This is a genomic window from Streptomyces dengpaensis (genome assembly GCF_002946835.1).
GTDB classification, from domain to species: domain Bacteria; phylum Actinomycetota; class Actinomycetes; order Streptomycetales; family Streptomycetaceae; genus Streptomyces; species Streptomyces dengpaensis.
This window is the reverse complement of record NZ_CP026652.1, coordinates 6,862,063-6,917,640: the sequence shown is the minus strand read 5'-3', so window position 1 is coordinate 6,917,640 and position 55,578 is coordinate 6,862,063. Positions and strand designations below refer to the sequence as shown.

52 protein-coding genes and 6 pseudogenes (1 of these 58 only partly in view) are annotated in these 55,578 nt (G+C 70.7%); 25 read left to right on the top strand and 33 right to left on the bottom strand.

Features of this window, described 5'->3' with window-relative positions:
- Positions 1-1,013, bottom strand: the 5' portion of a protein-coding gene (locus C4B68_RS31910; RefSeq protein ID WP_099503175.1) for a GH39 family glycosyl hydrolase. It extends 409 nt beyond the left edge of the window; 1,013 of the gene's 1,422 nt are visible here — the first part of the coding sequence; the start codon lies at positions 1,011-1,013; the stop codon falls past the left edge of the window.
- A gap of 186 nt (positions 1,014-1,199) precedes the next feature.
- On the opposite strand from C4B68_RS31910, the gene C4B68_RS31905 reads away from it, so the two are divergent.
- Positions 1,200-2,294, top strand: a complete 1,095-nt coding sequence (locus C4B68_RS31905; RefSeq protein WP_099503024.1) for a DUF5925 domain-containing protein — start codon at positions 1,200-1,202, stop codon at positions 2,292-2,294.
- 111 nt (positions 2,295-2,405) lie between these two features.
- Positions 2,406-3,176 carry a DUF72 domain-containing protein gene (locus C4B68_RS31900; RefSeq protein ID WP_099503022.1) on the top strand — a complete coding sequence of 257 codons (771 nt, stop codon included), beginning with the start codon at positions 2,406-2,408 and terminating at the stop codon, positions 3,174-3,176.
- Positions 3,177-3,297: 121 nt separating this feature from the next.
- On the opposite strand, the gene C4B68_RS31895 is transcribed toward C4B68_RS31900, so the two are convergent.
- On the bottom strand, positions 3,298-3,666 hold the full coding sequence (locus C4B68_RS31895; RefSeq protein ID WP_180289303.1) for a GntR family transcriptional regulator: 369 nt from the start codon (positions 3,664-3,666) through the stop codon (positions 3,298-3,300).
- 71 nt (positions 3,667-3,737) lie between these two features.
- On the opposite strand from C4B68_RS31895, the gene C4B68_RS31890 reads away from it, so the two are divergent.
- Entirely contained in the window at positions 3,738-4,667 is a 930-nt protein-coding gene (locus C4B68_RS31890) for a GNAT family N-acetyltransferase (protein ID WP_099503018.1), read from the top strand.
- Positions 4,648-5,202: a ribonuclease FAU-1 family protein gene (locus C4B68_RS31885; protein WP_099503016.1), complete on the top strand. Its 555-nt coding sequence runs from the start codon at positions 4,648-4,650 to the stop codon at positions 5,200-5,202. The genes C4B68_RS31890 and C4B68_RS31885 overlap by 20 nt, the downstream gene beginning before the upstream one ends.
- 15 nt (positions 5,203-5,217) lie before the next feature.
- Here the strand turns inward: C4B68_RS31885 and C4B68_RS31880 are convergent, their stop codons facing one another.
- On the bottom strand, positions 5,218-5,832 hold the full coding sequence (locus C4B68_RS31880; RefSeq protein ID WP_099503173.1) for a class I SAM-dependent methyltransferase: 615 nt from the start codon (positions 5,830-5,832) through the stop codon (positions 5,218-5,220).
- A gap of 136 nt (positions 5,833-5,968) precedes the next feature.
- Between C4B68_RS31880 and C4B68_RS44155 the strand changes: the two genes are divergently transcribed.
- Positions 5,969-6,103: a hypothetical protein gene (locus tag C4B68_RS44155; protein WP_099503014.1), complete on the top strand. Its 135-nt coding sequence runs from the start codon at positions 5,969-5,971 to the stop codon at positions 6,101-6,103.
- A gap of 25 nt (positions 6,104-6,128) precedes the next feature.
- Here the strand turns inward: C4B68_RS44155 and C4B68_RS31875 are convergent, their stop codons facing one another.
- Complete coding sequence (locus tag C4B68_RS31875) at positions 6,129-6,578, bottom strand: GNAT family N-acetyltransferase (RefSeq protein ID WP_099503012.1); 450 nt, start codon at positions 6,576-6,578, stop codon at positions 6,129-6,131.
- 160 nt (positions 6,579-6,738) lie between these two features.
- Between C4B68_RS31875 and C4B68_RS31870 the strand changes: the two genes are divergently transcribed.
- A complete protein-coding gene (locus C4B68_RS31870) occupies positions 6,739-7,737 on the top strand; it encodes a lytic polysaccharide monooxygenase auxiliary activity family 9 protein (protein ID WP_099503010.1) in 999 nt (332 codons plus the stop codon).
- A 102-nt stretch (positions 7,738-7,839) separates the two neighbouring features.
- Here the strand turns inward: C4B68_RS31870 and C4B68_RS31865 are convergent, their stop codons facing one another.
- Entirely contained in the window at positions 7,840-8,700 is an 861-nt protein-coding gene (locus C4B68_RS31865; protein WP_099503008.1) for an esterase/lipase family protein, read from the bottom strand.
- 256 nt (positions 8,701-8,956) lie between these two features.
- On the bottom strand, positions 8,957-9,400 hold the full coding sequence (locus C4B68_RS31860) for a MarR family winged helix-turn-helix transcriptional regulator (RefSeq protein WP_099503006.1): 444 nt from the start codon (positions 9,398-9,400) through the stop codon (positions 8,957-8,959).
- Positions 9,401-9,499: 99 nt separating this feature from the next.
- Here C4B68_RS31860 and C4B68_RS31855 point away from each other — a divergent pair, with 99 nt between their 5' ends.
- The 5 genes and pseudogenes from C4B68_RS31855 (at position 9,500) to C4B68_RS44150 (ending at position 16,081) form a co-directional block, all read left to right on the top strand.
- The gene (locus C4B68_RS31855; protein ID WP_099503005.1) at positions 9,500-9,874 is read left to right on the top strand and encodes a cupin domain-containing protein; all 375 of its coding nucleotides are present in this window, start codon (positions 9,500-9,502) and stop codon (positions 9,872-9,874) included.
- A 230-nt stretch (positions 9,875-10,104) separates the two neighbouring features.
- Complete coding sequence (locus tag C4B68_RS31850) at positions 10,105-13,560, top strand: DNA polymerase III subunit alpha (protein WP_099503003.1); 3,456 nt, start codon at positions 10,105-10,107, stop codon at positions 13,558-13,560.
- Positions 13,557-14,555 carry a DNA polymerase Y family protein gene (locus tag C4B68_RS31845; protein WP_099503001.1) on the top strand — a complete coding sequence of 333 codons (999 nt, stop codon included), beginning with the start codon at positions 13,557-13,559 and terminating at the stop codon, positions 14,553-14,555. The genes C4B68_RS31850 and C4B68_RS31845 overlap by 4 nt, the downstream gene beginning before the upstream one ends.
- A 507-nt stretch (positions 14,556-15,062) precedes the next feature.
- A pseudogene (locus C4B68_RS31835) lies at positions 15,063-15,725 on the top strand (alpha-hydroxy-acid oxidizing protein); the annotation flags it as partial.
- 17 nt (positions 15,726-15,742) lie between these two features.
- Positions 15,743-16,081, top strand: a complete 339-nt coding sequence (locus C4B68_RS44150; RefSeq protein ID WP_257217381.1) for a TetR/AcrR family transcriptional regulator C-terminal ligand-binding domain-containing protein — start codon at positions 15,743-15,745, stop codon at positions 16,079-16,081.
- Positions 16,082-16,160: 79 nt separating this feature from the next.
- On the opposite strand, the gene C4B68_RS31825 is transcribed toward C4B68_RS44150, so the two are convergent.
- A complete protein-coding gene (locus C4B68_RS31825) occupies positions 16,161-16,355 on the bottom strand; it encodes a hypothetical protein (protein ID WP_099502999.1) in 195 nt (64 codons plus the stop codon).
- Between C4B68_RS31825 and C4B68_RS44465 the strand changes: the two are divergent.
- Positions 16,354-16,500, top strand: a pseudogene (locus C4B68_RS44465) (DNA glycosylase AlkZ-like family protein); the annotation flags it as partial. The gene C4B68_RS31825 and the pseudogene C4B68_RS44465 sit on opposite strands and share 2 nt — an antisense overlap.
- Positions 16,501-16,725: 225 nt before the next feature.
- Here the strand turns inward: C4B68_RS44465 and C4B68_RS31820 are convergent.
- The 5 genes and pseudogenes from C4B68_RS31820 to C4B68_RS31800 all read right to left on the bottom strand — a co-directional run bounded on the left by C4B68_RS31820 (position 16,726) and on the right by C4B68_RS31800 (position 22,562).
- Positions 16,726-17,808, bottom strand: coding sequence for a S1 family peptidase (locus tag C4B68_RS31820; protein ID WP_099502997.1), 1,083 nt, complete (start codon positions 17,806-17,808; stop codon positions 16,726-16,728).
- Positions 17,809-18,086: 278 nt separating this feature from the next.
- Entirely contained in the window at positions 18,087-18,956 is an 870-nt protein-coding gene (locus tag C4B68_RS31815) for a slipin family protein (protein ID WP_099502995.1), read from the bottom strand.
- A 206-nt stretch (positions 18,957-19,162) separates the two neighbouring features.
- Positions 19,163-20,065 (bottom strand): S1 family peptidase, encoded by a 903-nt coding sequence (locus C4B68_RS31810; protein WP_099502993.1) that lies wholly within the window; start codon positions 20,063-20,065, stop codon positions 19,163-19,165.
- Between the two features lie 374 nt (positions 20,066-20,439).
- Positions 20,440-21,222 (bottom strand): DUF1684 domain-containing protein, encoded by a 783-nt coding sequence (locus C4B68_RS31805; protein ID WP_099502991.1) that lies wholly within the window; start codon positions 21,220-21,222, stop codon positions 20,440-20,442.
- Positions 21,223-21,409: 187 nt separating this feature from the next.
- Positions 21,410-22,562 (bottom strand): annotated as a pseudogene (locus C4B68_RS31800) (DUF5685 family protein).
- Positions 22,563-22,983: 421 nt separating this feature from the next.
- On the opposite strand from C4B68_RS31800, the gene C4B68_RS31795 reads away from it, so the two are divergent.
- The gene (locus C4B68_RS31795; RefSeq protein ID WP_099502989.1) at positions 22,984-23,421 is read left to right on the top strand and encodes a cell division protein SepF; all 438 of its coding nucleotides are present in this window, start codon (positions 22,984-22,986) and stop codon (positions 23,419-23,421) included.
- A gap of 39 nt (positions 23,422-23,460) precedes the next feature.
- On the opposite strand, the gene C4B68_RS31790 is transcribed toward C4B68_RS31795, so the two are convergent.
- Together C4B68_RS31790 and C4B68_RS31785 are read right to left on the bottom strand one after the other, a co-directional pair.
- Complete coding sequence (locus tag C4B68_RS31790) at positions 23,461-24,651, bottom strand: acyl-CoA dehydrogenase family protein (protein ID WP_099502987.1); 1,191 nt, start codon at positions 24,649-24,651, stop codon at positions 23,461-23,463.
- A 217-nt stretch (positions 24,652-24,868) separates the two neighbouring features.
- Positions 24,869-26,473, bottom strand: a complete 1,605-nt coding sequence (locus C4B68_RS31785; RefSeq protein ID WP_099502985.1) for an MFS transporter — start codon at positions 26,471-26,473, stop codon at positions 24,869-24,871.
- 315 nt (positions 26,474-26,788) lie between these two features.
- On the opposite strand from C4B68_RS31785, the gene C4B68_RS31780 reads away from it, so the two are divergent.
- Positions 26,789-28,012, top strand: coding sequence for a glycosyltransferase family 39 protein (locus tag C4B68_RS31780; RefSeq protein WP_240634541.1), 1,224 nt, complete (start codon positions 26,789-26,791; stop codon positions 28,010-28,012).
- 237 nt (positions 28,013-28,249) lie between these two features.
- Complete coding sequence (locus tag C4B68_RS31775) at positions 28,250-29,314, top strand: phosphatase PAP2 family protein (RefSeq protein ID WP_099502981.1); 1,065 nt, start codon at positions 28,250-28,252, stop codon at positions 29,312-29,314.
- 101 nt (positions 29,315-29,415) lie between these two features.
- Here the strand turns inward: C4B68_RS31775 and C4B68_RS31770 are convergent, their stop codons facing one another.
- Positions 29,416-29,628 (bottom strand): I78 family peptidase inhibitor, encoded by a 213-nt coding sequence (locus tag C4B68_RS31770; protein WP_099503171.1) that lies wholly within the window; start codon positions 29,626-29,628, stop codon positions 29,416-29,418.
- A 417-nt stretch (positions 29,629-30,045) separates the two neighbouring features.
- Between C4B68_RS31770 and ctaD the strand changes: the two genes are divergently transcribed.
- Positions 30,046-31,737 (top strand): aa3-type cytochrome oxidase subunit I, encoded by a 1,692-nt coding sequence (ctaD, locus tag C4B68_RS31765; protein WP_099502979.1) that lies wholly within the window; start codon positions 30,046-30,048, stop codon positions 31,735-31,737.
- Between the two features lie 112 nt (positions 31,738-31,849).
- On the opposite strand, the gene C4B68_RS31760 is transcribed toward ctaD, so the two are convergent.
- Together C4B68_RS31760 and C4B68_RS31755 are read right to left on the bottom strand one after the other, a co-directional pair.
- Entirely contained in the window at positions 31,850-33,136 is a 1,287-nt protein-coding gene (locus tag C4B68_RS31760) for an ABC transporter substrate-binding protein (protein WP_099502977.1), read from the bottom strand.
- Positions 33,111-33,650 carry an MTB12 C-terminal domain-containing protein gene (locus C4B68_RS31755; protein ID WP_099502975.1) on the bottom strand — a complete coding sequence of 180 codons (540 nt, stop codon included), beginning with the start codon at positions 33,648-33,650 and terminating at the stop codon, positions 33,111-33,113. The genes C4B68_RS31760 and C4B68_RS31755 overlap by 26 nt, the downstream gene beginning before the upstream one ends.
- Before the next feature lie 130 nt (positions 33,651-33,780).
- On the opposite strand from C4B68_RS31755, the gene C4B68_RS31750 reads away from it, so the two are divergent.
- From C4B68_RS31750 to C4B68_RS31740, 3 genes are read left to right on the top strand one after another with little or no spacing between them, the layout of a single operon-like run.
- The gene (locus C4B68_RS31750) at positions 33,781-34,347 is read left to right on the top strand and encodes a hypothetical protein (RefSeq protein WP_373682240.1); all 567 of its coding nucleotides are present in this window, start codon (positions 33,781-33,783) and stop codon (positions 34,345-34,347) included.
- On the top strand, positions 34,347-37,040 hold the full coding sequence (locus tag C4B68_RS31745) for an ABC transporter permease subunit (RefSeq protein WP_099502974.1): 2,694 nt from the start codon (positions 34,347-34,349) through the stop codon (positions 37,038-37,040). Before C4B68_RS31750 ends, C4B68_RS31745 begins: the two co-directional genes overlap by 1 nt.
- The gene (locus C4B68_RS31740) at positions 37,037-37,792 is read left to right on the top strand and encodes an ABC transporter ATP-binding protein (protein WP_099502972.1); all 756 of its coding nucleotides are present in this window, start codon (positions 37,037-37,039) and stop codon (positions 37,790-37,792) included. The genes C4B68_RS31745 and C4B68_RS31740 overlap by 4 nt, the downstream gene beginning before the upstream one ends.
- A 229-nt stretch (positions 37,793-38,021) precedes the next feature.
- Here C4B68_RS31740 and C4B68_RS44880 read toward each other — a convergent pair.
- A pseudogene (locus C4B68_RS44880) lies at positions 38,022-38,333 on the bottom strand (transglycosylase family protein); the annotation flags it as partial.
- Positions 38,334-38,439: 106 nt separating this feature from the next.
- A complete protein-coding gene (locus C4B68_RS31730) occupies positions 38,440-39,183 on the bottom strand; it encodes a LysM peptidoglycan-binding domain-containing protein (protein ID WP_099502970.1) in 744 nt (247 codons plus the stop codon).
- 532 nt (positions 39,184-39,715) lie between these two features.
- Here C4B68_RS31730 and C4B68_RS31725 point away from each other — a divergent pair.
- Both C4B68_RS31725 and C4B68_RS31720 read left to right on the top strand, forming a co-directional pair.
- Entirely contained in the window at positions 39,716-40,489 is a 774-nt protein-coding gene (locus tag C4B68_RS31725) for a hypothetical protein (protein WP_099502969.1), read from the top strand.
- A 239-nt stretch (positions 40,490-40,728) separates the two neighbouring features.
- Positions 40,729-41,175, top strand: coding sequence for a hypothetical protein (locus C4B68_RS31720; protein WP_373682239.1), 447 nt, complete (start codon positions 40,729-40,731; stop codon positions 41,173-41,175).
- Positions 41,176-41,269: 94 nt separating this feature from the next.
- Here the strand turns inward: C4B68_RS31720 and der are convergent, their stop codons facing one another.
- The 6 genes from der to C4B68_RS31690 all read right to left on the bottom strand — a co-directional run bounded on the left by der (position 41,270) and on the right by C4B68_RS31690 (position 46,255).
- Positions 41,270-42,745 (bottom strand): ribosome biogenesis GTPase Der, encoded by a 1,476-nt coding sequence (gene der, locus C4B68_RS31715; protein WP_099502967.1) that lies wholly within the window; start codon positions 42,743-42,745, stop codon positions 41,270-41,272.
- 128 nt (positions 42,746-42,873) lie between these two features.
- Entirely contained in the window at positions 42,874-43,566 is a 693-nt protein-coding gene (locus tag C4B68_RS31710) for a lysophospholipid acyltransferase family protein (RefSeq protein WP_099502966.1), read from the bottom strand.
- On the bottom strand, positions 43,524-44,219 hold the full coding sequence (gene cmk / locus C4B68_RS31705; protein ID WP_099502964.1) for a (d)CMP kinase: 696 nt from the start codon (positions 44,217-44,219) through the stop codon (positions 43,524-43,526). Before cmk ends, C4B68_RS31710 begins: the two co-directional genes overlap by 43 nt.
- A gap of 189 nt (positions 44,220-44,408) precedes the next feature.
- A complete protein-coding gene (locus tag C4B68_RS31700; RefSeq protein WP_099502962.1) occupies positions 44,409-45,494 on the bottom strand; it encodes a prephenate dehydrogenase in 1,086 nt (361 codons plus the stop codon).
- Positions 45,491-45,853: a chorismate mutase gene (aroH, locus tag C4B68_RS31695; RefSeq protein WP_099502960.1), complete on the bottom strand. Its 363-nt coding sequence runs from the start codon at positions 45,851-45,853 to the stop codon at positions 45,491-45,493. The genes C4B68_RS31700 and aroH overlap by 4 nt, the downstream gene beginning before the upstream one ends.
- A gap of 120 nt (positions 45,854-45,973) precedes the next feature.
- Positions 45,974-46,255, bottom strand: a complete 282-nt coding sequence (locus C4B68_RS31690) for a YidB family protein (RefSeq protein WP_180289302.1) — start codon at positions 46,253-46,255, stop codon at positions 45,974-45,976.
- A 31-nt stretch (positions 46,256-46,286) separates the two neighbouring features.
- Between C4B68_RS31690 and C4B68_RS31685 the strand changes: the two genes are divergently transcribed.
- The 4 genes and pseudogenes from C4B68_RS31685 to C4B68_RS31670 all read left to right on the top strand — a co-directional run.
- Complete coding sequence (locus tag C4B68_RS31685) at positions 46,287-46,955, top strand: hypothetical protein (protein WP_099502958.1); 669 nt, start codon at positions 46,287-46,289, stop codon at positions 46,953-46,955.
- Between the two features lie 107 nt (positions 46,956-47,062).
- Positions 47,063-47,647 (top strand): DUF6529 family protein, encoded by a 585-nt coding sequence (locus C4B68_RS31680; protein WP_099502956.1) that lies wholly within the window; start codon positions 47,063-47,065, stop codon positions 47,645-47,647.
- Between the two features lie 16 nt (positions 47,648-47,663).
- Entirely contained in the window at positions 47,664-48,089 is a 426-nt protein-coding gene (locus C4B68_RS31675; RefSeq protein WP_099502954.1) for a Rieske (2Fe-2S) protein, read from the top strand.
- Positions 48,090-48,219: 130 nt separating this feature from the next.
- Positions 48,220-48,564 (top strand): annotated as a pseudogene (locus C4B68_RS31670) (nucleotidyltransferase domain-containing protein); the annotation flags it as partial.
- Here C4B68_RS31670 and C4B68_RS31665 read toward each other — a convergent pair.
- The 8 genes and pseudogenes from C4B68_RS31665 to C4B68_RS31630 all read right to left on the bottom strand — a co-directional run.
- Positions 48,540-48,701: pseudogene (locus C4B68_RS31665) on the bottom strand (DNA polymerase beta superfamily protein); the annotation flags it as partial. The pseudogenes C4B68_RS31670 and C4B68_RS31665 overlap by 25 nt on opposite strands.
- A 3-nt stretch (positions 48,702-48,704) precedes the next feature.
- Positions 48,705-49,727 (bottom strand): ADP-ribosylglycohydrolase family protein, encoded by a 1,023-nt coding sequence (locus tag C4B68_RS31660; protein ID WP_099503166.1) that lies wholly within the window; start codon positions 49,725-49,727, stop codon positions 48,705-48,707.
- A 2-nt stretch (positions 49,728-49,729) separates the two neighbouring features.
- Entirely contained in the window at positions 49,730-50,515 is a 786-nt protein-coding gene (locus C4B68_RS31655) for an NUDIX hydrolase (protein WP_240634539.1), read from the bottom strand.
- A 157-nt stretch (positions 50,516-50,672) separates the two neighbouring features.
- On the bottom strand, positions 50,673-51,749 hold the full coding sequence (locus C4B68_RS31650; RefSeq protein WP_099502952.1) for a pseudouridine synthase: 1,077 nt from the start codon (positions 51,747-51,749) through the stop codon (positions 50,673-50,675).
- A gap of 11 nt (positions 51,750-51,760) precedes the next feature.
- A complete protein-coding gene (scpB, locus tag C4B68_RS31645) occupies positions 51,761-52,411 on the bottom strand; it encodes an SMC-Scp complex subunit ScpB (RefSeq protein ID WP_099502951.1) in 651 nt (216 codons plus the stop codon).
- Positions 52,408-53,628, bottom strand: coding sequence for a segregation and condensation protein A (locus C4B68_RS31640; RefSeq protein ID WP_099502949.1), 1,221 nt, complete (start codon positions 53,626-53,628; stop codon positions 52,408-52,410). Before C4B68_RS31640 ends, scpB begins: the two co-directional genes overlap by 4 nt.
- Positions 53,629-53,646: 18 nt before the next feature.
- A complete protein-coding gene (locus tag C4B68_RS31635) occupies positions 53,647-54,219 on the bottom strand; it encodes a hypothetical protein (protein ID WP_099502947.1) in 573 nt (190 codons plus the stop codon).
- Positions 54,204-55,331 (bottom strand): ParA family protein, encoded by a 1,128-nt coding sequence (locus tag C4B68_RS31630; RefSeq protein ID WP_099502945.1) that lies wholly within the window; start codon positions 55,329-55,331, stop codon positions 54,204-54,206. The genes C4B68_RS31635 and C4B68_RS31630 overlap by 16 nt, the downstream gene beginning before the upstream one ends.
- Positions 55,332-55,578: the final 247 nt, after the last annotated feature.

The window sequence follows — 55,578 nt, the reverse complement described above, 5'->3', positions numbered from 1 at the left end:
GCCGGTTCGACGTAGTACTCGGCCCACCACAGCGGCAGGTCGTGCGTCCGTGCGCGCACCCACTCGCCGACGGCCGTGAACTTGTCGGTGGCCGCGAACTCATCGGGCAGCATGTCGTCGTCCTTGGTGTAGCTGGAGCCGTCCACGACGACGAAGTCGGCGCCCGCCTTGTGCTCGTTCCAGTACGCGAAGGCGTCGAGGACGCGCTGGTCCATGACGCCCCAGTCGCCCTTCACCGTGGTGGACGCGTTCTCCTTCTGGCGCGGGTCGAGGCTGTCCATCACCAGGTAGGGGCCGCCCACCATGATGTCCTTGTTCACCTTCTTCAGCGCCTTGTAGACCAGGTTGTACAGCTCGGTGTAGCCCTCGTAGTCCCAGCGGCCCTCGCTGTCGTTCCAGAAGCCCTTGAACTCGTTCCAGACGACGAAGTGCCGTACGTCCGGATAGCGCTTGGCGACGGTCGCGGCGAGCGCGGCGAAGTCCTTGTAGTGGGCGCGGTCCGGGGCGGTCTCCAGGGCGGCCTGGCTCCAGTCGGTGTTGTCCACGCCCGACCTGCCGCCCTTCATCCAGTCCGGGGAGCAGCACAGCGTGACGACCGGGGTGCCGCCGGAGGTGCGGACGAAGTCGATACGGCGGTCCATGTCAGAGAAGTCGTAACGCCCCTTGGACGGCTCGGGGTTGCCCGCTCCCCAGCCCATGATGTGCTGGATCTGCGGCAGCGACCGCTTCTGCAGCAGCCCCTCGACGCGCTCGGTGGCGGGCTCCGCGCCCTCGTCGGCGCTGAACTGGGTGTGGGTGAAGCCCCAGCCGGCCTCCGGCCGCGGCGTTCCGGGCGGGGTGACCGGTGTGCCGTGCACCTTGTCGCCGTCGCGGGTCGTACCGGCGGTGCTCCCGCCGTCTCCCGGCAGGGTGTGGAGCAAGGTCACCAACAGGGCCAGAGCGGCCACACCCACGCCGAGCAGCGCGGTGAGCCGCCACCGCCGTGCCCCCGAATTCCACCCATGACGTCCCATCATGGGCAACAGTAACGGCGGGGATCGCCCGTCGGACAGGCCTCGTCGGTGCACAGCCCAGTAACAGGACGGAAGGGATACACCGGAAGCTCCGGAAAACACCGGAAGCACCGGTCGACAGACGACACTCGCCGCGCACCGCGGAAACCGGGTGCACGTGGCCCGTGATTGACCGATCATGGCGGCATGTCCCCGAACCCACACGACGCTCTGCCGATCCGGCTCAACGTCGACGACAGCGACTCACCGTCGGATGTCGTCGACGCGCTGTTCCTCGGCCGCTTCGCGACGGGCGAGCAGCCATACGCGCACGCGGCGAACATCGACCGCGTACGGTCCGGGGCGACGCTGCTCCCGCCGGGCGCCCGCGTGCTGCGCTCCGCGCGCGACGACGACCGCAACGCGACGCTCGCCGAGGGCGACGGCTGGACCCTCCTGGTGTCCCGCTGGAACCGCGGCGCCGACGTCACGGTGACCGCGACCAGCGCGGAGCTGGCCGAGAAGGTGCTGAAGCAGGCGACGGACGGCGCGGCCGACGAGCCCGAACCACAGCCGGAGAACGTAACGATGGGGTTCTGGTACGTGTCGCCGCGCCGGGGCCCGCACCGCACGACACGCCAGATCTCGGCGGGTACGTGGGAGGAGGTCCGCCCCAACTACACGGCACCGGTGGCGGACGCGATGGACCGCCTGATGAAGACGACGCCGGAGGACATCGCAGGCCGGCTGCTGCTGTTGCACGGTCCGCCCGGCACGGGCAAGACATCGGCCCTGCGCACGCTCGCCCGGTCCTGGCGCGACTGGTGCCAGGTCGACTGCGTCCTGGACCCCGAGCGGCTCTTCTCGGACGTCGGCTATCTGATGGACATCGCGATCGGCGAGGAGGACGGCTCGGGGAAGGGGCGTTGGCGGCTGCTCCTCCTGGAGGACTGCGACGAGCTGATCCGCGGCGAGGCCAAGCACACGGCGGGTCAGGCGCTCTCGCGGCTGCTCAACCTCACGGACGGACTGCTGGGCCAGGGCCGCAACGTCCTCGTGGGCGTCACGACCAACGAGGACCTGGAGCGCCTCCACCCCGCCGTCGTCCGCCCCGGCCGCTGCCTCGCCCGCATCGAGGTCGGCGCGCTGACCCGCTCCGAGGCGGTCAGCTGGCTCGGCTCGGAGGAGGGCGTCTCGCGCGAGGGCGCGACCTTGGCGGAGCTGTACGCGCTGCGCCGGGGGACGACTCCGACGTCCGTACCGGATCCCCGGGAGGGGGCGGACGCGGGGCTGTATCTCTAGCCGCGCGCCGTAGCTTCAGCCGCGCTCCGTAGCTGTAGCCGCGCGCCGTAGCTCCAGCCGCGTGCCCTGCGTGCGGCGGCCGGGCGCTTCGTACGGTGCTTTGATGGAGGTATGACCCTGTACGTCGGGACGTCGGGGTGGCAGTACAAGGACTGGCGCGGCGTCCTCTACCCGGACGGGCTGCCGCTGAGGCTCTGGCTGGAGGAGTACGCGGCGCGGTTCGCCACGGTCGAGATCAACAACGCCTTCTACCGGCTGCCGTCGCGGGAGAACTTCGCGGCCTGGCGGGAGCGCACTCCGCCGGACTTCGTCATCGCCGTCAAAGCGAGCCGCTATCTGACCCACATCAAGCGGCTGCGGGACCCGGCGGAGCCGGTGCACCGTCTGATGACCCACGCCGCCGGCCTCGGCGGCCGCCTCGGACCGGTGCTGCTCCAGCTCCCGCCCACGCTGCACGCCGACCCCGGCCTCCTCGACGCCTGCCTCACCCGCTTCCCGTCCGGCACGCGGATCGCGGTCGAACCACGCCACGAGTCCTGGTGGACGCCGGAGGTCCGCAAGGTCCTGGAGTCACACGGGGCCGCCCTGTGCTGGGCCGACGTGCTCGCCCGCCCGGTGACCCCGCTCTGGCGGACCGCCGACTGGGGCTACCTCCGCTTCCACGAGGGCCGCGCACAGCAGCGGCCACGCTATGGCCGGCAGTCCCTGACGACCTGGATACGCCGCATCACGGACACCTGGGCCGACGACCACGACGTGTACGCGTACTTCAACAACGACGTGAACGCGGCGGCGGTGGAGGACGCGGTGGTGTTCGCCCGAGCGGCGGGGGCAGTGGGCCTGACGGTGACCCGCACGCCGGACCACCTGCCCGTACGCTGAGGCGGCGCCACTCTTCTTCCCGCCGCACCGGCGCTCTGCTTTCCCCGGTCGCACCGGCGCTCCGCCACGACGGCGCATCCCGGCGGTGCCGAACCCGGACCAGGCCCCCGACGGCCAACCCCTACTCCCCGTAAGCCGCCCGCAGGGCATCCCGTACGGCGTCCAGCGCGTCGGCCTCGGTGAGTCCGAGGCGGTGTGCGCGCTCGGCGTACGCCTGGGCCGCGGCGGCGGCTTCACGCGACGCGGCGTCACCGGCGGCAGCCACAAACGTTCCGTTGCGCCCCCGCGTCTCGACCACCCCGTCCGCCTCAAGGGCCCGGTACGCCTTGGCAACGGTATTGGCCGCGAGGCCGAGCGACTCGGCGAGCCCTCGCACCGTGGGCAGCTTGTAGCCGACCGGCAGCGCACCGGACCTGGCCTGCTCGGAAATCTGGGCGCGCACCTGCTCGTACGGCGCGGCCCCCTCAGCGATGTGGATCTTCAGAGTCACGCAGCGATTGTCCCGTACCCACCCGAAAATGACAGGCATCCGCACCCAGCCCCCGCGTAACGTGCGACGCCATGACCGTGACCGTTCGCGCACTGCGCCGCGGAGACCCGGCGGACGCCGAGGGCTTCGCCCGCATCCGTCACCTGGCCCTCCCGTTCGTCCTCTTCACCCCCGAGTCCATCGCCTACGACCTCGAGCACGCGCACCCCGACTCCCACTACCAGCCTCTGCTGGCCGAGGAGGACGGCGAGTTCATCGGCACCGCGCAGGTGGGCGTCATCTATGACAGCCCGGATCCCGGCGAGGCGTACGTCAACGTCTATGTGCACCCCGAGCGGACGGGACGCGGCGCGGGCGGGTCGCTGCTGCGCACCGCCGAGGAGCGGCTCGGCGCCCTGGGCGCGACCCGGCTGCACGCCTGGGTCCTGGACGAGCCCGCGAACCGCGCCTTCGCGGAGCGGCACGGCTACCGCGCGGCCCGCTCCGCGCACTTCCTCCGCCTCGACCTGGCGAACGGCGACCTGCCGCCGCTTCCGTCCCCGCCGCCCGGTGTGGAGCTGCGGACCGCCGCGGACTTCGCGGACGACCCCCGGCCCCTGTTCACGCTGGACGCGGAGACGCTGCTGGACGAACCGAGCGATGTGGACCGCGAGTTCACGGACTACGAGGCCTGGCTGGAGGAGACCTGGCGCCACCCCCTCCTCAGCCACGAACTGACCTCGGTCGCGGTCGTCGACGGCCGCCCGGCAGCGTTCAGCGCCGCCCGCACCGACGGCGGCACCTGGTACGGCACCGTGATGACGGGCACGGCCCGCGCCTTCCGGAGCCGCGGCCTCGCCAAGCTCGCCAAGAGCGACTCCCTGCACCGCGCCCGCGCCGCCGGATTCACGGAGGCGTTCACGGGCAACAACTCCGGCAACGGGCCGATGCTGGCGATCAACAAGTGGTTCGGGTACGAGATCTGCGCGACGGAGGTGAAGTATGTCCGCGAACTCGTCTGAGACCCCGGGATCGCCGGACACCCCGGGACCGCGGGAGATCCCGGAACCGCCGGAGGTCTCGGGCTCGTTGGAGATCGTGCTCGTCAAGTACGGCCGCACGAAGATCAGTTACCCCGCCGAGCTGCTCGCCGACGACGGCACCCGTGTCACCGTACGCGCGCCGTGGGCGGGCGACGCGGTCCGCGACTTCGGCTTCGTACGCTTCGAACAGGGCGACGTCTTCACCGAGTACTACTGGCGCGACCGCTGGTACGCGGTGAAGGAGGTCCGTGACGCCGAGGGCGTACTGAAGGGCTGGTACTGCGACATCACCCGCCCGGCCACCGTCTCCGGCGGCGAGCTCATCGTCGAGGATCTCGATCTGGACCTGTGGCGCTCGGCCGACGGCGCGACCGTACTGCGCCTGGACGAGGACGAGTTCGCGGCGAGCGGCCTGGCGACCACCGATCCGGCAGCCGCGACAGCCGCCGAGAACGCTCTGGACGAACTCGAACGACTGGCCCGCGAGGGCGGCTTCGAGGCGCTGCTCGCCTGAAGCGACCCCGCCGGTCTAGAAGGTGGCCACGACCGCGTACCGCTCGTCCTCGACCTCCCGGCCCCACAACCGCGCGTCGCCCGACAGCGGCTCCACTCGGATGCCGGCCACGAGGGGGTCGAGGAAGGCGGTCAGCCGGACGGCGGACATGCCGACCGGGCTCACGGTCCCCCACACGCCCTCGACGAGGACGAGCCGCCCGCCCGGGCGGAGCAGCCCGCGCCAGTGCCGCAGGACACGCTCGGGGCCGGGCAGCGCCCACAGGACATGGCGGCACAGCAGCACGTCGAACCGCTGCTCACCGACCGGCGGTGCCGCCGCGTCACCGACGAGGAACACCGCGTCACGGCCGGCCGACTTGGCGCGGGCGAGCTGGACCATGCGCGGGGAGAGGTCTGTCCCGGTGACCCGGTGCCCCTGCTCGGACGCGAGCACGGACAGGCTGCCCGTGCCGCAGCCCAGATCGAGGACGTCGGCCGGGCGCTCCGGCAGCCAGGCCCGCAGCCGGGCCGCCCAGGCCTCCCTGACGACGGGGTCGCGCAGACCGTGGTCGGGCTCGTCGTCGAAGGTGACGGACTCGGCGTCCCAGTCGATGTCCGTCAGCGGATTCACGTCCCTGTTACTCGCCATGCGCCCCAGGGTGACACCCACCACTGACAGTCGATTCGTGACGGCCGCCACAGACAGATCCCGACCGATGAGGAACTCTCCCGGAAAGGTCTACCTCCGCGCGACCGCGGATCCCGGTAGGCACAAGGAGGCAGCCATGCGCCGTATGACCGTGCAGAAGCCCCTGAGGAAGTCGGCCTCCCGCCACCTGCGGGACGAGCCCGACGAGCGCCCGACCGAGCGCCAAGAGGTCCGAAAGGACATCGCACGAACCTGGTGGCCGGACGGCTGAGCCGGCACAGCCACCACCAGGACCGTCAGACCAGCCGCTTGCGATAGTGGATCCGGTCGTACGGCCCCTCGACGCGCCGCTCGGCCACCTCGTACCCGTACCTCGGGTAGATCTTCTGGTTCTCCCACATCAGCGCGTTTGTCAGAAGCCTGATCTCGAGCAGTCCGAGTTCACGCGCGCGTGCGTCCACGAAGTGCAGCAGCCGTCGCCCGATGCCCTTGCCGTGGGCGTCGGGGTGGACGGCGATGATGTCGAGGTACAGATGATCCTCGCGCTCCTCGACGACCACGAGCCCGGTCATCGGCTCCCCCGTCACGAACACCCGCCCCGCGGCCACGTTCGCCGCATGATCCGCCTCCATGGGCGCCGGAACCAGCCCGATGCGCTCGATGTAGGGATGGAACGCCGCGTCGATCACAGCCTTCACGACCGGCACGTCGGCGGCGACGGCCGACCGGATCTCTTCGTCTGTCATGCCGCGAACGCTACCTACCTGATCTCAGGCTCAGCACTCCCTTAAAGCGGCCATAAGGATCTCCATCACCCGCCTCCAGCAGGCGATTTCACGGCTAGCTTGCTGATCCCCCCACGGGATTCAGCCCCTGCGTCGAGTGACCGTTCCGAGGAGTTCCCCCATGCCCGCACGCCGCAAGGCCGCCGTCGTCACAGCCGTCGGCATCGCCCCGCTCGCCCTGACCGCGCTGGCCGCCGCGCCCGCGTCCGCGCACGGCTCGATGGGCGATCCGGTCAGCCGGGTGTCCCAGTGCTACGCGGAGGGCCCCGAAAGCCCCCGGTCGGACGCCTGCAAGGCGGCCGTCGCGGCGGGTGGTACGCAGGCGCTGTACGACTGGAACGGCATCCGGATCGGCGACGCGAACGGGCGGCACCAGGCGCTGATACCGGACGGCAAGCTGTGCAGCGCGAACAGCGAGGAGTTCAAGGGGCTCGACCTGGCGCGCGCCGACTGGCCCGCGACCGGCGTGAGCAGCGGCGCGTACACCTTCAAGTACCGGGTGACCGCCCCGCACAAGGGCACCTTCACGGTGTACATCACGAAGGCGGGTTACGACCCGTCGCAGCCGCTCGCCTGGGACGACCTGGACCTGGAGCACCCGGTTGCGACGGCCACCGACCCGGTCGCCTCGGGCGGCTTCTACACGTTCTCCGGCACTCTTGCGGAGCGTTCCGGCAAGCAGCTCCTGTACGCGATCTGGCAGCGCTCGGACAGCCCGGAGGCGTTCTACTCGTGCTCGGACGTGGCCTTCGGAGGCACCGGCAGCGCCGGCAGCGGTGGTACGACGAGTTCGTCCGCACCGGCGCCGAGCGCCTCCGCGCCCTCCGAGGAGCAGATCGAGGGCGGTGCCGACAAGTCGACCGTCGAGCACCACGGTCAGGGTGACCACGACGCCCGTACGTCGGCGGAGCCGACCGCGAGCGCCGCGGAGGCCGTCACGGACGCCTCGAACCAGCCCAAGGCGGCCGGTTCCTCGGGGAACCTCGCCGAGACCGGTGGCGACTCCACCACCTCGTACATCGCGATCGGCGGGGCGACCGCCCTGGCGCTCGGTGCCGCGGCGCTGTTCGCCTCGGTGCGGCGGGGAGGGGTGCCGGGCGGCCGCCGCAACGGCCGCTAGGACGGGAACTCCGGGGTCTGTCCGGCGGCTCAGGCCGGACAGACCCCGGCGAGCCCTCTCCTGGAGGGGTCGGGTGACTGGAGGGGTCGGGTGACAGAGGGCTCAGCTGAAGACGGACGCGCAGGTGGTCGGGGTGGCGTGCGCCGGATCGAGGGCGTTCGCCACCTCGTGGTGGGCGATGCGGTCGATCACGCCGATCGCCACGTGCTCGGAGAAGTCGACCGCACACAGGTCCTGCACCACGACGTTGCGCACGTCGGAGCCGGTGAGGAACTGCGAGGTGTACGGGGTGACCACCTGGTCGTACTTGGTGGCGATGACGGTGTAGTGGACGCCCGCGACGGTGTCGCCGCCGGCGTTGAGCTTGGTCAGGAACGCGGATCCGGCGATCTGGTCCGCGAGTCCCGGAGTGGACGCCTTCAGCAGGTCCTCGACGCCGGGGAAGTAGGGCAGCAGGTTGGTGAGGCCGCCCAGGGTGGTGCCGTGATTGCTGGGTGCGAGGCCGACGAGGGCGTTCACCTTGGCGGCTCCGCCGAGGAACTTGAGGTAGTAGCGGGGCATCACACCGCCCTGCGAGTGGCCGACGAGGTCGGTCTTGGCGGCGCCGGTCGCGGTGAGCACTTTGTCGACGAAGGACTGTAGTTGCTCTGCCGACTTGTCGATGGGGCCGAGGCCGTAGAAGAAGGGGACGCCGGGCAGTTGCCCGTAGTCGAGGGAGTAGACGCAGTAACCGCGGTTCACCAGGTAGGGCGCTAGGGACAGCCAGTTGTCGACGGAGTTCCCGAAGGTGCCGTGGACGAGGACGACGGGGCGGGGGTGGGCGGCGGACGGCTTGCAGGAGTAGTCGTTCCAGCCACGGCTGGGGGCAAAGTCGGCTTGAGCGGTGGCGGCGGGGACGACGGCGACCGCGACGGTCAGGAGCAGCGCGGCCAGGGGTCTGAGCACTTGCTTCCAGGGCAGCATCGGGTGATCTCCTTGCGGCTCAAGGGAGTTACGACGGCGTACGCCCTGTGATCCGGATCACGAGGATGCTGTTCACTTGTCAAGTTACGGATGAGTAGTACAAGTGTGAAGTTACGCGTCAGTAAAAACTTTCAGCGATAACCAACGGAAGCCGACAAGCACTTGCGGCGGTCCCGCCTGATGCCCCGTCAGCGAGTCGAGGACTGACGGCCCGTCCGTCAGAGCATCCGCCGCCGGGCACCTATCTGACGAGCCGTCACCAGACAGGCCTGAGAGGCCCATAGGGCGCGATACGCGCCAAACGGTCGCGCAGGGCGCGCACTTCACCCTCACCAAGGCGTTCGACCCACTCCCCCACGGCTTCGGCGGCCGCCTCCTCCGCCGCGCGCATGCAGGCCCGGCCGCGCTCGGTCAGCACGATCAGCCGGGCGCGCGCGTCGTCGGGGTGCGGGCGCCGCTCGGCGTACCCCTTGCGGACGAGCTCGTCGACGAGCTGGCTGGCGGCCTGCTTGGTGACCCCGAGGTGGGTGGCGAGATCGGTGACCGTCGCGCCGTCCGGGGTAAGGCGGACGAAAGCGAAGCCGTACGCGGGCCGCCCCTCGAACCCACGGGCTACGACGCCGTCGTTGATGCGCTGCGTCAGCTCGCCCGCGGTGGCGAGCAGGGCGGCGGCCAGAGCCATGGCTTCGGAGTTCTGCACGCATGCATTGAAACACCCTTGACGATTTGGTCAAGCGACTTGACCATGAGCCCGTAGCGCATAGTCAAGCAACTTGACCATCTATCGCCGGAGGCACCCTTGCCCGTCATCCGTTCATCCGAAGCCGTCGTCCACGAGATCCACGGCGCCCGTTTCGTCTCGTACGCCACTCCCCGCAGCGGCAGCAAGGAGCTGTGCGCCTGGCGGGGCGAGATTCCCGCGGGGCACCGGGCCCCTGTGCACACCGTCAACCGCGAGGAGATCTTCCATCTCCTCTCCGGCGAGCTGCTGATCACCCTCGACGGCCGCACCGAGCGGATCACCGCGGGCGACACGGTGATCATCAATCCGGGGGCGACCCTGGGCGTCGAGAACCCGGCCCAGGAGACCGCGGTCTCCTGGGTCACCACGTCCATCGGCCTCCAGGCGGAGCTGGCCGACGGCTCGGTCCTCACTCCGCCGTGGGCGAACTGACACCCGCCGCCGCACCGAGTCACCCAGAGCGGTCGCCCCCAACTCCGCGAATCGGCCGCGGAGATGACGGGGCGACGCTCGTTTCAGCCACCACTCCAGACCCTCCAGAACCGATCTCACGTTCGAATGAGGTCGCTGACCGGGGGCGATGGAGTTACAGTAATCGAACGAGCGTACGAGGAGCGTTTCGGACACATGGCTGAAATGGGGTGGAGTGATGGAGGTGCGGCATGGCGGGCTTCGCCCATCTGCACGTCGCGTCCGGTTACTCCGCCCGCTACGGCGCGGCCCATCCCGAGCACCTGGTCCAGCGGGCGGCCGAGCGCGGCATGACGGCGCTCGCGCTCACCGACCGGGACACGGTCACCGGCGCAGTACGGTTCGCGCAGGCCTGCGCCAAGAACGGGGTCCGGCCGGTTTTCGGTGTCGATCTGGCGGTGGAGGCCCTCGCGCCGCCGCCTCCGGCGCAGCGGCGCCGTACCCCGGCACGCGGCGGCGCCCACGTGGTCGAGCCGCCGCTGCGGTTCGTGCTGCTGGCGCAGAACCGCAGCGGGTGGGCGCGGCTGTGCCGCATCACGTCGGCCGCCCACGCCGGTACGGCGGCCGGCGCGGCGCCGGTCGTGGTGCCGTGGGAGGCGTTGCGCGAGCACGGCGGCCCCGGCCTGACCGTGCTGCTCGGACCGCTCTCCGAGCCGGTGCGGGCGCTGGCGGCGGGCCGGGAGGACGTCGCGGCGCGGCTGCTGGCGCCGTGGACGGAGATCTTCGGAAGCGGAGTCCGGCTGGAGGCCGTTGTGCACAATCGTTTCGGCACCGGTCCGGGTTCACTGCGCCTGGCCGCCCGCACCCTGGCACTGGCCGACCGCACCCGCACCACCGCCGTGCTCTCCAACGCCGTCCGCTACGCCGACCCCGACCAGCACCGCCTCGCCGACGTCCTGGACGCCGCGCGGCTGCTGCGGCCCATCGACCGGCGCCGTCTGGACAGCGGGCAGCGCTGGCTCAAGGACGAAGGAAGGATGGCGGGCATCGCGCGGCTGGTCGCCGAATGTGCCGGAGCGGACGTCCTGCGGGCGCGTCGCCTGATGGCGGACACGGCCGCCACGGCGGCGATGTGCACGGTCGACCCCGCGGCGGACCTGGGGCTCGGCACACCGCACCTTCCGGAGCCGGACGTGCTCGGCGCCGAGCCCGGGACGGGCGGCGCGGCACGGCTGCTGCGCGAGCGGTGCGAGGCCGGTCTGTCCCGGCGCGGCCTGGACCGCCACCGGACCGCACGTGACCGGCTGGACGATGAGCTCTCCGTGATCTCCAAGCTGGACTACGACTCGTACTTCCTCGCCGTCGGCCAGGTCGTGGCCGACATCCGGGAGCTGGGCATCCGGGTCGCGGCCCGCGGCTCGGGCGCGGGGTCGATGGTCTGCCACGCGCTGGGCATCGCCACCGCCAACCCGCTCGACCACCGCCTGCTGTTCGAACGCTTCCTCAGCGAGCGGCGCAAGGGCCTGCCCGACATCGACATCGACGTGGAGTCCGCCCGACGGCTCGAGTGCTACGACGCGATCTTCGAACGGTTCGGCAAGGAACGGGTGGCGGTCACCGCGATGCCCGAGACCTACCGTGCCCGCCGCGCCCTGCGCGACACCGGCCTCGCCCTCGGCATCGCCCCCGCGGACATCGACCGGATCGCCAAGAGCTTCCCGCATCTGCGGGCCTGTGACATCACCAGCGCGCTCGCCGAGCTGCCCGAGCTGCGGCAGCTGGCGGCCGAGGCGGGCCGGTACGGGCCCCTGTGGGAACTCGCCGAGGGCCTCGATTCCCTGGTCCACGGCATGGCCATGCACCCCTGCGGCGTGGTCATCAGCGACGCGACGCTCCTGGACCGGCTGCCGGTGCAGCCGACCCCGCAGGGCGACTACCCCATGGCCATGGCCGCGAAGGAGGAGATCGAAGCGCTGGGCAACATCAAGCTGGACGTCCTGGGCGTACGGATGCAGTCCGCGATGGCCCACGCCGTCGCCGAGATCGAACGGACCACCGGCAACCACATCGACCTGGACGACCAGCGGCAGGTACCGCTCGACGACGTCTTCGCGTTCAAGCTCATCCAGGAGAGCCAGACCCTGGGTCTGTTCCAGCTGGAGTCGCCCGGCCAGCAGGACCTGCTGTCCCGGCTGCAGCCCCGCGATCCGCAGGACGTCATCGCCGACATCAGCCTCTTCCGGCCCGGACCGGTCGCCGGCGGCATGCCCGAGCGGTACATCGCCGCCCGCCACGGCGGCACACCGCACTACGCCCACCCGGACCTGGAGCCGGTGCTCGCCGACACCTACGGCGTGACCATCTGGCACGAGCAGATCATCGAGACGCTGCATGTGATGACCGGGTGCGACCGGGCGATGGGCGAGATCGCCCGGCGGGCACTCGGCGACAAGAACCGGCTGCCCAGGATCAGGGACTGGTTCGACCGTCAGGCACGTGCCCGCGGTTACGGCGCGGAGGTCCGGGACGAGGTCTGGAAGACCATCGAGGCCTTCGGGGCGTACGGCTTCTGCCGGGCGCACGCGGTCGCGTTCGCCGTACCGGCCCTGCAGAGCGCCTGGCTCAAGGCGCACTACCCGGCGTTCCTGCTGGCCGGCCTCCTCGAACACGACCCCGGTATGTGGCCCAAGCGTGTCCTGGTCTCCGACGCCCGCCGCCGCGGTGTCCCCGTCCTGCCCGTCGACGTCAACCGCTCCAGGACGAAGCACACCGTGGAGCGAACCGACGGGGAGCGGTGGGGTGTGCGGCTCGCGCTGTCCGGGGTGCGCGGCATCAGCGGGGAGGAGTGCGCGCGGATCGAGGAGGGACAGCCGTACGGATCGCTGTCGGACTTCTGGCAGCGGGCGCGCCCCAGCAGACCGGTCGCCGAACACCTCGCCGAGATCGGCGCTCTCACCCCCCTCCACGACGGACGTCTCACCCGGCGCGATCTGCTGCTGCAGATCGCCGAACTCCACCGGCAGTCCCGCACCCGGTCCGCCGCCAAGGGCCAGCTGCCCCTGGACGCGGGTGCCATCGGTGGAGCGGAGCCGAGCGGCCTGCCGGAGCTGACCGGACGCGAAGCCCTGAGCGCCGAGCTGAACACGCTGGGCATCGACGTCTCCCGGCACCTGATGGAGCACCACCACCGGCTGCTGCGGGAGATCGGCGCGACCGACGCGGCCCATCTGGCCGGACTGCGCGCCGGTCAGCAGGTCCTCGTCGCCGGCGTACGGGCCTCCACCCAGACCCCGCCGATCGCCAGCGGCAAGCGGATCATCTTCGTCACCCTGGAGGACGGCTCCGGCCTGGTCGACCTGGCGTTCTTCGAGGACTCCCACCCGGCGTGCGCGCACACCGTCTTCCACAGCGGACTGCTGCTGGTCCGCGGCACGGTCCAGGTGCGCGGCACCCGCCGTACCGTGGTCGGCACCATGGCCTGGGACCTGGACGAGATCGCCGCCGCCCGCCGCGACAACGGCCCCGAGGCCGCGCTCGCCCTGCTCGGCGCCGACCACCCGCAGCCGACCCCCGCCCAGCCGCGGCGCACCCTGGCCAACAGCACCACGGGCGCCCGGCTGCACCCGTACGCCGACCTGCGACCGGCCGGCAGCCGCTCGGCCGACCTGAAGAAGTTCGGCTACACCAGCCCGGGGAGTGCCGGATGATCACCAGACAGCGGCACATCGCCCACCTCCATCTGCACTCCGCACTGACCGAGGATCAGTACGCCGACATAATCGAACTGATGTCCGGTATCACGCCGCACGTACAGGCCGTGCCGCCCAACGCCGTCCAGCTCGACCTGACCTCGGCGCTCAGGTACTTCGACCTGTCTCCCTACGACATGGTCCAGATGACGATGATGAGACTGAAGGGTCTGTACGGCATCGACAGCAGCGCCGGGCTCGCGGGCAACCGCATGCTGGCGGCCATGGCGGCCGACGCCTCCGCGCCAGGAGACACCACCTGGGTCCCCGCCGAGCGGGCCGCCGAATGGCTGTACCCCCGCCCGCTCACCGCGCTGCCCGGGATCGGCCGCGCCACGGCGACCACCCTCACCCGGTACGGCCTGCACACCATCGGTCAGATCGCCGACCTGCCCCCGGCGACTCTGCAACGGCTCCTCGGCGTCGGCCAGGCGCGGCTGCTGGCCGAACGCGCCCGCGGCCACGACCCCCGCCCGGTCGTCCCCGCGGAACCGGCGACCCATCTGACCGCCGATCTCGTGCTCGACCGGGACTGCCTCGACCCGGCACACCATCACCGGGCGGTCCTCGGCCTGGCCGAACAGATCGGCGTACGCCTGCGCGGCGAGAGCCAGATCGCCGGCCGGCTCACCCTCACCGTGCGGTACGCCGACCGCAGTTCCACCACGCGCACACGAACGCTGCCGGAACCCACCAACCACTCACCGGTCCTCGCAGCGACCGCCTTGGGAATGCTGACCGCCCTGGGGCTGCAGCGGGCACGCGTCCGCGCCTACGCGATCCGTGCCGACGATCTGCGGCCGGCCGACACCGCCCATCGTCAGCTCTCCATAGACCCCGGCGACGACCGCGCCCGCGCCGCCGAAGCCGCCGCGGACCGGGCCCGCCGGCGATTCGGGGTGGAGGCCGTACGTCCCGCAACCATGGCTGCTGCAACCGCACTCAGAACCTGAACCAGGCGAAGAGCTGATCTCGCCAGGAGATTCTTCGTCCGCCCGTATGACTGTGACGCCTCCCTGGGCACACCGTGCTGATCCCTCTGCACTTGTCGATCCCGCTGGCAGGCTCGGGTTGCCGTGTGCGTCACATCGCCGGCTCCGCCCAGAGGTCGGGCGGGATGACGCCGACGGAGCGGCCATGGGGGTCCAGGAGACGCCCGAGCAGCTTGTCCTGGCGCAGGGTGATGACGCGGTCGACGATGTCGAGGCTTGGGTGAGCGGTGGCGAGCTGGGTTTCCAGGCGCAGGACGTCGCTGACGGAGTGCAGGCTGGCCTGGAGAATGAGGTTGTGGGGTCCGCTGATGGCGGCGCAGTTGCGGGTTTCGGGCAGGCGGATGAGGGCGTGGCCGATCTCGGGGAGGTCGGCGGGTGGGACTTTGGCCCAGAGGGTGACCGAGACGGGCCAGCCGCCGAGGGGGCGGGCGAAGTCGCAGCGGAATCGCAGGAGGCCGCGGCGGGTGAGCTGAGAAGGCCGGGTTCAAGGGCATTGTGGTCACCCTGGACACCTGGATCACCGGCTGGCGCCCCCGCGACCTCGGCACCAGCAACTTCCCCCAGCTACGCGGGAACTGCCTGGCCAACTACACCAGCGACCCCGTCTTCCGCTCCCGCCTCGCCCAGAGCCCGGAGGACGACCCGAAGGCCGCGGTCACCGAGTGGGTGAAGATCTTCGGCAACCCGCTCACCTGGGAGGACCTGCCCTGGCTGCGCTCGATCACCGACCTGCCGCTGATCCTCAAGGGCATCTGCCACCCCGACGACGTCCGCCGTGCCAAGGACGCCGGTGTGGACGGCATCTACTGCTCCAACCACGGCGAACGCCAGGCCAACGGCGGCCTGCCCGCCCTCGACGCCCTGCCCGACGTGGTCGAGGCCGCCGACGGCACGCCCGTCCTGTTCGACTCGGGTGTCCGCACGGGAGCCGACATCATCAAGGCCGTCGCCCTGGGCGCCACCGCCGTCGGCGTCGGCCGCCCCTACGCATACGGCCTCGCCCACGGCGGCGAAGCCGGCATCGTCCACGTTCTGCGGGCCCTGCTCGCAGAAGCCGACCTGATCATGGCCGTCGACGGCTACCCCACCCTCGCCGACCTCACCCCCGACGCCCTCCGCCACCTCACCTGACACCCAGTGTCAGCGCGGTGCGGCAGAGCCGGTGTCGCGGGACCGGCGATCGGCAGCGCTTTACGCCTCGTGCTGCCTCAGCCATTCCTTCTCCTGACCCGGGTCGGGCAGGACCTGGCCGGCTTCGACAGCGGAACGCTGCGATGCGCCGCGGAATCCAGCGCGGCGACCTGCCCGACGACCTCGACACCGACCTCGTCCAGGACATATGGGCCGGCACCATCCTCTACCGACGACTCATGACCGGCTCCCCCCTCGACACCGACCTCGCCGAACACCTCGTCCAGCTCGTCACCAACAATCCCCCGCTGCTCTCTCACCGAGAAGCGGGGGCGCGTCCAGTTACGGACCGGTGATGGCCTGCGCGGCGTCGCAGGCGTCTCACACCTGAACGTGGACCGGTGCACTGGCCGAGTGACCCATGGGATTTGGCGATCACGCGGCGAGGATCAGCCTGCGTGCCGGACCGAAGTGGGCAGCGGTCCTCAGTCTCAGGCGTCGAGCGGCATTGCCGCCGCGATCGGCGTCGTGCTCTTCTTCGTCGGTGCGATCGGCGCTCACCTCCGGGTGAAGGACACCCAGGGGGTCGCCGCCCCCGAAGTCGCCGCCCGGACCGAGGAGCGCGGACATCCTGCGCGAGACGCTCGATCGCGCCGACGTACCGGTCCTCGACGCGGTCGCCCACCTCTGCGGCCTGCAGGCGCAGGAACCGCGGGAGCCGTTCGTCGGGCTCTGGTCGCGGCTGCGCGCGTTCGATCCCTTGGCCCGAGCCGACCGCACCGCCGTCGCCGAGCAGGGGCGGCACCTGGCGTCGTTCCTCTCCGACAACGAAAGCGACCGCGTACGAGTCGCCGCGTCGCCGAGCTGAGCGGTTCAGCGCCGTCGGCCCGGCCGTGCCAGGCCGACGGAATCCCGTGGACTGGACCCGCGCCTTCGACAGCGCGAAGGCCCCGCCCCCGCGATGTGCGCGGGGACGGGGCCCTGGTCAGGTCGGTGAGCGTCAGCCGATCTGGGCGCCGAAGGCCGAGAGCGCCTCGGTGACCGGCTGGAAGAAGGTCTCCCCGCCGGAGGTGCAGTCGCCGCTGCCGCCGGACGTGAGGCCGATCGCCTTGTCGCCGGAGAAGAGGGAGCCGCCGCTGTCACCGGGCTCGGCGCAGACGTCGGTCTGGATGAGGCCGTTGACGATGTCGCCGTTGCCGTAGTTCACGGTGGCGTCCAGGCCGGTGACCGTGCCGGAGTGCACCTGGGTCGTCGAGCCGCTGCGGGTGACCTGCATGCCGACGGTCGCCTCGGCGGCCCCGCTGATGGCCTGCGAGGAGCCGTTGTAGAGGTTGACCTCGCTCGGGTGGGCGACGTCGGCCGTGTACTTGACCAGGCCGTAGTCGTTGTCCGGGAAGCTGGACCCCTCGTTCTGGCCGATGACGTTGCCGCTGGAGTCCGACCAGCTCGAGATGGACTCGGTGCAGTGCCCGGCCGTGAGGAAGGACGGCGCGCCGTCCTTGACCACGTTGAAGCCGAGCGAGCAGCGCCCGCCACCGCCGGTGATGGCGTCGCCGCCCGCGATGAAGGGCTTGAACTCCCCTTTCGTGCGCTGGAGTTCAGCTCTGGCGCCGAGGGCGTCGACGACCTTGGTCAGCTGGGCCAGCTCGGCCTCGGAGACCGTACGGTCGGCGGTGACGACGACCTTGTTGGTCGTCGGGTCGGTCGCCCAGGACGTACCGGGGATGGTCGCGTCCTCCTTGAGCGTCGTACGGGCGCTCTTCAGCTCGGCGAGGGAGTTCTCGACGATCCGGGCCTTGGCGCCGGCCGCCTGGACGGTCTCGGCGGCGGTCTCGTCGAGCACGTTGACCACGAGGTTCTTGGTCTTCGCGTCGTAGTACGTTCCCGCCGCGTCGGCGCCGAGGTCCTTGCCGAGCGTCGAGGCGAGCTTTCCGGCCGCCGTGACCGACAGGGTCTCGGGCGTGGCGGTCTTCGGGGTCTCGCTCGCGTTCGCAGTCTGGAAGGTAACTCCCGCGCCGACGAGTGCGATGATGCCCGCACCCGCCATGACGGCACGGCGCTTGGGTATGCGTCGGTGGTTCAACTCACGTCCTCCTGTGGGGGGTTGGTCCGGGAGGCCATGGAGGCCACCGGGACCGGAAGGCGTACGTACATGAACCCGGCGGACAGGAAAAAGCCGCGTCCATGTCAGTTGGTCGCCGACCACTATTCCGAGGCGTACAGGGGGCACACAAGGTCGACTTCAGGACGCGCGTGCGCCAACAGGTGTACGCCGCCTACGACTTGACCGGCCGTGGTCACACCACGTGGGTTCCCACTGCAAACACTGTGCGCATGTGGCCGCTGTGCAGCGCGTGAGGTCTAGTCCTGTCCGGTTTTCGACCCCTCGGAGTCCGGTTCCAAGGGGGTTTCCGGAAGCGGCAGTTGCTCGTGCACCGGTTGCTGAGCCGCGCTGGGCGCCGGACCGGTCGGCTGCTGCGCCCTCTCCAGGAACCGCAGCAGCTCCACCGGGAAGGGCAGGACGAGCGTCGAGTTCTTCTCGGCCGCGACCGCCACCACCGTCTGCAGCAGGCGCAGTTGCAGCGCGGCGGGCTGGTCCGACATCACTCCGGCGGCTTGCGCGAGCTTCTTCGACGCCTGCAGTTCCGCGTCCGCGTTGATGACCCGGGCCCGCCGCTCCCGGTCGGCCTCGGCCTGCCGGGCCATCGACCGCTTCATCGTCTCCGGCAGCGACACATCCTTGATCTCGACGCGGTCGATCTGCACACCCCAGCCGATCGCCGGGCTGTCGATCATCAGCTCCAGGCCCTGGTTGAGCTTCTCGCGGTTGGACAGGAGATCGTCGAGATCGCTCTTGCCGATGATCGAGCGCAAGGACGTCTGCGCCATCTGCGAGACCGCGAAACGGTAGTCCTCGACCTGAATGACCGCGTCGGCCGCGTCGACCACCTTGAAGTAGACGACCGCGTCGACCCGGACCGTGACGTTGTCCCGGGTGATGCCCTCCTGCGCGGGCACCGGCATCGTCACGATCTGCATGTTGACCTTACGCAGCTGGTCGACGAAGGGCACGATCATCGTGAACCCGGGACCGCGCGCTTCCGAGCGCAGCCTGCCGAGCCGCAGCACCACGCCCCGTTCGTACTGTTTGACGACACGGGCCCCGGTCATCACATAGACCAGCCCCACGGACGCGACGGAGACTCCCGCCGCCACCAGCTCCTCGACCATCACGGCCCCCCAGGGTCCGAAGTGGGCGCATCAAGCGTGCATCAGGCCTGCATCAGGCGCATACACCGCGTACAGCGTGTACTTCGACGGTAACTCCGTCACCTGAGCAAGGGCGAGCCCCCGCACGTCAGTTGTGTGCGAGGGCTCGCCTGCTGCTGGCTGCAGAATTCGGTCGTGCGGGTGTCGTAGAACGCCGGGTGCGTCCGTCAGTAGACGCTGACCCCGTAGGCGCTGAGGGCCTCGGTGACCGGCTGGAAGAACGTCGTGCCGCCGGAGGAGCAGTTGCCGCTGCCGCCGGAGGTCAGACCGTAGGCGATGCCGCTGTTGGAGTAGAGCGGGCCGCCGGAGTCGCCGGGCTCGGCGCAGACCGTGGTCTGGATCATGCCGTAGACGATGTCACCGCCGCCGTAGTTGACGGTCGCGTTGAGGGCGGTGACCCGGCCGCTGTGCGTGCCGGTGGTGGAGCCGCGGCGGTAGACCGTGGTGCCCACGGACGGAGTGGCGGCGCTGGTGATGTCCACGCTGCCGACGGTGCCCGACTTGGTGATCGAGGTGTTGGTGTAGCGCACCAGACCGTAGTCGTTGACCGGGAAGCTGGAGCCCGCGGTGCTGCCGAGCACCGTGGTGTGGGAGGAGTTCGACCACCAGGTGCCCGCGCCGTCGGTGCAGTGACCGGCGGTCAGGAAGTAGTAGGTGCTGCCACTGCGCACGTTGAAGCCGAGGGAGCAGCGCCAGCTACTCGCATAGATGGCGTCGCCGCCGGAGATCAGCTTGCTGAACTTGCCCGGCGTGTGCTTGATCTGAAGGGCGCCGGCATTGGCGCCCGCGGCCTGCTTGATCTTCGCGATCTCGGCCTTGGAGACGGTGCTGTCGACCGTGACGACGACCTTGTTGGTCTTCGTGTCGGTCGCCCAGGCGGTGCCCGGCACATCCGCCTTGAGCACCGAAGAGCTGGCGCTCTTCAGCTGGGACGTGCTGAAGGTCTGCGCGTCGCTCGCGTTGGCGGTGGGGATGGTGACGGCGGCCGCGGCCACGAGTCCGGTGCCCACGGCGATCAGCCGGGTACGTCTCGCTATGCCGCTGCGGGGGGTAGTGCGCTTGATCCTCACGTTCGTTCCTCCGAAGGGAAGTCGGGGGCCCTCAAGTGGGGTTGGGGCCCGTGAGGCGCAGCCGGGGACCCACCCGTCCGGATTCCGGACAAGCCGTGCCCCTGACAAGCGCTGTGGGGAGTATTCGGCCGCACAGCCGACCGGCGCAAGGGCGCCTTTCGGCCGTGCAGCGTTCAACTTACGTACGTCCTACGGGCGTTGATCTTTCCCGGCGGATGGAACAACTAACACAGGAAACCGACCGGCCATCAGAACGCAACACGCGCCGCGGGTCGAACCGCCGAAAACACAACACGCGCCCACGGTGGGGCCATCGAAAACGCAGCACGCGCCGGCGGTCGGACCGCCGGCGCGTGCTGCCACGAGAGGCTGGTTCAGAGCAGGTTGCGCTCCCCCGCCTCGATCCCGACGCCGAGCGCGTTGCCCGGCGGCGGGAAGGGGCAGATGAAGTGGGCGGCGAACGCGCACGGCGGGAGCACGGCCCGGTTGAAGTCCACCGTCGTACGCCCCTCGGCGTCGGGCGCGGCGGGGCGTAGGAACCGGAAGCGGTAACTGCTCTCCCCGCTGGTGGCATCGGCGAAGACGGTCCACAGCGTGCCGTCGCTCTCGACCGACACCTGGAGCGTGAGGTCCTGTCCGTCCAGGGTGAAAGCGAGGACACCGCCGAGCCCGAGGCCGCGGGTGACGCCGTCCGCGTTCTCGACGCGTACGGTGCGGTCCTCCCCGTACGGCGTGAAGTGCCCCGGCACCGACCAGCGCGGATCGTACGGCGCGGCCTCGATGCCCTGGAACGCCTTCCGCGTGGGTGCGGCGGGGTCGTAGTCGCGTACGCCCCAGACCTCTTCGCGCACGAGGACGACAAACCGCCGCTCACCGCGCCCGACGCGGGCTCCGGCCGCCGGTCCGAGGTCGGCGTCGAGCACGACCTCGCCGGTGAAGGGCTCCCCGTCGACGGACAGTCCGTCCTCGGCCACCGCCGTCAGGACGACCCCGTCGTCCTTCGCGGCCCAATGACCGGGGATGTCCCGAAGTCGACCCTCCGGAAAGTCCTCGATCCAGTGCGTGCCCGTGAGCGCGAGCGGTCCGTAGGGCGCGGAGACCGTCTCGATGCGGTGCTCGTGCCACTGCTTCCAGTCCTCGGATGCGTCCGTCGTCATGTGATCAACCCTTCCATACCGGCTCGGTCAACCCGAGGTGTGAGCGCAGCGTCGTGCCCGTGTATTCCGTGCGGAACGCGCCACGCTCCTGGAACAGCGGCATCACCCGGTCCACGAACTCGTCGAGTCCGCCACGCGGATCTCGCCGCCGGAGCTCAAGGACTGAGCCGCCGTCACACCGTGGCGGTCAGCAGTTACACCCGCAGTCGCAGCCGTCGCAGCCACAGCCGTCACAGCAGTTCCCGCAGCAGTCACAGCAGTCACAGCAGTCGCAGCAGTTCGAGCAGTCGCAGTTGCTGCACAGCCCCTCCCGGCGCTCCCGGGACCAGGGATCCTCGTACGTGCCGCAGCACATCTGGCACGTACAGGCCAGCCCCATCCAGATGGCACACCCGCGAGCAGCCCGCGCCGGTCGCGGCGCGGCGGCTCCGGGGGCAGCGGCGGGGCTCCCGGGCCGCCGGGCGGTGCGTACCTCGCCGGCCAGCTCGGTGCGGTGAGCGCAGGAGGCCGTGCCGAAGGCCCGGTCGACAGACGCGCGCTGCTCGTGCACGAGCAGCCGGTGCGCCAGCTTGCCGTCAATGAACTCGACCTCGCGCAGCGCGAGCCGTATCCCGTGCAGGGCGTCGTCGGCGAGCCGCCGGGCCTCGGCCAAGGACGTTCCCGTGGCGGATGGGGGTCCCCCGCTCGAGCGAAGCCGAGAGTGGGGGAGGGTTCCACGCCCCCGACGCAGCGTCAGTTTCCCGGTCCTCCACGGCGTCCAGGAGATGAGCGAGCCGTCCGAAGAGCCGTCCGGCCTCGGCAAGCGGCTCGGCGTTGCCGGGGCGCCCGGCGAGGACGGCGGTGTGCGCGAAGGCCGCGGTGGTGGCGGTCTCGGTCGGCTCGGTGACGGTCAGCAGCGGCGTTCCGATGCCGGCCAGCGTCTCGATACCGATCTGCCGGTCCACGGCGTCGACGAGTACGGCGGTGTCGAAGCCGACGTCGGAGCCGGTACGCGCACCGGCCCTGCCCCAGCTCGCGGCGACCCGGCGCGCGGCGAGCGCCACGGGCCTGCGGGCCAAAAGGCCGTCCCCGTCGGCCACATGGTCACGCACCTTCGCCGAGGCGAGCACCAGCGAGACGGCCGCGGCGAGCCGCGCGCCCTCGCCCTGCGCGACGGACGCGGTCCGCATACCGCGCAACGGGCAGGGCCCGGCGGTGCGCCGCCAGCCCGTCGCCGTCGCCCGCTCGGCCTGAGCCTCCGTCAAAACTGATATCAGCAGCCCGTCATAGTTCGTGACGATCCGGGCGAACTGGACGTGGTCGCGGCGCAGCGCGAGGCACAGCCCGCACAAATGCGCCATCCACTGCGTGCTGAGCCCTCCACCGAGGCGGTGACTGCAGGGCCTGACGATTCCGAACACGAAACTCCCCCGTGGCACGGACGACCTTGAGCCGCGGCACCGCCGAAGGAAGGCCGAGCACGGTCATGTTCTGGACGCCGGCTCGTGCGTTCCGGAGGCACCGGACAGCACAGTATCGACCACCCCGTTCACCCGTACGCACCGTCCGTCACTCGAACGCCGTCGCAAATCATATTTCACTCTCAGTCAGCAGCCGTACCCCGCAGGACCCTTGGGGCGCGCGGGCTCTCGACGTATTTGCTGTGCACCAGTACCGTCACGAAACCCCCGCGCGGCGTCTATCCCCTTAGCGCGACATCCGCATCATGGACGACCATGGGGATGCGGAAAGCAAGAAGGACCGCTGTGAGAGGAGGCGTCCATGGGATCGGTGCGCAAGGCGAGTGCCTGGCTTGGCCTCGTCGACGACAACGATGACGAGCGTTACTACGACGACGACTACGCCGAGGGTCAGGAATCCGGCGATGCCTGGGTCACCGACCCGCGCGTGAAGGTCGCGTCCGAGACCGCGGAGGAGAAGGGCCGCCGGATCGGCACGGTCACCCCGGACAGCTTCCGGGACGCACGCGGCATCGGCGAGCTCTTCCGGGACGGCGTCCCGGTCATCATCAACCTCACGTCCATGGAGCCCGCCGACGCCAAGCGCGTGGTGGACTTCGCGGCCGGCCTGACCTTCGGGCTGCGCGGCACGATCGAACGGGTCGCCACCCGTGTCTTCCTGCTGACCCCGGCCAACACGGAGATCGTCAACGGCGAGGCCGCGGGCCGTCAGACGGACGGTTTCTTCAACCAGAGCTGAGGCAGGGCCGCTCACCGGCCCCGCACTCCGGTGCTCGGCTCACCGGAAGGCATCGAGTCCGGTGAGCGCCTTGCCCAGCACGAGTTGATGCATCTCGACGGTGCCTTCGTACGTGAGCACCGACTCCAGGTTCGTGGCGTGCCGCATCACCGGATATTCGAGCGAGATCCCGTTGGCACCGAGGATGGTACGGGCGGTACGGCAGATCTCGATGGCCTCTCGTACGTTGTTGAGCTTGCCGAAGCTGACCTGTTCGGGACGGAGCCGTCCCGCGTCCATGCGGCGCCCCAGGTGATGGGCGAGCAGAATCCCCTTGTGCAGCTCGACCGCCATGTCGGCGAGCTTGGCCTGGGTGAGCTGGAAACCTCCGATGGGCCGCCCGAACTGCTCCCGCGTCTTCGCGTACTCGACGGCCGCCTCGAAGCTGGCCCGCGCGGCGCCCATCGACCCCCACACGATGCCGTACCGCGCGTGGGACAGACAGCTGAGCGGCCCCTTCAGCCCGGTCACGTCCGGCAGTACGGCATCGGCGGGCAAGCGCACATCATCAAGAATCAGCTCACTGGTGACGCTGGCCCGCAGTGACCACTTGTGCTTGATCTCGGGGGCGGAGAACCCCGTCGCGTCGGTGGGCACGACGAACCCGCGGATCCCGTCGTCGGTCTGGGCCCAGACGACGGCGACCCCGGCCACCGACCCATTGGTGATCCACATCTTCCGCCCGTTGAGCACCCAGTCCCCGCCGTCGCGCTTGGCGTAGGTCCGCATGGAGCCGGGGTCGGACCCGTGGTCGGGTTCGGTGAGCCCGAAGCACCCGATGACCTCACCGGCGGCCATGCGGGGCAGCCACTCATGCTTCTGCTCCTCACTTCCGAACCGGTGAAGGGCGTACATGGCGAGGGATCCCTGCACGGACACGAGGGACCGGATCCCGGAGTCGGCGGCCTCGAGTTCGAGACAGGCGAGCCCGTACTGAACGGCACTGGCCCCGGCGCACCCGTACCCCTGGAGCGACATCCCGAGCGCCCCGATCCCGCCGAGCTCCCGCGCCAGCTCCCGGATCCCGGGCAGTTCGCCCTTCTCGTACCACTCGGCGACGTAGGGCAGCACCCGGTCCGCGGCCCACGCCCGCACGGTGTCGCGGATGACCAGGTCCTCCAGGTCCAGCAGGTCGTCGATCCCGAGCGGATCAGCGGGGTCAAAGGGCGGGAGCTTCGAGGACGCGGACATCAGAGCAGCCTCCGGAAACTAAAAACTAGCACCGCTAGTCACGATGCGAGAGCCGACGTTACGACGCAGTGTCCCGCACGTCCAGTGCATCTCCGACGGCGCAGGAACCGGCAGCGCCAACGGCGGGCCACCCCCACGAGGGACCTGGACCTGTCGACGGAGTTGAACGGGCTGTGCGCGGGTGGGAGACACCTGCCGGGCCGAAGGCCCGGGCAGGCTACGCGGACACGCGGGAGTCCGCGACCTTCCGAGGCGCGGGAATCTCGGCCGAGCCCGCCGGCGGAGGGCACTCCATCACCCGCGGCAACCGCAGCGCCATCACCGCCCCCAGCAGCAGAAGCCCCGCACTCACCAGCAACGTCACATGCAGCCCGTGCACGAAGGAGTCCCGCGCGGTATGCCGCAAGGCCGCCCCCGGAGCGCCGCCCAGCCGCGCGGCGACCTCGTACGCCTCGCCCAGGGAGTGCCCCGCGGCGGCGGAATCCGCCGCCGGAACTCCCGGCACCGACGACAGCCCCGGCGCGTACGCCGCGTTCATCACGCTCCCCAGGAGCGCTATGCCGATCCCGGCCCCCAGCTGGTACGAGGTCTCCCCGATCGCGGCGGCCCCACCCGCCTGCGCGGGCGGCGCCTCGCTCAGCATCGACTCGTACGCCCCGAAGAGCGTGGTCTCCAGGCCGAAGCCCAGCAGCACAAACCCGAAGAGCAGCAGCCCCGCGTTGTCCTCCCGGCCCATCGCGGTGAGCGTGACGACCGCGGCCGCGGTGAGACAGAAACCGAAGCAGACCATCGCGCGCGGCCCGAGCCTTCGCAGCATCTTCGCCCCGGCAAGCCCCGAGGCCATCGCCGCGACGGTGAGCGGCAGCAGCCGCAGCCCGGTCTCCAGCGGCGAGAGCCCGAGCACGAGCTGCAGGTACTGCGCGGCTATCAGCTCGAGCCCGACCAGCGCGAGCATCGCGAGGACGATGCACCCCACCGACGTACTGAACGCGGACCGCGCGAACATCCGCAGATCGACCAGCGGAGACGCCCGACGCCGCTGTCGCCGTACGAACCCGGCCATCAGCGCACCGCCCACGAGCAGCGGCACCAGCGTGAACGGGCTGAACGGCGCCTCACCGCCACCGAGCCGCTTCACGCCGAGCACGATCCCGAAGAGCCCGGCGGCGGCCATCAGCGCCCCGACCACGTCCCAGGGACCGTTGCGGTCGCCCCGCGACTCGGGCAGCAGCAGCCGTCCGACCGGCAGGCTGACGAGCATCAGCGGGATGTTGATGAGGAAGACGGATCCCCACCAGAAGTGTTCGAGCAGAAAGCCGCCGAGCAGCGGGCCGATCGCCGCTCCCACCGCGGCCACCGCGCTCCAGATTCCGATCGCGAGCGCCCGCTCCCGCCGGTCGGGAAAGACCTGGCGCAGGATCGACAGCGTCGCGGGCATGATCATCGCGCCGCCGACGCCGAGCAGGGCGCGTGCACCTATGAGGACCTGCGCGTTGTCGGCCAGGGCGGCGATCCCGGAAGCGACGCCGAAGAGTCCGTACCCCAGAAGCAGGACCCTTCTGCGGCCGACGCGGTCGCCCAGCGTGCCGAAGAGGATGAGCAGCGAGGCGCAGACGAGCGGGTAGACGTCGACGATCCAGAGCAGTTCTATCGCGTCGGGCTTGAGGTCCTCGGTGACGGCGGGCACCGCGACATGCAGCACGGTGGCGTCGACGGCGACCAGCAGGAGGCTGACACACAGCACCACAAGGACGACCCAGCGGTTGGCACCGGCCCCGGCCTCCCGACGGCATCGCGCAGCGGCCGTGGGCGTCCCGGACATGTACGTACCTCCCGATGTTCCCTCGCGTTCGGCGGTGCCACAGGGTGGGGACTCCCTGGGGCTGCGGCCCGGGGAGAGCGGAATCCCGGGGGCCCTGGGCCCTGTCGTCCATGTGCCGCCTGCCTCGCGGCGGCACATGGACGACAGGGCCCAGCACAAAGGCGAGTGGTCCGTCAGAGTACGCGAGTCCCTGCCACGGTTGCGCGGCGGACCTCTCACGTACTCCCGTCGAGCGTGTGGCATACGCCACGTTCCCCTTGATGCACCACGTCTCGTGGGCCCGGCCGGTTCCGGCGGCCACCGATAATCGAGCCCGTGACCGATCTTGAGGCGCCTGTCCTGACGCCGCCCCGCATGGGCGCCCTGCGCCGGGCCGTACCCGCCCTCCTGGGGTACGCGGGCGTCCGTGTCCTGGGCCTTGTCGCCCTCGCCCTGGGGAGCGCGGCGCACGACAAGAGCGCGTACACGCTCCTGACGGCCCGCTGGGACTCGCTCTGGTACACCCGCGTCGCCGACCTCGGCTACGGCTGGGAGGTGCGGCTGCCGAACGGCGACGTGCACTCGAACCTGGCGTTCTTCCCGCTGCTGCCCTGGCTGGAGCGGCTCGGCTCGGCGGTCACACCGCTGTCGTCCGCGGACGCAGGCCTGCGGGTCAGCACGCTGGCCTCACTCGCGGCGGCCTGGGGGATCTTCGCCGTCGCGGACCATGTGTACGGACGCCGGGCCGGCGTCTGCGCGGTGCTCGTCTGGGCGGTGCTGCCCGTCGGGATCGTGCAGTCGATGGCGTACAGCGAGTCCCTCTTCACGGCGCTCGCCGCCTGGTCGCTCTACGCGGTGCTGACCGGCCGCTGGCTCACGGCGGGCCTCCTCGCCTCGCTCGCCGGGCTGACCCGCCCGGTGGGGATCGCCGTGGTCGCGGCCGTCTGGGCGGCGGCGAGCGCCTCTCTCGTACGGGGGACGCGTACGAGAGCCGTGCCGGACCGGGGCGCGGATACCCCATGTGAAGGAAAGCGGAGCGTGCCGCAACCGGACGGCGCTCCCGTGTGGCCACGCGCCCTCGGCATGCTCCTCGCGCCACTGGGCGCCGCCGGCTACGTGCTGTGGGTCGGCCACCGCACGGGCAAGGGCCCGCTCGGCTATCTCGACGTCCAGGCGGGCTGGCGCAACGGATTCGACGGCGGTTACGCCTTCGCCCGCTTCGTCGGCGACAAGTTCACGTCGTTCCCGTCGGCCCTGGCGGGCGTCGGGCTGATCGTCGGGGTCGCGCTGATCGTGTGGCTGTACGTGACGTGCGTACGGCAGGGACAGCCGCTGCCGCTTCTGGTGTACGCGGGGATCGTCACGGCGCTCGCCCTGTGCGCGTCGAGCTACTTCGGCTCAAAACCACGCCTCCTGATGCCCGCCTTCCCCCTGCTGCTGCCCCTCGCCCTGGCCCTGTCCCGCCTGCGTACGTCCAGATCAGCACTGGTTCTCGGCGCCACGGCCGTGGCCTCGGCGGTCTACGGGGCGTTCTGGCTGAATGGCTCCGGTCCTCCATGATCGCCCCCTTCACGCAGAGTGAGCGGCCAGGAAATTCCACCCCAGGAATGAGTAAACGAATATTTAAGCACCGCGAAACTAACCCAACGAGAGCAATGGAATTGAAGAATCCGCTCCCCAATGATTAGGGATTCATTGGAAATAAACATGGATCTGAGAGGAATCCCACATCACATCGTCATCACAAAGCGAGTGAATCGGCCTGGAAGTGAGCTCACTCGCTGTAACGTCCATTGAGTGCGTACCGAACGAAACCTCACCCGCCTGGAACGGGTCTTCGCCCGGCTGGACCGTGAGCCGGAACGGCCGGCCCACATCGATGTGCCGAAGATGAGTCGGCACAGGGTTGTGCTCTTCGCGGCAACCCTGGCCTTCTACCTGGCCATCGTGTGGGCCGTGGCGATCACATCGTGGCTGGTCCGGTTCGACTGGCAGATCATGTTCTTCCGGCCCTATCAGCAATGGCCGGAGATCCACGCGTTCCTCGACTATTACGTGGTGCTCGGCCAGCGCGGCCCGACCGCCGTGATGGTCGCCGCCTGGCTGGGCTGGCGCTCCTGGCGGCAGCACACCCTGCGCCCGCTGCTCACGCTGGGCGCCACGCTGCTGCTGCTCAACATCACGGTCGGTGCCGCCAAGCTCGGCATGGGCCGCCTCGGTCCGCACTACGCCATCACGATCGGCTCGAACGAGATGGGGCTCGGCGGCGATATATTTCCTTCGGGCCACACCGCGAATGCCGTCGTGACCTGGGGAATCCTGGCCTATCTGGCCTCCACCCCGAGGGCCAGGCGCTGGCTGTCCGCCCTGTCCGCCGTGACCGCGCTCGGCGTCGGCCTCACCACCGTGTACCTCGGTACGCACTGGCTGAGCGATGTGCTCCTGGGCTGGGCGGCGGGTCTGCTGATCCTGCTGGCGCTGCCCTGGCTCGAGCCGCTGATCGCCCGCGCCGAGATCTGGATCTTCTCGGTGCGCGACTCCTGGCGCGCCCGCGGCGGCCGTACCGTCCCCTCCCCCACGCTCGAACCCGCTCACGCGGGGGGACCCCCGTCGGCGGCCTCGCCGGTCGGCGCGCCCGTCATGCTCCCGCAGGCCGGCAGCCCGGAGGAAGAGGCTCCGGCCCGCGAGGCGGTCACCGCCGCGCGCTCGCCCCGGCCGCCCATCCACCTGGCCCCCGGGCCGCATACGACCCGCTCGGAGCGCACCCCGGTGACACCGGCCGGCAGTCGCCGTCCGCCGCACCCGGACCGCGTGGCAGTCCGCACGACGACACCCTCGGCCCGCCCCCTGACGGGCGGCTGAGGACAACGGGACCGCGGGGCCGGTACGCACAGCCTCCCCGCACCGCGAAGGCCCCCGACTCCTGACGAGCCGGGGGCCTTCGCACCGTCCAGGGGTCCTGTTCAGCCCTTCCAGCAGCGCGTCACCCGGCCGTCGGTGACCTCGAAGTTCAGGCGACCGCTCATGTATTCCATGGTGATGATCGCGCCGGGCGGCAGCGAGCGCACCGGGGACCAACCACGCTCCCGGGCACGGCTCTCGGCGTTCCTCGCCTCCAGCCCGACATAGCTCTCCGGACTGTCCTGGGGCTCTGCTTGAGAGGGAAAGGGTGCCATGACCGCCACGTTAGGCGGCCCGCTCCGGCCGGGGAAGTCCGAGCCTTGCACCAAACGTCACTCATCCCTCTCCGGTCACGCTTCTGTCACAGAATCACGACAGGCGTTTCGGCCGAACTCCGTCACACGTACGAGGGGTACCCGACGTGTTCCGCACGCCTTCGAACGTAATTCGGAGCTACCGTGGCGCAGTCCCGAATAGCCCAATGGAATGCGCGGATCCGCCGGATCGGCGCCCGAGCGGCAAGGCTTTTCCATTCCGATTCCGGGGCGTGCCACGGAAGCTGACGCCGCATAGGAAATTCACGGTTCCAGCACAGAACCCCCGCACGCCCCCTGTCGGAACACGGGGCGACGCGAGCATCATGGCGTGAGCTTCAGCAGGCCCACGGACGCGCGACGGCGAAGGGGCGAGCGATGGGGACGGACACCGCGCAGGGGATGGCGCGACCCGTACGGACCAGGAAGCCGGGGCAGCTGGTCGTCGACTGGCTGACGACCACCGATCACAAGAAGATCGGCCACCTCTATCTGATCACGTCGTTCGTCTTCTTCCTGATCGGCGGTGTGATGGCGCTGGTCATGCGCGCGGAACTCGGCCGCCCCGGCCTGCAGATCGTGGACAACAACCAGTTCAACCAGCTGTTCACCATGCACGGCACGATCATGCTGCTGCTCTTCGCCACCCCGACCTTCGCCGGGTTCGCCAACGAGATCATGCCGCTGCAGATCGGCTCCCCGGACGTCGCGTTCCCGCGGCTGAACATGCTGTCGTACTGGTTCTTCCTCTTCGGCGGCCTCATCGTGCTCGGCTCGCTCGTGGTGCCCTCGGGCCCGGCCAACTTCGGCTGGTTCGCCTACGCCCCGCTCAACAGTCTGGAGCGCTCGCCGGGCATCGGCGCCGACATGTGGATCATGGGCCTGGCGCTCGCCGGCTTCGGCACGATCCTCGGCGCGGTGAACTTCATCACGACCATCGTCGGGATGCGCGCCCCCGGCATGACGATGTTCCGGCTCCCGATCTTCACCTGGAACACCCTCTTCACCTCGATCCTCATCCTCTTCGCGTTCCCGGTCCTCGCGGCGGCGCTGCTCTGCCTGGAGGCGGACCGGCGGTTCGGCTCGGTGATCTTCGACGCGGCCAACGGCGGCGCGCTGCTGTGGCAGCACCTGTTCTGGTTCTTCGGGCATCCCGAGGTCTACATCATCGCGCTGCCGTTCTTCGGGATCGTCACGGAGATCCTGCCTGTCTTCAGCCGCAAGCCGCTCTTCGGCTATCTGACGCTGGTCGCCGCGACGATGGCCATCACCGGTCTGTCGATCGTCGTCTGGGCGCACCACATGTTCGCGACCGGCGCGGTGCTGTTGCCGTTCTTCTCCTTCATGTCGTTCCTGATCGCCGTGCCGACGGGTGTGAAGTTCTTCAACTGGACCGGAACGATGCTCAAGGGGTCACTGTCCTTCGAGACACCCATGCTGTGGGCGACGGGCTTCCTGGTGTCGTTCCTGTTCGGCGGCCTCACCGGGGTGATCCTGGCCTCGCCGCCGCTCGACTTCCACGTCACCGACTCGTACTTCGTGGTCGCCCACTTCCACTATGTCGTCTTCGGCACGGTCGTCTTCGCGACCTTCGGCGGCTTCTTCTTCTGGTGGCCCAAGCTCACCGGCAAGATGCTCGACGAACGGCTCGGGAAGATCCAGTTCTGGACGCTGTTCGTCGGCTTCCACACCACGTTCCTGGTGCAGCACTGGCTGGGCGCCGAGGGCATGCCACGCCGGTACGCGGACTATCTGGCCGCCGACGGCTTCACGGCGCTCAACACCGTCTCGACGATCGGCGCCTTCCTGCTGGGCCTGTCGACGCTGCCGTTCCTCTACAACGTCTGGAAGACCGCCAAGTACGCCCCGAAGGTCGAGGTCGACGACCCCTGGGGCTTCGGCCGCTCCCTGGAGTGGGCGACCTCCTGTCCGCCGCCCCGGCACAACTTCGTCACGCTTCCCCGGGTCCGCTCCGAGTCCCCCGCGTTCGACCTGCACCATCCGGAGTACGCGGAGATCGAGTCGAAGCGCGCTCCAGCGCCCGGGACAGCCGGTCCCGGGACGTCGTGACGGGTCTTTTTTCAGCCTGTCCGGCGTTTGAGGACGAGCGCGTCAGCGCGACAAGCGGGGGTCTGGGGGCGGCAGCCCCCAGGGACGGGTAGGGGCGGCGGGGGCGAAAACCCTAGGGCCGGTACGACAGCTGTGGCACCTCGAAGCACCTGGAGTTCATGTCGCCCTGGGAGACCCACCCCCGGTCGTCCTCCCAGCGGGCGACCGAGAGACATGCCCGCCGGGTCTTCGGCGGCTCCGCGAGCCGCTGGTACGTGACGGGAAGCAGCAGCCCCCCAGCCGTATACGGCTCGCCCCGGTTCATGAAGTCGTCGACACACGCCCGCGTGACCCCCGTACGAGCACAGGACTTCGCCGCGTCGGAGAACCACCGCGCGGCCGCCCACCCCTCCAACTGCCACTGGGAGTGGGTCTTCAGCCCTTTGGTCGCGTCGCGGAACGCGCGGACGGCGGCGTCCGACGTGTCCTCGTAGTTGCGACTGGCCCCGGTCGCCCACAGCGCGTTGCGGCAGTGCGGCGCGCCCGCGTAGTCCTCGGGCACGGTGGACGTCCAGTTCTGCACATTGGTGACCTTGGCGATGACCTCGGCACCCACGTCGTCCATCGCCTCGCACAGCCGGGCGTTGCCGTGCGTGTCGATGGCGTCGAAGACGAGATCGGCACCCTGCTCCTTCAGATCGGCGGCGGCGGCACGGAAGTTGGGCAGCGCGAAGTCGACCTGCTCGGTGACCACCTTGTAGCCCTCGGCCTCCAGCCCCTGGGTGACGAGCCGCGCGTAGGCGGCGGACGCGGACTGGTTGTAGGAGACGACGGCGGCCGTGCGGGCGCCCCGTACGCGCTTGAAGTAGCGGTAGACCTCGGTGCCGCCGTACAGCTTCCCGTCCCAGCCGGGCGTACCGGCCCGCGGCGAGAGGCTCCCGTAGATCCCGTAGAGGTGCGGATACGTGTCGTACGCCGGGCCGATGGGCTGGCCGCCGATGTCGGGCACGCGCGCGTGGGACACGCGGGAGGCGCCCGCGTAGTCGAGGGCGGTGGTGGCGACGAGCGCGACGACCTTGTCCTCGTCGACGAGCTGGTGCACACACTCGTTGTTGCCGACCCCGCTGCCACCGTCGTCGCACAGCCGCACCTCGACCCGGCGCCCGTCGATGCCGCCGCGCGCGTTGAGACGGTCGAAGTAGGCCTTCGCCCCGTCGCGCGGACCGGTGAACGCGGACCCGCCGACAGGGCTGGTCGCACTGGTGATGATGCCGACGCGGATCGGGGCGGCGCTGCCTTGCCGCGTGGGCGTGGACCGGTTCTCGAAGTCGCTCTCGGGAAGCCGGCTGCCGCAGGCCGTGCCCAGCAGGAGCAGCACGGCCAGGGCGGCCGACTCAGCAGCCGGGACCAGGCGACGCATTGCCGCTCAACTGGACCAGCGCGCAGAGGGTCTTGACGGAGACCTTCCAGGTGCCGTCCTGCTCGACGGCCGTCCCGGAGGCGCCCGGCAGGGCGGTCGCGCCCTTCAGGGTCAGCGAGTACGTCACGTCGGCGCCGGCCGGCGAGGTGAACTCGACCTTCTCGACGTTCGCCTGCACCTGTCGGCCGCGCTGGTCGCCGTTGAAGCTCTCCAGGACCTCGGCCATCCGGCCGCCGTTCTCCAGGACTTGCTGCTTGTCCTTCTGGGAGACGGCGGGGTCGAAGAACTTCTCCCAGTTCCGCTCGATCTCCTGCTCGGCCGCCGCCGGATCCGCCGGCGCCGTGGGGCTGGGAGGCCGTTCGCTGGTGGACTGCCGCACGGAGGGGGCGGGCGGGGCGCTGTCCGCGCCGCCGCTGTCGTCGCTGCACGCCGTGAGGGCCACGGCGAGGACGAACACCGCCACCGCTGCCGCTCCCCGGCCGTTGCCCCGCCTGAGCTCGCTCCCGAGAACCATCTTGGCTCACCACCGGTGTCGGTCCGGGTCAAGTCCGCCCGGAGCTTTCAGGGTCAGCTTCCAGAAGGCATAGTGCAAGTCCATTGGCGGACTTGGAAGACAGACAGACACGCGACGTCTGGGAGCCCGGATGCGGACAGCTCGACTGCGGACTGTGCACCCCGTCCTGTGGGCCGGATGGGCCGCGCTCGCCGCCGGCGCGGTGTTGTGCGTCATCGGCTGGTACGGGATCTCCGGCGAGCGGTACGCGGAGCGGCAGTTGCCGTTTCTGGCGTCGTGCACCGTGCCCGGCGCCGCACTGATCATCTCCGGCGCGGTGCTCCTCACGCACGGCAGGAACGCGCAGGCGGCGGCGCGCGTCGAGGAGTTGTACGGGCTGCTCGTGGTGGCCGAGCCCGCCGAGGCGGAGGAGTCCGCGCAGGCGGCGGCCGCGCCCCTCGCCATCAGCGGTGAGTTGCTCATGGTGCCCGGCGGCACACTGTGGCACCGGGCGGACTGCCCGCTGGTCGCCGGGAAGCCGAAGGCCGTGCCGGTGGACTCCCGGGTGCTGGCGAGCGGGGAGCTGGGACCGTGCCCGATCTGCGAACCGTCGGCCACCGATCCGGATGACTCCACCACCGGTCCGGGTGATTCCGCCACCGGTCCTGATGGCTCCGGCGCCGGTCCGGGTGACTCCGTGGCCCGTCCGGGTCACTGATGGCGTCGCTGACGTACGACCTCACGCTCGCCGGTCTCTCGGTCGGCGGTGCCGCCGCGCTGACCGGGATCGGACTGATCGTCACCCACCGGGCGACCGGCGTGCTCAACTTCGCGCACGGCGCGATCGCGATGGTGTGCGCGTATCTGCTGCGCCAGTTCACGGTCGAGTGGGGCTGGCCGCTCGCCCTCGGCGCCTCGGTGACCCTCCTTGTCGTGGCACCGGCCATCGGCATGGCCCTGGAACGCTTCGTCTTCCGCCCGCTGTCCGTGCTGGGCGGCGACCCGGCGCAGACCCTTGTCGCGTCCGTCGGCGTCTTCGTCCTGCTGGTCGGCGGGGCCGCCCTGGTGTGGGGCACCGGGGCGCGCGCGGACGCGCCGACGCTGGTGTCGGCGGATCCGTGGGGGCAGTTGGCGGTGGCCGTCGCGCTGGCCCTGGGCGTGGGGGCGGTGGCGCACCGGACCCGCTTCGGCACGGAGCTGCGCGCCGTCGTCGACGACCGCTCGCTCGCCGTGCTCGGCGGCATCGACGCGGACCGGGTGGCCGCGGCGGGCTGGGCGTTCGGCTCGTTCACGGCGGGTCTGACGGGGGTCCTGCTCGCCCCGTACGTGCGCCTCGACCCGTACGGCTTGCCGCTGCTCGTCATGGAGGTGATGGCGGTGGCGGTGGCCGCGCGGATGCGCAGCCTCCCGGTGGCCGTCGTGGTGGCCCTCGGCGTCGGGGTCGCCCAGAGCCAGCTGACGCGGCTGCACCCCTCGGGCTGGGCCGAACCGTTGCTCCAGGCGGTCGGCGCGAACCTGTTCGTGGTCGCGCTGCTGATGGCGGCGCTCGTTCTGCCCGGCGTCGGCACCCGCGACGCGCTCCCGCGCACGGCGACGGCCCGCGTGGCGACGCCGCCGGGCGCCTGGATCGTGGCGGTCGTCCTGTTCTCGCTGCCCCTGGGCTTCGCCGGCTCGGACCTGCATACGTCCGTACAGGTCCCGGCGCTGGGCGTGGTGCTGCTGTCGCTGGTCGTCGTGACCGGCCGGGGCGGCCAGATCTCGCTCGGACAGGCCGCGTACGCGGGTCTGGGCGCCCTGTTCACCGCTCTGCTGGCGGCGGGCCGCTTCCCCGGGCTGCCGCGCCTGCCCGAGCTGGCCGCGCTCGCGGTGGCCGTACTCCTGGTCGCCCCGCTCGGCCTCCTGACCGGCTGGCCGGCCATCAGCCGCCACGGTCTGGCCCTCGCGCTGGCCACCTTCGCGGTGGGCGTCGGCGTCAGCCGCTTCGTCTTCGCCCAGCCGTACGCCACGTCGGGGCTGTCTCTCGGCCGCCCGACGGGCTTCGACGGAGACCGCGCGTACTACGTACTCGAACTCGCCCTCCTCGCCGCCGCGTTACTGGCCGCGAGCGCCCTGCGCCGGGGCCGTACGGGCCGGGCCCTGGCCGCCCTGCGCGACCACGAGCCGGGCGCTTCCGCCGCCGGCGTCCGCGTCCCGGCCCTGAAACTCACCGCGTTCGTCGCGGGCGCCGCCCTGGCCGCACTCGGCGGCGGCATGCTCGGCATGGGCCTGCGCGCCTTCGACGCCACGGCGTATGACCCCGTCCGCGGGCTGCTCTGGTTCGCGGCGGTCGTCGTCCTCGGAGCCGACAGCGTCCTCGGCGCCCTGGCCGCCGCCGCCCTGCTCGTGGGACTCGACGCTGGGGCGCGGGGTGGCGTGGCGGCGGCTCTGATCGGCATCCTGGCCGTCCTCGTCGGCCGCTTCCCCGCAGGCCCGTACGAGGCCCTCCGCACGGCGTCCTCCCGCCTGCGCCCGCGCCTGCACCGCCGGGCGGCACTGACACCCCTGGGGGCACGCGTACGACGGCGACTGCGCCCGGTGGAGCCGGAAAGAACCACGGGCCTCATACCGGCAACGGCAGCGGCGGACGCGGGAAGGACCGCGCCGGGGCCGGCCTCGCGGTCCGCCGCCGGGCCCCGACGCCGATCCGTGCTCCACCGTTCGCGCCCTTCGACAGAGCCCACCAACCACCAATCCCTCAGCGCGCGCCAACTCCACGTCAAATTCAGCGGCTTCACGGCCCTCGACGGAGTCTCGCTCGACGTCCGGCCCGGTCGCGTCACCGCGGTCGTGGGTCCCAACGGCGCCGGAAAGAGCACCCTCTTCCACTGTCTCGCCGGGACGCTGCGCCCTGCGGGCGGGAGCGTGCTGCTCGGGGGGCGGGACATCACCCGGGCGGCCGCGCACGCACGGACCCGGCTGGGGGTCGCGCGGACCTTTCAGCAGCTGGCGGTCTTCCCGTCGTTGACCGTGGCCGAGAACGTCCAGGTCGGCGCCGAGCAGGGACGGATCGCCGATCCGGGCGCCGTGGAGCGGGCGTTGCGGCTGCTCGGGCTCGACGGGCCGGTACGGGCGCTGCCCGCGGCCGGGCTGCCGACCGGGACACTGAGGCGCGTCGAACTCGCGCGGGCGCTGGCCGGAAGCCCGCGCGTGCTGCTGCTCGACGAACCCGCGGCCGGACTCGACACCGGTGAAGTGACCGCGCTGGCCCGCGTGTTGCGGGCCCTGGCCGCGGACGGCATGGCCCTGCTCGTCGTCGAGCACGACCTCGACCTGGTCGCCGGCCTGGCGCACACGGTCCATGTCATGGCGGCGGGCCGGATCGTCACCTCCGGCCCCGCCGACCGCGTCCTGGAGACGGGGTCCGCCGGATGAGCATCGCCCTGCGCCACGCGCGCGTGCGCTACGGCCCTCTGGAGGCCCTGCACGGCGTGACCCTCGTCGCCCCTGACCCCGGTCTCACCGTCCTGCTGGGCCGCAACGGCTCCGGTCGTACGACCGCGCTGCGCGCCCTCGCGGGAACGGTGCCGCTGTCCGGCGGCGCCGTCGTCTGGGACGGCGCCGACGTGACGCGCCTGCCCGCGTACGAGCGGGCCCGGCGCGGCCTGTGCCTCGTCCCGGAGCGCCGGGCCGTCTTCGGTTCGCTCACGGTCCGCGAGAACCTGGAGCTGGCCGCGCCCGACATTGCCACCGCCCTCGACGCCTACCCGCGGCTGGAACCCCTCCTCCCCCGCCGCGCCGGCACCCTCTCCGGCGGCGAGCAGCGCATGCTCGCGCTCTCCCGCGCCCTGCTGGCACGCGCGCGCGTGCTGCTCGTCGATGAGCCCGCGCAGGGCATGTCGCCGACGGTCGCGGCACGGACGTACGAGCTGCTGAGCGGTCTCGACGCGTGCGTGGTAGTCGCGGAACAGCGGCTGCCGCCCGGACTGCGCGTGCCGGCGGGCCGGACGACGTACGTCCATGAACTGCGCCGCGGCTCAGTCGTGTTCAGCGGGGAGGCTGCCGAGGCGGCACGGAGGACGGCAGGGAGGCAAGGGACGACGCCAGGGATGACGGGGCCGAGGGGACCAGGGGCGGGCCGAACAGGGCGAGAGCCAGGTTTCGGGCGCCCGAACCCTCCGGGATGACGAGCAGCGTGCCCGCCTTCAGCTGGTCCGGATGGCTCCCGACGGTCTGCTTGTTGGCCTCGTACAGCGCCTTCCAGCCACCCTTGACCTGATACTTGCGGGCGACGGACGAGAGCGTGTCTCCGGCCTTCACCACGTGTATACGGCCCTCGAGCTTGCACCTCTTGGAACAGACGGGCCAGGCCACCCACCCCTGGGCGGCCACGACCGCCTCGGCGACCTTGATCTGCTCCTCGCGCGTGGCGAGGTCGGCCCGCGGAGCGAACGTGAACCCGCCGAACGCCTCCCAGGTGGGCTGCCAGAACTGCAGCCCTCCGTAGAAGCCGTTCCCGGTGTTCGCGTCCCAGCGACCGCCGCTCTCGCACTCGGCGATGCAGCCCCAGGGCCAGTGGTCCTTCGCACAGTCGTACGACACCCGGACCGACTGGGGGCTGGGAAGCGGGGGCTCTAGCGCGGCGGCCGCCCTCGGAGGTACGAGGACGGCCAGCGCGGCGGCGGCCACGACCGCGTACCGAACGCGCCCGTGCGACGTGGGATGCATCGGATCACGCTAAGCAACACGCCAGAGCCGCCCGTTGAGCCGCGCCTGGAGCGCGCCGGGCCCCACCCGGTCGGAGGACCGGGCGGGGCCCATGGAGGCGGGAGGCTCAGAGGTCGAGCCGCTGCCCCGGCACGATCAGGTCGGGGTCACCGCCGATCACGGCCTGGTTGGCGGCGTAGATCTTCTTCCAGGTGGTCCCGTGCCGGGCGGCGATGCCGCTCAGGGTGTCTCCCTCGCGCACGGTGTAGTCGCCGCGGGACGCGCCGCGGTCGGCGTGGCCCGACGAGCGAGCCGGCGCCTTCGACGGCTTGGACTCCGACGGCTTCGACGAGGCCGACTTGGGTGTTGACTTCGTGGCGGCCGATCCCGCGCCGGACCCGGCGCCCGAGGACGCGGGCGCGTTTCCGTACGCTCCCGCGCGCGCCGAACAGGTGGGCCACGCGCCCCATCCCTGTGCGCGCTGGACCTTGGTGGCGACGGCGATCTGCGCGGCCTTGGAGGCCTTGTCGGCGGTCGCCGCGTAGGCGGTGCCGCCGTACGCGCGCCAGGTGCCGGCGGAGAACTGGAGTCCTCCGTAGTAGCCATTGCCGGTGTTGATGTGCCAGTTCCCGCCGCTCTCGCACTGTGCGATGCGGTCCCACACTCCACTGTCGGCCGCTGCGGCGTTGCCGGTCGCGGTGAGCAGTCCGAGCGGGGCGAGCAGAGCCGCCCCGGCGAGGACCGCCGTCGTACGAGCCCTGGTCGTCGTACCGGACTTGGTCGTCGTACCGGATCGGGTCGCCGTTCCGGCCTCGGTCGTCGTACGCGCCTTATGGCCGTTGTCGTGAGTGTTCTCGGCACATGCGGACATGTAGATCCCTCTCTGAACACCCGGGGTCCCCCAAGGCCTGGCGCGACTGCCCGCGCGTAGGACGCGGTCGTCGCGCTCGCCCCGTCCGCCGGAGGCTGTGCTGTGAGTCGGCTGGTTCGGCCGGCGGACGTACCCGAGCGGTGCTCGTTGCACACGGCGGAGAAATCTAGGGAGCTTGTCGCCCCGATATCAACCAACTCCTTGTCATTCGAGGCCAGTTCACCGTTACCGCGAGTATCGTCGATTTTCGGCCAGCCCATTCATCGGGTGATTTCCGGATTTGTCGACCTGTCGCTCTGGTGATCTGTGACTCACTTCACCGGGTCAACTTCCTTGGATTACCGATTAGTTGACGTTGAGTAAGCGATTCCGCCGGTCATCTCACCCTGCGCGTCGGATGGTTCGATTCCGTTCGCTCCCGAGCGTGACTCCGGCCACAGATCGCCCGTTGTCATCTTCATGAGCCGGGGACCCCCGGTTCATGGGCCGGGAGCCACCCGGCACACCACGCACCGCATCCCGAGGAGCCACCGTGCCGCGCATGCTCGACGTCAGCGACGACGTACGCGCCGAGATCGGCGACGAAGAAGCCGACCGGCTGCTCGCCGGAGAGAACGCCCCGGGCAGTTACGACTGCACGTCCTGCCGCACCCCGGGCGACTCGGAACAGGAGCGCACCAGCACCGTCCTGTTCATCGGCGACGAGACCGCTGTCCTCGCCTTCGCCCACGCCACCTGTCTGCCCTCCCAGGTCGTGCAGGTCACCGAGGAGCAACTGCAGGGCGCCGTCCGCTCGATCAGCCCCGACGGCGCGCCCGCCCAGGCCACCCCCGAGCAGGCCGTGCTCGGTGTCACCAGCGGACTCGTGCTGATCAACGGCGAGTTGCACCCGGCGCTCGTCGTCGAGCCGACCGGGCCGATCGTGCGGCCCGGCTCGACCGACGTCGGCGACGACTTCCTGCCCCTTCTCATCGAGCAGGGCTTCATGCCGGTGACCGAGCTCAACTCGGTGCCGCCGGTGCTGCACGGGTGGTCGGTGCTGCTCGCCATGGGCCAGCTGCACGCCGTGCTGCAGCCGGGCACCGGCGGGGGCCAGCCCGTCGCCTGGTGGCAGGCACACCAGGCCCTCCAGGTCGCCGAGAGCTGGCGGGCGGCGGCCAACAAGCACCAACAGGTGCTGCTGTTCGCGGCGCCGGTCGGCTCGATCGGGCGCCAGCCGCGTGAGGATCTGCTGCGCGACGCCCTGGACAAGGCGGCGGCCAACGGGAAGCTGGTGGCCAGCGCAATGCCGCTCGCCGGCACGTGAACGCTCCGCTGGGTGCTGCCGGGGGACTATGGGGCCGTTGTCGGCTACAAGTACGTCCTTGACCGCGGATGCTCCGTGACTGGTCGCGCCGCCCACGCGGCGGAGCCGCACATGTCACAGCCTCGCGCACTGACCGGGGCGCACCCCAGCCCGGGCGAAGTGCACCGCGCGCTCCTGCTCGGTTGGGAAAGCCGTGGTGGTGGCCGCATCCGTTGGGAGGCGGGGTCGTTGGCACATACGTGCACACCTACGACGCCCCCCGCCGTCGGCTCATCCAGCCGATCCCTCCCCCCAGCCCGCGACTCCGCTCAAGCAGGGAGGTGCCCCCCTCGCGATCGGCTCAGGAACCCCTGGACGGCCCCTCGGCCACGCCGATCTACGACGCGCTCTACGCCGAGTGGCTCAGATCCTTCAAGGCCCTGCCCGGCGACCGGCACGGCGAAGAGGATCTGGGCTTCACGGCGTTCGGGAGCCTCCCGCACGGTTCGAGCTCGTACAGCTCGCTCAACTCGCTGAGCTCGTACACCTCGTACAGCGCGGGTGCGCACTCCGCGCGCCAGAGTGGGGCGCAGCAGGGGCACACCACGACGGCGACCGCCATCTGGCAGATGAGCGGGCGGCAGCACAGCACCGGGATGCACCACATCCCGGCCGCGCTGCCGCCCGCGCCCCGCAGGGGGCTCTGAAGACAAGGGCGGAAGGCAACGGGTAAGGGGCGACTCCCCATGGGAGCCGCCCCTTACCCGTTGCCGCTGCTTCTTCCTCGCTGCTTCTTCCTCGCTACTTCTTCTTCGCGCCGCGCTTCTCGCGCACCCGCACCGAGATATGGATCGGCGTGCCCTCGAAGCCGAACTCCTCGCGCAGCCGGCGCTCGATGAAGCGCCGGTAGCCGTGCTCGATGAAGCCGGAGGCGAAGAGCACGAACCGCGGGGGCTTGGTGCCCGCCTGCGTACCGAAGAGGATGCGGGGCTGCTTGCCGCCGCGGATCGGGTGCGGGTGGGCGGCGACCAGTTCGCCGAGGAAGGCGTTCAGACGGCCGGTCGGAACACGGGTCTCCCAGCCCTCGATGGCCGTCTCGATCGCCGGGACGAGCTTCTCCATGTGCCGGCCCGTGCGCGCCGAGACGTTGACGCGCGGCGCCCATGCCACCTGGCCGAGCTCGGTCTCGATCTCGCGCTCCAGGTAGTAGCGGCGCTCCTCGTCGAGGGTGTCCCACTTGTTGACGGCGAGGACGATCGCGCGGCCCGCCTCGACGGCCATCGTGACGATGCGCTGGTCCTGCACGGAGATGCTCTCGGACGCGTCGATCAGGATGACCGCGACCTCGGCCTTCTCAACGGCGGCGGCCGTGCGCAGCGAGGCGTAGTAGTCGGCGCCCTGCTGGAGGTGGACGCGCTTGCGGATGCCCGCGGTGTCCACGAACTTCCAGGTGATACCGCCGAGTTCGATGAGCTCGTCGACCGGGTCGCGGGTGGTGCCCGCGAGCTCGTTGACGACCACGCGCTCCTCGTTCGCCACCTTGTTCAGCAGCGACGACTTGCCGACGTTCGGGCGGCCGATCAGGGCGATACGGCGCGGACCGCCGACCGCCGCGCCGAAGGTCTGCGCCGGCGCCTCGGGCAGCGCCTCCAGGACGGCGTCCAGCATGTCGCCCGTGCCGCGGCCGTGCAGCGCGGAGACGGGGTGCGGCTCGCCGAGGCCCAGGGACCAGAGGTACGCGGCGTCGGCCTCGCCGCTCGGGCCGTCGACCTTGTTGGCGCACAGCACCACGGGCTTGCCGGCCTTGCGCAGCAGGCGTACGACCGCCTCGTCGGTGTCCGTTGCGCCGACCTTGGCGTCGACGACGAAGACGACCGCGTCGGCCGCGTCGATCGCGTACTCGGCCTGCGCCGCCACGGACGCGTCGATGCCGAGGACGTCCTGCTCCCAGCCGCCGGTGTCGACGACCTTGAAGCGGCGGCCCGCCCACTCGGCCTCATAGGTCACGCGGTCGCGGGTGACGCCCGGCTTGTCCTCGACGACCGCCTCGCGACGGCCGATGATCCGGTTCACCAGGGTCGACTTGCCGACATTGGGGCGGCCGACGACGGCGAGCACGGGGATCGGACCATGGCCGGCCGCTTCGATGGCACCCTCGACATCCTCGATGTCGAAGCCCTCTTCGGCGGCGAGCTCCATGAACTCCGCGTACTCGGCATCGCCAAGCGCCCCGTGGTCGTGCTCTGCCGAACCCTCGGGCTGGATGTCGTCGTTCATGAAGTCCGTACCTCGTCGTTCATTCGTGGTGATCGGTGGACCGCCCGCATATCGGGTCATCCACTACTCAAGTGTCGCCTAGAGCCCGGTGGGGCGCCCGGCGTTTTCGCGGCGCCCGGCCGGACGCCTCAGCGCCCGGTCAGACGCCTGGCGTGGTCCAGGTGGGCGCTCAGCTGTTTCTGGATGCGCACGGTCGCCTCGTCCAGCGCCTTGCGCGTACGGCGCCCCGTGCCGTCGCCCGCCTCGAAGGGGTCGCCGAAGACGACGTCGACCCGGCTGCGCAGCGGGGGCAGCCCCTTGATCAGCCGGCCGCTCTTCCCGGAACTTCCCAGCACCGCCACCGGGACGATCGGCGCCCCGCTGCGTACGGCGAAGTACGCGAGCCCGGCGCGCAGCGAGGCGAAGTCGCCCTCGCCGCGCGTGCCCTCGGGGAAGATGCCCAGAACGCCGCCGTCGTCGAGGACACCCAGCGCCTGGGTGATGGCCGTACGGTCGGTGGTCGCGCGGTCCACCTTCAGCTGGCCGATGGCCAGCAGGAACGGGTCGAGCGGGCCGATGAACGCTTCCTTCTTGATCAGGAAGTGCGTCGGCCGGGGCGCCACGCCCATGACCATCGGCCCGTCGATGTTGTGCGAGTGGTTCACGGCCAGGATCGCCGGGCCGGTCGCGGGCACCTTCCAGGCGCCGAGCACGCGCGGCTTCCACAGCCCGTACATCAGGCCGACGCCGATGCGCCGCCCGACCTCGGCGCCCCTCTCCGACGGAGCCGACAGTGCGGTCACTTCGCGGCCCGCTTCTCCTCGACGAGGGTGACGACGCATTCGATGACCTGCTGGAGCGTCAGGTCGGAGGTGTCCACCTCGACCGCGTCGTCCGCCTTGGCGAGCGGCGAGGTCTTACGGTTGGAGTCGGCCGCGTCGCGCTTCAGCAGGGCCTCGCGCGTGGTGTGTATGTCCGCGCCCTTCAGCTCACCGCTGCGGCGGGCGGCACGCGCCTCCGGGGAGGCGGTGAGGAAGATCTTCAGGTCGGCGTCGGGCAGCACGGTGGTGCCGATGTCCCGGCCCTCGACGACCATCCCCTTCTCCGACGACGTGGCGAGCGAGCGCTGCAGCTCCGTGATCCGGGCACGCACCTCGGGCACCGCGCTGACCGCGCTCACCTTGGAGGTGACCTCCTGCGTACGGATCGGGCCCGCGACGTCGGTTCCGTCGACGATGATGGTCGGCGCGGACGGGTCGGTCCCGGAGACGATCTCGGGCTTCCCGGCCGCGGCGGCGATGGCGCTCGGGTCCGTGATGTCGATCCCGTTGCTCACCATCCACCACGTGATCGCCCGGTACTGGGCGCCCGTGTCCAGGTAGCTCAGCCCGAGCTGCGCTGCCACGGCCTTCGAGGTGCTCGACTTGCCCGTGCCGGAGGGGCCGTCGATGGCGACAATCACAGCCGGGGCGGTCCGGGCGGGGCCGTTTTCCACGGTGGGAACACCTTCCTGGTGCGGGGTGGAGGTTGATGCGGGACACGATCGAGCCCTGCACAAGGTTACTGGGTGCGCCAGGCGCGGAAATCCAGCCCCTCTGGCGTTCGAGATCCAGCCCCTCCGGCGTTTGAGGAGCGGGCGTCCAGGGGGCAGAGCCCCCCGGTACGGGACGGGCAGGGGCGGTGCCTACTGCCGCAACGCCCACCCCCGGTCCCGCAAGGCCGCACTCAGCACCGTCGCGGCCTTCGGCTCCACCATCAGCTGCACCAGACCCGCCTGCTGCCCGGTCGCGTGCTCGATGCGTACGTCCTCGATGTTGACCCCGACCATCCCCGCGTCCGCGAAGATACGGGCCAGCTGCCCCGGCTGGTCGTCGATGAGAACGGCCACGACCTCGTACGTACGCGGAGCGGAACCGTGCTTGCCGGGAACGCGCACCTGCCCCGCGTTGCCACGCCGCAGGACGTCCTCGATGCCGGTGGCACCCTCGCGCCGCTTGACGTCGTCGGAGGACTGCAGGGAGCGCAGGGCCCGCACGGTCTCGTCGAGGTCGGCGGAGACGTCCGCGAGGAGGTCGGCGACCGGACCCGGGTTCGCGGAGAGGATGTCGATCCACATCCTGGGGTCGGAGGCCGCGATGCGGGTCACGTCACGGATGCCCTGACCGCAGAGCCGTACCGCCGCCTCCTCCGCGTGCTCCAGACGCGCGGCGACCATGCTGGACACCAGATGCGGCATGTGCGAGACGAGCGCGACGGCCCGGTCGTGGGCGTCCGCGTCCATCACGACGGGCACGGCACGGCAGTGCGACACCAGCTCCAGGGCGAGGTTGAGGACCTCGGTGTCCGTGTCCCGGGTGGGCGTCAGGACCCAGGGGCGGCCCTCGAAGAGATCGCCGGAGGCGGCCAGGGGGCCCGACTTCTCGCGGCCGGACATGGGGTGCGTACCGATGTACGAGGAGAGGTCGAGGCCGAGCGCCTCCAGCTCGCGGCGCGGGCCGCCCTTGACGCTGGCGACGTCGAGGTACCCGCGTGCGACCCCGCGGCGCATGGCGTCCGCGAGGGTCACGGCCACGTGCGCGGGCGGGGCCGCCACGATCGCGAGGTCGACGGGCCCCTCGGGCGCCTCGTCCGTGCCGGCGCCGAGCGCGGCCGCCGTACGGGCCTGCTCCGGGTCGTGGTCGGCGAGATGGACGACGACGCCGCGCGCGGCGAGCGCGAGGGCAGCCGACGTACCGATCAGCCCGGTTCCGATGACGAGGGCGGTTCTCACTGGGCGATGTCCTTGCGGAGTGCGGCGGCGGCGCCCAGGTAGACGTGCACGATGTCGGTGCGCGGCCGGTCGGACTCGATGTGCGCGAGGACGCGTACGACACGGGGCATCGCGCCCTCGATGTCCAGTTCCTGCGCGCAGATCAGCGGTACGTCGACGATGCCGAGCTTGCGCGCGGCGGCCGCAGGGAAGTCGCTGTGCAGATCGGGCGTCGCCGTGAACCAGATGCTGATCAGGTCGTCCGTGGTGAGCCCGTTCCGCTCCAGGATGGCGGTGAGCAGCTCGCTGACCTGCTCGTCCATGTGCCCGGCCTCGTCCCGTTCCAGTTGGACGGCGCCCCGGACCGCTCGTACCGCCACGGTGATACTCCTCGCTGAGCTGATCTGCGTACTCGACTTGTCACACCAGCGTAGTCAGCCGGCAACGCGCGGGTGCGCGGCGCCCGCCTGACGAGACGGCCGCCGCGCACCGGGCACGGCTCAGAGGTTCTGTGCCCTGATGAGGTCTTCCAGTGAGGCGCCCGGCGGCAGCTCTCCGCTCGGGGTGAGTATGTCGACCACCTGGGGCAGGGACCGCGCGATCCGGTCCGAGGCTTCCCGCGGGCTGACCCCGGTCTGCGCCGCGACCTGCTGGAGGGTCTCGTCGGGCAGGGCCTGGGAGATCTGGTCGCCGCTCACCGGCTTGTTCTCGCCGGTTCCGCCACTTGTGGTGAGCGGACCCGCTGTGCGCCTCTGGACGCGCGGGCACGGGTCCGCTCTCATGGCAGGAGACTCGCCTCGGGGGGAGGCCCGTATGGCCCGCACGAAGCGTCCAGGACCCCTTCTCACGCTTCTCGCGGGACTGTTGCTCGGCCTGTTCATGCTGTCGCTCAACGCGACGACGGGGACGAAGAGCGCGGCCTCGTCCCAGGAGGAGTCGCCCGGCCCCACCACTGCGGCACCGAGCCCGACGCCCACGAAGGCGACGACGCCACCGGCCCCGTCGACCAGCGCGCCGGCCGACGCCGACTACGCGGGCCGTACCGACGACGACTCCGCGGCGGTCGCCGTCTCCGTGCGCGACGGCAAGGCGATCGCGTACTTCTGCGACGGGCGTGACCAGGAGTCGTGGCTCAAGGGCGGCGTCAAGGACGACGGCACCATGAAGCTCACCGGCAAGCACGGCGCGAAACTGAACGGCACGCTCGAGGAGGGCAGGCGCATCGGCGGCACCGTCGACCTGGGCGGGCAGCGCTATGGCTTCACCGCCGACAAGACGGTCAAGCCGTCGGGACTGTACCGGGCGACGGCCACCGTGCGGGGCGCCATGCTCGACGGCGGCTGGATCGTGCTGCCCGGCGGCGAGCAGGTCGGCATCCTCGACCGCGACGGAAAGCCCTCGGCGGCGCCCCGGATCGACCCGGAGACGGGCGCCGTGACGATCGACGGACAGACGCTCACCGCCTGGCCCGTCACTCCGTGACCCGTTCGTGGCCTCCTTCCTGACCGGAGAGCCGACATGACCGGGGAGCCGACATGACCAGGGAGCCGACATGACCAGGGAGCCGCCGACATGACCAGGGAGCCGATATGACCGTGGACCCGAACGCCGCCATCCAGGGCTTCCCCTCCCCCCAGCCCGCCCATCGCCGCCCCCACCCGGCCCGCTATCTCGTCCCGGCACTGGTCGCCGCGGCGGTCGCGGTCGCCCTCGGCGCCTACGGCAAGGTGCACGACCCGGCGGGGACCGCCTTCAACCTCGCCGGCTTCAGCAGCACGAGCGCCGTGAAGTCATGGCTGGCGACGGCGGCGTTCGCCTTCGCGCTCGTCCAGGTCGTCTCGGCGTTCATGGTGTACGGGAAGCTCCCGGGGCCGAGTTGGGCGCCGGTGCTGCACCGCTGGTCGGGGCGGATCGCCTTCCTGGTGGCGGTGCCGGTCGCGGTGCACTGTCTGTACGCGCTGGGCTATCAGACGTACGAGACGCGCGTCGTGTGGCACTCGCTCCTGGGGTGCTTCTTCTTCGGCGCGTTCAGCGCCAAGATGCTGCTGCTCCGCTCGGAGCGGCTCCCCGGCTGGTTGCTGCCGATCGTCGGCGGCCTCGTCTTCGCCGTCCTGACGGTCGTCTGGCTGACGTCCGCCCTCTGGTTCTTCCGCACCTTCGGAGTGACGACATGACCCTCGGAGTGACGACATGACCCACCGCTCGACGCGGCGCACGCTTCTTCTCGCGACAGGCGCGACGGGCGCGACGGCGTTCCTGGCGGGCTGCAGCGAGTACGACGACAACAACGGCCCGGCGGAGTCCGCCCCGCCCGCGAACGCGTCCGGCGGTCAGGAGCTGGCGAAGACGACCGACATCCCGGTCGGCGGCGGCACGGTCTTCAAGGACCAGAAGGTCGTGGTCACCCAGCCGAAGAAGGACGAGTTCAAGGCCTTCTCGGCGGTCTGCACCCATCAGGGCTGCACGGTGAGCGCGGTGTCGGACGGCACCATCAACTGCCCCTGCCACGGCAGCAAGTTCACGGTCGAGGACGGCGCGGTGGCCGACGGTCCGGCCACGCGTCCGCTGCCCGCCGAGAAGATCACGGTGGAGGGAAATTCGATCCGCCTGAGGTGAGGCGCCCCGTACGCTCCGGCACATGCACGCCGAGTCCGTCATACCTGAGTCGGTCGTACCCGAGTCCGTCGCGCCCGTGTACGGGTCGCCCGAGTCCCTGGTGCGCGACCACACGATCTACTCCTGCGTCATGGGCTCGCGCGCCTTCGGGCTGGCCACGGATGCCAGTGACACGGACCGCCGGGGCGTGTTCCTCGCCCCCACCCCGCTGTTCTGGCGTTTCGAGAAGCCGCCGACGCATGTGGAGGGCCCGGCGGAGGAGCAGTTCAGCTGGGAGCTGGAGCGCTTCTGCACCCTCGCGCTGCGCGCCAACCCGAACATCCTGGAGTGCCTGCACTCCCCCCTCGTCGAGTACACCGACGACACGGGCCGCGAACTCCTCGCCCTCCGCGAGGCGTTACTCTCCCGCCAGGCGCACACCACCTTCGCCCGCTACGCGTTGGGCCAGCGCAAGAAGCTGGAAGCCGACGTCCGCTGGACGCCCCGCAGGTCCACGTCCGAGTCACGCGAGGGGAAGCCGTACAGGTGCGCTCCGGACACGGTGGCGAACAGCACGGGGTCGGGTTGTTCCGCGACCACGGCTTCGAGGTCGATGTCGAGGACGTCGTACATCCCTCAAGCGTCCCAGAGCGCCCCCAGTGACATCAGGTCGCCCTGGTACTCGATGCGGTCGGCCCAGGAGGTCGGCCAGGCGTCCGAGCCGTGGTGGGCGCCCGCGAAGGCGCCGGTGAGGCAGGCTATGGAGTCGGAGTCGCCGGAGGTGCAGGCGGCGCGGCGTACGGCGGTGAGGGGTTCGTCGACGAAGAGCAGGAAGCAGAGGAGGCCGGTGGCGAGGGCCTCCTCCGCGATCCAGCCCCCGCCGGTGGCGAGGCAGGGGTCGGTCTCCGGCGAGACGGTGCGCACGGCGTGCCGGAGGTGGTCCAGGGCGTCCAGGCACTCGTCCCAGCCGCGGGCGATGAAGGCCTCCGGCGTGGGGTCCTCGCTGAAGGTCCACAGGTCGCCGAGCCAGCGGGAGTGGTAGCGATGCCGGTTCTCGTAGGCGTACGACCGCAGCCGGCCGACGAGCCCCATCGGCTCGACGCCCTGGGTGAGCAGCCAGATCGCGTGCGCGGTGAGGTCGGCCGCGGCGAGTGCCGTGGGGTGTCCGTGGGTGAGCGCGGCCTGGAACTGCGCGGCGCCCGAGCGCTGTTCGTCGCTCAGCCCCCGTACGAGCCCCACGGGCGCCACGCGCATGTTGGCGCCGCAGCCCTTGGAACCGATCTGGCTGGCCTCCTGCCAGCGGCGCTTCTCGTTCTTCAGGAGGTTGCAGGCGACGAGGCAGGTGCGGCCGGGCGCGCGGTTGTTGTCGGGCGACTGGTACCAGTTCACGAACTCCTCGCGCACCGGCCGCTCCATCCGCAGCGGGCCGAGCAGTCCGCGGTCCATGGCTGTGCGCAGCCCCCGCGCCAGCGCCAGCGTCATCTGCGTGTCGTCGGTGACTTTCGCGGGCCTGGGCAGGGCCATCTGCCGCCAGGGGCCGCACTTGTCGAGGATCGCCGGTACGGAGTTGAACTCGGTCGGGTACCCGAGCGCGTCGCCGATGGCCAGGCCGAGGAGGGATCCGGTGGCGGCGCGCTTCGCGAGGGTCGTGGTGGTCATCATCAGGGCCGTCCTTCCGAAGTGGGACGCAGCAGGGGTGGGTGCAGGGCTTTGGCACCGCCCGCCCGGTAGAGCGCGGCGGGTTTGCCGCGGCCTCCGGTCAGGCGCGCGGCACCGGGGATCCGTTCGACGAAGCCCGGCGTGGCGAGGACCTTGCGCCGGAAGTTGGGCCGGTCGAGGGCGGTGCCCCACACGGTCTCGTAGACCTGCTGCAGCTCTCCGAGAGTGAACTCGGGCGGGCAGAAGGACGTGGCGAGACAGGTGTATTCGAGCTTGGCGCCGACGCGTTCGTGCGCGTCGGCGAGGATCCGGTCGTGGTCGAAGGCGAGCGGACCGAGCGCGTTGTACCGCAGCCACTGGGCCTGCGCCGCGTCACCGCCGCCACGCGGCTCGGGAGCGTCCGGGAGCAGTGCGGCGTACGCGACGGAGACGACCCGCATCCTGGGGTCGCGCTCGGGTTCGCTGTACGTGCGCAGCTGCTCGAGGTGGAGTCCGGAGACGTCCGACAGGCCGGTCTCCTCGGCGAGTTCGCGCCGGGCCGCCGTCTCCGCGGACTCGTGCGGCAGCACGAAGCCGCCCGGCAGTGCCCAGCGGCCCGCGTACGGCTCCTGTCCGCGCTCGACGAGCAGTACCTGGAGCACACCCGCGCGGACCGTCAGGACGGCGAGGTCGACGGTGACGGCGAAAGGCTCGAACGCGTACTTGTCGTAGCCCTCAGGTACCCTGCCGCCCGGCGCGCGGCCGTCCCGTGCGAGCACGCTCACCCACCCCCTCTTCGTGAGACGCATTCACCGTCACCTTTATAGTCAACCTGACCACAGTAGTCAGTTCGACTATAAAGGCGTGAGCGGGCGTCAACAAGCCCTTCGGAGGGGCCGCCATAAAACGAATCGGCCGGTCCCGGATGACTTCCCAGAACCGGCCGTCGTACGAAAGCCCGGAGGCCTAGAGACCGACCTCGGTCATCAGCATCCCGACCTCGGTGTTCGACAGGCGGCGCAGCCAGCCCGACTTCTGGTCGCCGAGGGTGATCGGGCCGAAGGCGACGCGCACGAGCTTCTCGACCGGGAAGCCGGCCTCGGCGAGCATGCGGCGCACGATGTGCTTGCGGCCCTCGTGCAGGGTCACCTCGACGAGGTAGTTCTTGCCGGTCTGCTCGACGACGCGGAAGTGGTCCGCGCGCGCGTAGCCGTCCTCCAGCTGGATGCCGTCCTTTAGCTGCTTGCCCAGGTCACGCGGGATGGGGCCCACGATGTGCGCGAGGTAGGTCTTCTTCACGCCGTACTTGGGGTGGGTCAGCCGGTGGGCCAGCTCACCGTGGTTGGTGAGCAGGATGACACCCTCGGTCTCGGTGTCGAGCCGGCCGACGTGGAAGAGCCGCGTCTCGCGGTTGGTGACGTAGTCGCCGAGGCACTGGCGGCCGTCGGGGTCCTCCATCGTCGAGACGACACCGGCGGGCTTGTTCAGCGAGAAGAACTGGTACGACTGCGTCGCGACCGTCAGCCCGTCGACCTTGATCTCGTCCTTCTCCGGGTCGACGCGCAGACCCTGCTCCAGGACGATCTCGCCGTTCACCTCGACACGCGCCTGCTCGACCAGCTCCTCGCAGGAACGCCGCGAACCGTAGCCCGCGCGCGCGAGCACCTTCTGCAGGCGCTCGCCCTCCTGCTCGGCGCCCGGGAAGGTCTTGGGCAACTTGACGTCCTTCTTGTCCGCGTACCGCTCCCGGTTCCGCTCCTCGGCGCGCGTGTCGTACTCACGGGAGCTCGCCGGAGCCGTACGGCCGCCGCGCTGCTGGCCCTGCTTGGGGCCGCCCTTGGCGCCGCCCCGCGCGGCGCCGCCGCGCCCGGACTTCGGGCCGTCCGGCGAGGCCCCGGGGCCCACGTCGTAGCGGCGCTCCTCGGGACGGGGCTTGCTGGGACGTCCCTGCCCTTGCTTCTGGTCCCTGCTGTTGCCGGCACCGCGGTAGTTACCGCGCCCACCGCTCTTGCCGCTACCGCTACCGCTGCCGCTGCTTCGCATCAAAGTTCCGTCTAGTCGTCTGCGTCGTCTGTCCCCGGAGCGTCAGGTGCGTCCGGATCGAACGACGGAACCCCTTCCTGCGTCTCGGCCTCGATCGCGTCCGCCTCGGGGAGGAAGGGCGCGAGCTCCGGGAGCTCGTCCAGGCCGCGCAGGCCCATTCGCTCCAGAAAGTAGTTCGTCGTCCTGTACAGGATCGCACCTGTTTCGGGTTCCGCGCCCGCCTCCTCGACCAGACCCCGCTGCAACAGGGTGCGCATCACACCGTCACAGTTCACTCCGCGGACCGCCGAGACCCGGGAACGGCTGACCGGCTGGCGGTACGCGACGACGGCCAGGGTCTCCAGAGCGGCCTGGGTGAGCCGGGCCTGCTGCCCGTCCAGGACAAAGCGTTCGACGGCCGCCGCGTACTCGGGGCGGGTGTAGAAGCGCCAGCCGCCCGCGATGAGCCGCAGTTCGAAGCCACGGCCCTGGACGGTGTATTCGTCGGCCAGCTCGCGCAGGGCGTCCGCGATCTGCCGCCTGGGCCGCTCCAGGATCTTCGCGAGGTGCTCCTCGGTCGCGGGTTCGTCCACGACCATCAGGACGGCCTCCAGGGCGGGCTTGAGATCGAGGTCGGCGACGGTGCGCGGCCCTGCCGCGATCTCGGTGGTCTCCTCGCTCATGCCTTCTCCTCCTTCTTGGGCTCCTCGGGTTGCTCGGGCGGCCGGTCGAACTCGTCGGTGACCACGGGCTGGGTCTCCCCCTCCCCGCCGGTCCAGCGCACGATCAGGTCACCGAGCGCGGTCTCCTGGCCGAGGGCCACGGCCTTCTCCCGGTAGAGCTCCAGGAGGGCCAGGAACCGCGCTACGACGGTGAGGGTGTCGTCGGTGTCCTCGACGAGCGTGCGGAAGCTGGCCTCCCCGAGCTCCCGCAGCCGCGCGACCACGATCTGGGCCTGCTCCTGCACGCTGACCAGCGGGGCGTGAATGTGGTCGACGTACACCTGCGGCTTCGGCTTGGGCTGCATCGCCTTCACGGCGAGCTTCGCGAACCCCTGCGCCCCGATGCTGATGACCACCTCGGGCAGCAGCTCGGCGTGATGGGCTTCGAGCCCGACGGTACGGGGGTAGCGGCGGGCCTCCTCGTCGAGCCGCGCGTTGAAGATGTCCGCGATCTGCTTGTACGCCCGGTACTGGAGCAGCCGCGCGAACAGCAGGTCCCGCGCCTCCAGCAGGGCCAGGTCGGCCTCGTCCTCGACCTCGGCGGCGGGCAGCAGCCGCGCGGCCTTGAGGTCCAGCAGCGTGGCCGCGACGACGAGGAACTCCGTCGTCTGATCGAGGTCCCAGTCCGGCCCCATCGCCCTGATGTGCGCCATGAACTCGTCGGTGACCTTGGACAGGGCCACTTCCGTGACGTCCAGCTTGTGCTTGGAGATCAGCTGAAGCAGCAGGTCGAAGGGCCCTTCGAAGTTCGAGAGCCGCACCTTGAAGACACCGTCACGGGATTCGGCAGGCGCTTCGGGACCGGCAGGAGCGGGCTCCGCAGGCGCTTCAGGCTCCGCAGGTGCTTCAGGCTCCGCGGCGGGGGGCTCCTCGGCAGCTCCGCCGGCATCGTGCCCACGGTCCGCAGACGAAGAACCGGCCTCGGCCGAAGACTCGCTCTCCGCCGCAGGCGGCTCGGGCTCCGCCGCAGGCGGCTCAGGCTCCGCCACAGGCGGCTCAGGCTCCGCCACAGGCGGCAGGACCTCGGCCGGCGGCTCAGCCGGAGGTACGGCCGGAGCTGCGACCGGCGGCTCAACAGGCACCGGCCCCGCCCCCGGCCCCCGGCCCAGCGCACGCCGTCGACCGGCGGACGCACCGGCGGAGCCACCGGCGGAGACAGGGACGTTGTTCGAGGTCATAGCCGTCGCAGGCTACCGCTACCGCCCGCGGAGCCGGCGTACGAGGATGCTCGCGTCCCCGCGGGATTCAAGATCGGCAAGCACCACGGCGACCGCCTCGCGGACGATCCGCCCCCGGTCGACGGCGAGCCCGTGCTCACCGCGGAGCACCAGCCGGGCGTGCTCGAGGTCCATGAGCTCCTCGGCGGACACGTACACCGTGATCTTCTCGTCGTGCCGCTCCCGCCCGCTGGGCCGACGGTTGGCGGCACGGCCGCGCTTGGCCCGGGAGGGCTGCCCGGCGGCAGAACCTTCCTGCGTCGCCTGGCGTCGCCCGGAACGCTCCGGAGCCGCCCCCCGGCTGCGGGACTCCCCCGCGTCGGACGACTCGGCGTCGGCCGCGACGTGTTCGTCGCCCTCGCCGTCGCCGCCCTGGACGGGCACCGACTGGGGTGCGTCCTCCCCGGCGGCCGCCGCGTCGCTCTCGCCCGCCGGAGCCGGCACCCGGGCCTCACCGTTGGTCCGGCGTGAGGGCGTGGACGCCTGGAGCGCCATTCCCCCGGTGGTACGGAACAGTTCGTCGGCCCCCGGCAGACTCACTCGGCGTGACACCGGGCGAGCACCTCCCTGGCGAGCTGGCGATAGGCGGCGGCACCGACGGAGTTGGAGGCGTACGTGGTGATCGGCTCACCGGCGACGGTGGTCTCCGGGAAGCGGACGGTCCGGCCGATCACCGTGTGGTAGACGTGATCGTCGAATGCCTCGACCACGCGCGCGAGCACCTCACGGCTGTGCACGGTGCGGGAGTCGTACATCGTGGCGAGGATGCCGTCGAGCTCCAGCTCCGGGTTGAGCCGCTCCTGGACCTTCTCGATGGTCTCGGTGAGCAACGCGACGCCGCGGAGGGCGAAGAACTCGCACTCGAGCGGCACGATCACCTTGTGAGCCGCCGTCAGGGCGTTGACGGTGAGCAGGCCGAGCGAGGGCTGACAGTCGATCACGATGAAGTCGTAGTCGGCCATCAGCGGCTTCAGGGCGCGCTGCAGCGTGGACTCGCGGGCGACCTCGCTGACCAACTGCACTTCGGCGGCGGACAGGTCGATGTTGCTGGGCAGCAGGTCCATGTTCGGAACCGCCGTTTTCAGGAGCACCTCGTCGGCCGCCATGCCCCGCTCCATGAGCAGGTTGTAGACGGTGAGGTCGAGCTCCATGGGGTTGACGCCGAGGCCGACCGAGAGCGCGCCCTGCGGGTCGAAGTCGACGAGCAGGACCCGGCGTCCGTACTCCGCGAGCGCGGCGCCCAGATTGATGGTCGACGTGGTCTTGCCGACGCCGCCCTTCTGGTTGCACATCGCGATGATCTTCGCGGGGCCGTGGTCGGTCAGCGGGCCCGGGATCGGGAAGTACGGCAGCGGGCGGCCCGTCGGGCCGATGCGCTCACGGCGCTGGCGGGCCGCGTCGGGCGCGAGCGTGGCCGCGTACTCCGGATCGGGCTCGTACTCGGCGTCGGGGTCGTAGAAGTGCCCCTCGGGCAGTTCGTCGTAGTCGGCGAAGTGGGTGTGGTTCTCGCCACTTCCGTTGCCGGCCATGGCGTTCACGTGATGGCCATCCATGCTCTGGTGTGCTGTCTGAGTCATCCGGGGACTCTGGTGGGCTGCGAAGGTTCGGACAGCGACGGAGCCGACAGCCTGGAGCCCCGTGGGGCCCTGGCCCCGCGCCGGCATTCCTGGTTGACCACCCCCGGGAGTAAATGTCGACTCATTCACAAGTCGTCTTACCTCCTTGGTGACCAGGAAACTTCTAGATAGGTCAGCGTGGCACCATGCCGACGGTTGGCGACTCTATGGCGTGTCACCGGTCCGCAGCAACACAATCCGCCGGACCCGACCCGATGTGTCGGCAACCGAACATCCCCCTGTCAAGGGCGTAAGACCGTCGCACAGCAGGTTTCACTGGTGTACGAATCGGTTG

Coding starts and splice junctions, on each gene's coding strand:
- C4B68_RS31905 (WP_099503024.1), top strand. CDS start 1,200: ATGTCCCCGAACCCACACGACGCTCTGCCGATCCGGCTCAACGTCGAC.
- C4B68_RS31900 (WP_099503022.1), top strand. CDS start 2,406: ATGACCCTGTACGTCGGGACGTCGGGGTGGCAGTACAAGGACTGGCGC.
- C4B68_RS31890 (WP_099503018.1), top strand. CDS start 3,738: ATGACCGTGACCGTTCGCGCACTGCGCCGCGGAGACCCGGCGGACGCC.
- C4B68_RS31885 (WP_099503016.1), top strand. CDS start 4,648: ATGTCCGCGAACTCGTCTGAGACCCCGGGATCGCCGGACACCCCGGGA.
- C4B68_RS31880 (WP_099503173.1), bottom strand. CDS start 5,832: ATGGCGAGTAACAGGGACGTGAATCCGCTGACGGACATCGACTGGGAC.
- C4B68_RS44155 (WP_099503014.1), top strand. CDS start 5,969: ATGCGCCGTATGACCGTGCAGAAGCCCCTGAGGAAGTCGGCCTCCCGC.
- C4B68_RS31875 (WP_099503012.1), bottom strand. CDS start 6,578: ATGACAGACGAAGAGATCCGGTCGGCCGTCGCCGCCGACGTGCCGGTC.
- C4B68_RS31870 (WP_099503010.1), top strand. CDS start 6,739: ATGCCCGCACGCCGCAAGGCCGCCGTCGTCACAGCCGTCGGCATCGCC.
- C4B68_RS31865 (WP_099503008.1), bottom strand. CDS start 8,700: ATGCTGCCCTGGAAGCAAGTGCTCAGACCCCTGGCCGCGCTGCTCCTG.
- C4B68_RS31850 (WP_099503003.1), top strand. CDS start 10,105: ATGGCGGGCTTCGCCCATCTGCACGTCGCGTCCGGTTACTCCGCCCGC.
- C4B68_RS31845 (WP_099503001.1), top strand. CDS start 13,557: ATGATCACCAGACAGCGGCACATCGCCCACCTCCATCTGCACTCCGCA.
- C4B68_RS31825 (WP_099502999.1), bottom strand. CDS start 16,355: ATGTCCGCGCTCCTCGGTCCGGGCGGCGACTTCGGGGGCGGCGACCCC.
- C4B68_RS31815 (WP_099502995.1), bottom strand. CDS start 18,956: ATGGTCGAGGAGCTGGTGGCGGCGGGAGTCTCCGTCGCGTCCGTGGGG.
- C4B68_RS31805 (WP_099502991.1), bottom strand. CDS start 21,222: ATGACGACGGACGCATCCGAGGACTGGAAGCAGTGGCACGAGCACCGC.
- C4B68_RS31795 (WP_099502989.1), top strand. CDS start 22,984: ATGGGATCGGTGCGCAAGGCGAGTGCCTGGCTTGGCCTCGTCGACGAC.
- C4B68_RS31790 (WP_099502987.1), bottom strand. CDS start 24,651: ATGTCCGCGTCCTCGAAGCTCCCGCCCTTTGACCCCGCTGATCCGCTC.
- C4B68_RS31785 (WP_099502985.1), bottom strand. CDS start 26,473: ATGTCCGGGACGCCCACGGCCGCTGCGCGATGCCGTCGGGAGGCCGGG.
- C4B68_RS31770 (WP_099503171.1), bottom strand. CDS start 29,628: ATGGCACCCTTTCCCTCTCAAGCAGAGCCCCAGGACAGTCCGGAGAGC.
- ctaD (WP_099502979.1), top strand. CDS start 30,046: ATGGGGACGGACACCGCGCAGGGGATGGCGCGACCCGTACGGACCAGG.
- C4B68_RS31760 (WP_099502977.1), bottom strand. CDS start 33,136: ATGCGTCGCCTGGTCCCGGCTGCTGAGTCGGCCGCCCTGGCCGTGCTG.
- C4B68_RS31755 (WP_099502975.1), bottom strand. CDS start 33,650: ATGGTTCTCGGGAGCGAGCTCAGGCGGGGCAACGGCCGGGGAGCGGCA.
- C4B68_RS31750 (WP_373682240.1), top strand. CDS start 33,781: ATGCGGACAGCTCGACTGCGGACTGTGCACCCCGTCCTGTGGGCCGGA.
- C4B68_RS31745 (WP_099502974.1), top strand. CDS start 34,347: ATGGCGTCGCTGACGTACGACCTCACGCTCGCCGGTCTCTCGGTCGGC.
- C4B68_RS31740 (WP_099502972.1), top strand. CDS start 37,037: ATGAGCATCGCCCTGCGCCACGCGCGCGTGCGCTACGGCCCTCTGGAG.
- C4B68_RS31730 (WP_099502970.1), bottom strand. CDS start 39,183: ATGTCCGCATGTGCCGAGAACACTCACGACAACGGCCATAAGGCGCGT.
- der (WP_099502967.1), bottom strand. CDS start 42,745: ATGAACGACGACATCCAGCCCGAGGGTTCGGCAGAGCACGACCACGGG.
- C4B68_RS31710 (WP_099502966.1), bottom strand. CDS start 43,566: ATGCGTCGTCACCCTCGTCGAGGAGAAGCGGGCCGCGAAGTGACCGCA.
- C4B68_RS31690 (WP_180289302.1), bottom strand. CDS start 46,255: ATGAGAGCGGACCCGTGCCCGCGCGTCCAGAGGCGCACAGCGGGTCCG.
- C4B68_RS31685 (WP_099502958.1), top strand. CDS start 46,287: ATGGCCCGCACGAAGCGTCCAGGACCCCTTCTCACGCTTCTCGCGGGA.
- C4B68_RS31680 (WP_099502956.1), top strand. CDS start 47,063: ATGACCGTGGACCCGAACGCCGCCATCCAGGGCTTCCCCTCCCCCCAG.
- C4B68_RS31675 (WP_099502954.1), top strand. CDS start 47,664: ATGACCCACCGCTCGACGCGGCGCACGCTTCTTCTCGCGACAGGCGCG.
- C4B68_RS31660 (WP_099503166.1), bottom strand. CDS start 49,727: ATGACCACCACGACCCTCGCGAAGCGCGCCGCCACCGGATCCCTCCTC.
- C4B68_RS31655 (WP_240634539.1), bottom strand. CDS start 50,515: ATGCGTCTCACGAAGAGGGGGTGGGTGAGCGTGCTCGCACGGGACGGC.
- C4B68_RS31650 (WP_099502952.1), bottom strand. CDS start 51,749: ATGCGAAGCAGCGGCAGCGGTAGCGGTAGCGGCAAGAGCGGTGGGCGC.
- scpB (WP_099502951.1), bottom strand. CDS start 52,411: ATGAGCGAGGAGACCACCGAGATCGCGGCAGGGCCGCGCACCGTCGCC.
- C4B68_RS31640 (WP_099502949.1), bottom strand. CDS start 53,628: ATGACCTCGAACAACGTCCCTGTCTCCGCCGGTGGCTCCGCCGGTGCG.
- C4B68_RS31630 (WP_099502945.1), bottom strand. CDS start 55,331: ATGCCGGCGCGGGGCCAGGGCCCCACGGGGCTCCAGGCTGTCGGCTCC.